The organism is Burkholderia sp. 9775_39 (genome assembly GCF_015712225.1).
Lineage (GTDB): Bacteria > Pseudomonadota > Gammaproteobacteria > Burkholderiales > Burkholderiaceae > Burkholderia > Burkholderia cenocepacia.
The window spans coordinates 55798-113468 of record NZ_JACCQC010000006.1; the positions used below are offsets into that span (position 1 = coordinate 55798).

The window sequence follows — 57671 nt, forward strand, 5'->3', positions numbered from 1 at the left end:
CGCGTGGTCACGCCGCCACAAATCTCCACAATTCCGTGACAGTTTCAGTAAACATCCGTAACAATTCCGTGCTCTACTAGCGGTCATTCAGACAGGTGTCTTAAACATCCTGTCCGTTAGCCGGATGTAATCCCCTTATCGGTCCAGCCCATGTCGCCGGACCGGCTCGACTCGACCCGAGATCTTTTCCATGCCTGGAACCGCAGCGCCCAGCCGGCGACGCACGTCCGTGCCCGCCTCGGCCGCGCACACCCGCTCGACCGCCGATACCGACGTCATCGCGACGCTCGACGTTGCCGGCACGCCCGTTGCCGGCACGCCCGTTGCCGCATCGACCGCGGCCGCCAGCCCCGCGCGCGACCGCGCGCTGCTGCTCGGCTGGCGCGCCTGGTTGTTCGTTGCCGCCCTGGTGTGCGCGTACACGCTGCCCGGCGTGCTCGGCCACGATCCGTGGAAACAGGACGAAACCTACACGTTCGGCATCATCCAGCACATGCTCGAGACCGGCGACTTCGTCGTGCCGACCAATGCCGGCCTACCCTTCATGGAAAAGCCGCCGCTTTACGCGTGGGTCGCGACCAGCCTCGCGTGGCTGCTGCAGCGCGTGATGCCGCTGCACGACGCGGCGCGCCTGGCGAGCGCCCTGTTCGCCGCGCTCGCATTCGGCTTCATCGCACGTGCGGCCCGCGTGGCCAGCCGGACGGAGAACTGGTTCGACCTGGGCGTGCTCGGCCCGGTCGTGCTGAGCGCGGGCACGCTCGTCGTCATCAAGCACGTGCACGACATGATGACGGACGTCGCATTGTTTGCCGGTACGGCAATGGGGTTCTGCGGACTGCTCGAACTCGTGATGCAGCACGTCGCGCGCGCGCAGCAGATGCGGCACGGGCTGCCGGTGCACCCGGCGAGCCGCTGGGCCGCGCCGCTCTTCGGCGCGGGCGTCGGCATCGCGCTGATGGCGAAGGGGCTGTTCGTGCCGCTCGTGTTCGCGGCCACGCTCGTCTGCACACTGGTGCTCTACCCGGCCTGCCGCACCCGCTCGTTCGCACGCGCGCTCGGCATTGCCGCGCTCGTGTTCGCGCCGTTCGCGCTGATCTGGCCGACCGCGCTGTTCCTGCGCTCGGAGACGCTGTTCATGAAGTGGTTCTGGGACAACAACGTCGGCCGCTTCTTCGGTTTCTCCGTCCCCGAGCTCGGGGCAGAAAACGACAAGCCGCTCTTCATTCTCCGCGCGTTCCTCACCGTCGGTTTCCCGATCGCACCGCTCGCGATCGTCGCGCTCGCACGCGGCGCATGGCGTGACTGGCGCGTGCCGTCTGTCGCGCTGCCCGTGCTGTTCGCCGGTATCGGGCTCGTGGTGCTGCAAATATCCGCGACGTCGCGCCAGCTCTACATCCTGCCGTTCTTCGCGCCGCTCGCACTGGTCGCCGCGCAGGCGATCGAGCGCCTGCCGCGCCGGCTGCATCTTGCGTGGGATTACCTGAGCCGCCTCCTGTTCGGCACGGTCGTCGTGCTCGCGTGGGCGATCTGGGCGGTGATGGCCGATCCGGCCGCGTCGCGCGCCGATCTCGCGCTGCTCGGCCGTTGGCTGCCGCTCGACTGGACGATGCCGATCCAGCCCGCGCTCGTGACCGGCGCGCTCGCACTGACGGTCGGCTGGCTGACGCTGCTGCCGAAGTTGCGCACGACGGGCCGGTGGCGCGGCGCGCTGTCGTGGGGCGTCGGCGCGCTCGTCGCGTGGGGGCTCGTCTACACGCTGCTGCTGCCGTGGCTCGATGCCGCGAAGAGCTACCGCTCGGTGTTCGACGACCTGAACGCGCATCTGGCGCTCGAATGGAACGACGGCGACTGCATGGCGAGCCTGCCCGGCTTCGGCGAATCGGAGGCGCCGATGATGTACTACTTCTCCGGCATCCAGCACACGCCGATCGACGACGCGAAGACGACGCGCTGCACGTGGATGATCGTGCAGGGCGTGCGGGCCGTCGAGCCGGCGCCCGGCAGCGAGTGGAAGCTGTTCTGGACGGGCGCCCGCCCGGGCGACAACGACGAGTTGCTGCGCGTTTACGTGCGCACGCCCGAACAGCACCTGCAGTGACACCGGGCGGCGCGATGCGCCGTCCTGCCCGCCTTCGTTTTCTTCTTCGGCAATGGCCGCGCTCATCCGCCCGGCCGGTGCGCAGCCCTTGCGCGATACCGGCGCCGGTCCGAGCCCGCCAGCGCCCCAACGGTCGCCGCCCCTTCCGTCATCACGTCGACATCCGGATCGTCAGAACGACGAGCCGGGCTCTCGCAGAAACGCCGTTTCCTCGTCGGTCGACGCGCGGCCGAGAATCGCGTTCCGGTGCGGAAAGCGCCCGAAGCGCTCGACGACCGCCGCATGCAGCAATGCGAAGCGGTGATAGCTCTCGCACCCGGCCTCGTCGCGGATGCCCGCGCACAGACGCACGGCCTCGCGCTGGCTCTCGACCGACTCGTCGTGCTCGAACGGCAGATACGCGAACGCACGGTGATGGCCGCTCGGCAACCGCGCGTCCCAGCCGGCCGCGACGACGCGGCGCGCGAGCGCGAGCGCCTTCGAATCGGCGGCAAACGCTCGCGGCGTGCCGCGATGGATGTTGCGCGAGAACTGGTCGAGCACGACGATCAACGCGAGCGCGCCCGACGGCGAATCGGCCCAGTGATCGCAAGCGCCGTCGCATGCAGCGTCGAGCAGCGCGCCATAGCGCGTACGCAGCACGTCGTCGAATGCCGCGCCGCCATTGAACCAGACCGTGCGGTTCTGCCCGAATTCGGCCGAGCCCGGCGCGCCGAACCAGAAATCGAGAATCTCCCGTGCCTGCGGATCGAGCGCCGCCGCGCCTGCTTTCCCGGTATCGATCGTCATGCAAACTCCAGTACGAGGCGCCGTGTACGCGCACTCTTCTTTTCCAGTTTCGCGACCCGCAACCCACCGATTTCGGACGTGTTGCGCACATGCGTGCCGCCGCACGGCTGCAGGTCGACGTTTTCGATGCGCAGCAGCCGCACGCGGCCGAGGCCCATCGGCGGCTTCACGCTCATCGTGCGCACGAGTTCGGGCCGCTCGGCCATCTCGTCGTCGGTAATCCATTCGGTCGTGACCGGATGCGCGCCGACGACGAAGCCCGCGAGGCGCCGCTCGACGTCGTCGCGGTCGATCGCGTCGGACGTCGCGAAATCGAGCCGCACGTAGTCGGCCGTCACGCTGCAGCCGTCGACCGCATACGGCAGCACCGCGCACATCAGGTGCGCGGCCGTATGCAGGCGCATGTGCCGGTAGCGGCGCAGCCAGTCGATCTCCGCGACCACGCGCGTGCCGGGGGCCAGCGTCGCGACGCTCGCCTCCTGGTCCGGCGCGGGCACGTGCACGGCGTCGTCGGGCGTCGCACCGTCGAACTTCGCCTTGCGCGTGTCGGCGATCGCGATCGTGCTGCCGTCGGGCAGCGTCAGCGTGCCGGTGTCGCCGGCCTGGCCGCCGCCGAGCGGATAGAACACCGTGCGGTCGAGCCGGATGCCGTCGTCGCCGACGGCCTGGACGATCGCCTCGCATTGCGTGAGGTACGCGTCTTCGCGAAACAGCGCTTGTGTCGTCATCGGGCGAGCCTCGTATCGATGGGGGAACGGAAACGGCCAGTGTCGCGCCGGGCGGCACGGGCGCCCAGACGCAGATCGTCCCGCGCGCGGGCAGCGGCGTACCGGTCGATCAACCGGGCCGGTTGCGCATCCAGTCGGCCGTGTCGTAGAACGAATGCATGAGCCGCTCGCGCAGCGGCTCCGGCAACCCGACATCCTCCATCGCCCACGCCATGCAGCGCAGCCACTGGTCGCGCTCGACCGACGCGATCGGGAACGGCAGGTGCCGCGCGCGCAGCCGCGGATGGCCGAACCGGCTGATGTAGTGGTCGGGGCCGCCGAGCCAGCCGCACAGGAACCAGAACAGCTTGTCGCGCGAACCGTCGAGCGACGGCGGATGCAGCGCGCGAATCTGCGCGAACTCCGGCTCGAGGTCCATCAGGTCGTAGAAGCGGTCCACCATTTCGCGCACGCGGGCTTCGCCGCCCACGAGCTCGAACGCCGTCGGCTGCGACGGCGCATCGTCATTCACATCGGTCATACGGATAGTCGGGAAACGGGATCTTCGGGGCCGCGGGCGACGCTCAGGCGTCGCGCAGCGACTGCAGCGCGGGGCGCCGCAACACATTATGCAGGCTCAGCCAGCCGGCCGCACCGGCGCAGACGACACCGGCCGCGATGCCGGCCGGCACGAGCCACGGATCGACGGCGAGCTGGAAGTCGAACACGCGCGCGGCGAGCACCCAGCCGACCGCGATCGCGCCCGCCGATGCCAGCACGCCGGCCAGCGCGCCGACCACGACGAATTCCGCGCGCTGCACCGCGTTCACCTGCGCGCGCGACGCGCCGAGCGCGCGCAGCAGCGCGGCCTCGCGCACGCGCTCGTCGCGCGAGCCGGCGAGCGCCGTGTACAGCACGAGCACCCCGGCCGCGAGCGTGAACGCGAACAGGAACTGCACCGCCCCGACCACCTGCAGCATCATCCGCTGCAATTGCGCGAGGATCGGCGCGACATCGATCGCGGTCAGGTTCGGGTAGCGCGCGATCAGCGGATCGAGCAGCGCGGCGTCCGAGGCCGGCAGATGGAAGCTGGTCAGGTAGACGGCCGGGAAATCCTTCAGCACGGGCGGCGGCATCAGCACGAAGAAGTTGACGCGGAACGAGCCCCAGTCGAGCTTGCGCACGCTGGTGACGGGCGCGTCGACCGTCAGTCCCGTCACGTCGAAGCGCAGCGTGTCGCCCGGTTTCACGTTCAGCGTCTTCGCGAGGCCGGCTTCGATCGAGATCTGCGGCGTGGCCGCGGTGCCGAACCAGTCGCCTTCGACGATCCGGTTGTCGGACGGCAGCTCGGTCGTATACGACAGGTTGAACTCGCGATCGACGAGCCGGCGCGCCTCTTCGGACGGGTACGCGTCCGGATTCACCGGCTTGCCGTTGATCGCGACGAGGCGGCCGCGCACCATCGGCGCGGGCTCGGCGTCGCGCACGCCGTGCGCGGCCAGATAGGCCGCGACATCGGCGCGCTGGTCGGGCTGGATGTCGATCAGGAACTGGTTCGGCGCATCGGGCGGTGTCGACTGCCGCCAGCCCGCCACGAGGTCGTTGCGCGTGATCGCGATCAGCAGCAGGCACATCAGGCCGAGCGCGAGCGCGGTGATCTGCAGCGCGCTGGCCGTGCCGCGTCGGTGCAGCGACGCCAGCGCGTAACGCCAGCCGACGCTCGCGGCCACGCGCGCATTGCGCACCGCGCGCGCGGCGGCAAACAGCACGAGCCGGGCGATCAGCGCGAACCCGACCAGCGCGCCGGCAAAGCCGCCCGCGACGATCAGGCCGAGCTTCAGGTTGCCGGCGGCCACGATCAGCAGCCCCGCGAACAGCACGACGCCGATCGCGTACGCGGCCCACGCGGTGCGCGACGCGTCGCCCCACTCGCGCCGCAGCACGCGCACCGGCGGCACGCGCGTGAGCGGCACGAGCGGCGGCAGCGCGAAACCGAGCAGCAGCACGAGCGCGGCGCCCATGCCGATCAGCGCCGGCCACAACGTCGGCGGCGGCAGCACGACGTCGATCAGGCTGCCGAGCGCGGCCAGCAACGCCCAGTGGCCGGTATAGCCGAGCACCGCGCCCGCGGCGCCCGACACGATGCCGACGCCGGCGAATTCCAGCGCGAACAGCGCGCCGAGCGTGCGGCGGCTCACGCCAAGACAGCGCATCGTCGCGCAGCCGTCGAGATGACGCCGCATGTAGCGCTGCGCGGCCATCGCGATCGCGACCGCCGCGAGCAGCGCGGTCAGCAGCGCGACGAGCGTCAGGAAATGGCGCGCGCGATCCAGCGTCTGCCGCACCTGCGGCTGCCCTTCCTGCAACGACTCGAGCCCGACGCCGCGCAGCTTCCCGCCGTCGACGCGCGTGTGCGCATACGTTTCGAAGCGCGCGATGGCCGGGGCATCGCCGGCGACCAGCAGCCGGTACGTGACGCGGCTGCCGTAGCCGGTGAGCCCCGTCGCGGCGAGCTCGTCCGCGCGCATCATCAGCCGTGGCGAAAAATTGACGAACGAAAAGCCGCGATCGAGTTCGCGGCTGATCGCGGCGGCGACCGTAAATGTACGCAGCCCGACCCGCACCGTATCGCCGGCCTTCAGGTGCAGCGCGTCGAGCAGCACCGGGTCGGCCCATACGGTGCCGGGCGCGGGAATCGCGGCCGCCTTCTGCGCAGTGGCGGCACCGGCCGGCAGAATCTCGACCGCGCCGCGCAGCGGATACCCGGGCGACACGGCCTTCACGGCCGCGAGGCGCGACGGCGCCGCGTCGGCCGCCTGCCCGCCCGCGGCGGCCGCGATCATGCTCGGAAAAATGGCGGTCGTCGCGGTACGCAGGCCGAGCGCGCGGGCCTGCCGGTCGAACGACGGATCGACCGGATGATCGGCGCGCACGACGAAATCGGCGCCGAGCATCTGGCGCGCGTCGCGCTCGAGCCCCTGACGCAGGCGATCGGCGAGAAAGCCGACGCTCGTCAGCGCCGCGACCGCGAGCACCAGCGCGAGGACGAGCAGCGTCAGTTCGCCCGCGCGCCAGTCGCGCGCGGTCATCCGGGCAGCCTGGTGGATCAGGTCGCGCAGACCGAAGCGGCCCGCATGCGCGCGCCCGTCATGGCCGGATGGCCCGGCCGGCGGCTGCGCCGCGTGTTGCGGCCCCTTCAATCGCGTTTCCCTCCGATCGAGTTGAGCCGCGACACCATGTGGTTCGCCATCCCGCGAAAACCGCCCGACACGCCGCGCCACAGACGCGGCAGCGCCCACGCCGACGCCGCGATGAACGCGGCGAGCAGCACGAGGAACGCGAGCGGAACGAAGAACGCGAGGACGAGCCCGCCGACCACGAGACCGTCCTCGGTCGACGACGCGACCCAGTTCGAAATCGGTTCGGGAGACAGGTTGATCAGCGCGCGCGTGCCGGCCTTCGCCACGTGCGCGGCGCCGGCGAGCGAGCCGCCGGCGAGACCCGCGACCGCCAGCATGGTCGGGTCGGCATGGCCGAGCGCGCCGGCCGCGAGCACGGCCCCGGCCGGGATGCGGATGAAGGTATGCACGGCATCCCACAGCGAGTCGAACGCGGGGATCTTGTCGGCAAGGAACTCGGTCACGGTGAGCACGGCCGCGGCGCCGATCACCCACGGCGACATCAGCACAGCCAGCGTGTCGGGTAGATGGAGCCAGCCGAACCGCGCCAGCACGCCGGCGATCAGGACCGTCAGGTACAGGCGCAGGCCGCTCGCCCACGCGAGCCCCGCGCCGAGCGAAATGGCTTCGATCATGGCCCTCTCCTTACACTTTCCGTGCGTTTTGCCGATTGATCGGATCGGGTCGGACAGATTGGCCGCGCGGCGCGTGGCGACCGGCACCGCGTGCCGCGAGAAGCACGACGGGATTCAGGCCCGAATACGTTCCATTATAGACAGGCTGGGCGGGCGACCGGCGCAATTCCGCGGGGCAAGGCGGCGCCCGGGCGCCTGCGCACCCGGGATACCGTCGTCAGGCGGCCGACGACAGCTTCAGGCCGACCAGCCCCGCGACGATCAGCGCCGCGCTCGCGACGCGCGCGACGGTCAGCGCCTCGCCCATCATCACGATGCCGAACACGAACGCGCCGACCGCGCCGATGCCCGTCCACACCGCGTACGCGGTACCGAGCGGCAACTGGCGCATCGCGACCGCGAGCAGCCCGAAGCTGGCCAGCGCCGTCACGATCGTAAACACCGACGGACCGAGCTTCGTGAAGCCGTCCGACGATTTCAAGCCGGCCGCCCAGGCCACTTCCAGCAAACCGGCGATCAACAACCATACCCACGCCATCTCGACGTACTCCGTATCGGATGGGGCCGTCCCCGTTGAAGCGAATGACCCGGGGTCGTCCCCGGGCGGCGCCGAGTATAACAAGAGGCTTACGGACCTGCCGGCTGCCGGGCTCGCCGGCAGCCGATCCGGGGCCGGATCGACCGGGCGCGGTCAGTTCGCCACGCGCTTCGGCGCGACGCCGCCGACGCAGCGGTCGTCGCGGTACAGCGCCCACTCCTCGCACACGCGGCCATCCTTGAACATGCACATGCCGACCTGCCCGCGCGGCAGGCTGCGGACCACGTGGCGACCGCCGAGTTTCTCGCAGTTGACCGACGCGGGATTGGCCAGCGCCGCCTGCGCGGACGGCTGCTGCCCGGGCGGCAGCGGCTGGGCGAACGCGCCGGGCGCAGCCAGCGCGAGCGCACAGAGGACGACCAGACGGACGGACATTGCACGCTCCTCGTTTTCGTTCGCGGAACGGTCAGGATAGCGGGGATCGCGCAGCCGGTGTGCAAGGCCGGCGGCAGTCGCGAGACTGTCGCGCCGGCGCAACCGTGCCGGCGCCAGGGGTCATGGCCGCGTGCGCCGCCGCGCCCGTCGTCACACGGCGCCGACAAGCCGGTAGCCGACGCCCGTCTCGGTGACGATGTGCTCGGGCTGCGCGGGATCGGCCTCGAGCTTCTGGCGCAGGTGCGCCATGTAGATGCGCAAGTAGTGATGGCTCTCGACGTGCGACGGCCCCCACACGTCACGCAGCAGCTGGCGGTGCGTGAGCACGCGCCCCGCGTGACGCACGAGCGTCGCGAGCAGCCGGTATTCGAGCGGCGTCAGGTGCACGATCGCATCGTCGCGCCATACCTGGCGCAGCGCGAGATCGACGGTCACGCTGCCGAAGGTCACCTTCGGCGACTCGTTCGCGCCGCCCTGGTTGCGCCGGCGCAGTTGCGCGCGCATCCGCGCACGCAGTTCGGACACGCCGAACGGCTTGGTCAGGTAGTCGTCGGCGCCCGCGTCGAGCGCCGCGACCTTCTCCTCTTCCTGCGTGCGGGCGGACAGCACGATCACCGGCACCTCGGACCAGCCGCGCAGTTCGCGGATCACGTCGAGGCCGTCGGTATCGGGCAGCCCGAGGTCGACGATCACGAGGTCGGGCTTGCGCGTCGCCGCGTCGATCAGCCCCTGCTTGCCCGTCTCGGCCTCGAACACCGCGATGTCCTCCTCTTCGAGCGCGGCGCGCACGAAGCGGCGGATCTGCTTTTCGTCCTCGATCAGGACGACGGTCAGGCTGGGTTCACTCATGGTCTGGCAATGACTCGGATGGGGGCGATGCGCCCGGCAGGTCGGGTTCGTCGTCGGGCACGGCCGGCGCGGCCGGCGGCGTGTCGACCGGCAGCGTGAACCAGAAGCGCGCGCCCGTCACGTGGCCGTCGGGCGCGGTGCGGTTCAGCGCGCCGATTTTACCGCCGTGCGCCTCGACGATCGCGCGGCAGATCGCGAGGCCGAGCCCGATGCCCGGCGTCGCCGATTCCTTCTCGCCGCGCGTGAACTTGTCGAAGATCCGCGTTTCCATGCCGGCCGGCAGGCCCGGGCCGTGATCGTCGACGTGCACGCGCACGAATGGCTGCCCGTCGTCGGTCACGCGCTCGGCGCCGATGTCGAGCGCCGTATCGGGCGGCGTGTACTTCGCCGCGTTCTCGAACAGGTTGGTGAACAGCCGCTCCATCAGCACCGCGTCCATCTGCAGCAGCGGCAGGTCGGCCGGCAGCGCAACGCGCGCCGGATGGCGCGCGAGCACCCGCCGGCAGGCGGCGAGCGCGGCGCCGACGGTTTCCTCGAGCAGCGACCACTGGCGCTTGAGCTGCAGGCTGCCGGCCTGCAGCCGCGCCATGTCGAGCAGGTTCGTGACGATGCCCGTCATGCGCAGCGCCTCGTCGTGGATCGCGTCGACGAGTTCGCCCTCGCGCTGCGCGAGCCGCGCGGCCGCCGCGGCGTCGCCCGCCTGCGCGGCCGCGCGCCCGTTCGCGAGCATCGACGAGAAGCCGACGATCGTCGTGAGCGGCGTGCGCAGGTCGTGCGAGATCGCCGACAGCAGCGAGTTGCGCAGCCGTTCGGATTCCATGTTGACGAGCGCGTCGCGCGCGATCTCGACGTAGTGCACGCGCTCCAGCGCGAGCGCGATCTGCGCGGCGAATGCGTCGAGCATCCGCTGCTGCTCGGGCACCTCGAGTTCGCGCGGCTCGCGCGACGCGACTGCGAGCACGCCGCGCGTGCGCATCGGCGCCTTCAGCGGCAGGTACAGCGCGGCCGTCGCCGGCAGCGTATCGGTGCCGCGGCCGGCCGGCTTCTGCTGGTCGTACACCCACTGGCCGACGTCGCTGTCGAGCTCCGCGCCCGTCAGCGTGACGGCCGCGTCGGGCTCCTCGATCTTCTGCCGCACCTGGTCCGCGCTGTCGGGCAGCAGGAACGCGACACGCGCGCGGAACACCTCGCCGACGTGGCGGCTGCCGATCTCGACGATCTGCTCGGTCGTCAGCGCCGCGCCGAGTTCGCGCGCCATCGCGTAGATCGCGCCGGTGCGGCGCTCGCGGCGCTGCGCGACGCTCGCCTGGCGCGTCAGCGTCGATGTCAGATGGCTGATCACGAGCGACGTCAGCAGCATCCCGAAGAAGGTCAGCAGGTATTGCGTGTCGCTGACCGAGAACGACATGCGCGGCGGCACGAAGAAGAAATCGAACGCGGCCACCGACAGGAACGACTGCAGCACGCCCGGGCCGCGCCCGAGCCGCACGGCCGAGAACACCACGCCGAGCAGGTACAGCATCACGAGATTCGTGAGGTCGAGCCGCCCGGACACGACGCTCGCGACGACGGTGATCGCCGCGCAGATCGCGGCCGCGTACGCGTAATGGCGCGGCGGCGAGCGGTGCGTGCCGAACTGCGCGAACGCATCGCGCCAGTCGCGCGCCCGCGCGTCGAGCGGCGCGGCGCGCGCCTCGTCGCTCGCGGATGCGCGAATCAGCATCAGGTCGACGTCGCCCGCGCGTTCCGCCAGTTGTTCGCCGAACGGCCGCGCGAAGCGGCGCGCGAGCCCCACCTTCGGCGAGCCGCCCGCGACCAGCTTCGACACGTTGCGCACCTTCGCATAGCCGATCAGCGCGGCGACCGCGTCGGCGCCGGCGAGCGTGGCCGTCTCCGCGCCGAGCTCGGCCGCGAGCTTCAGCGCGTCGAGAGTGCGCTGCCGCCGCGCGTCGGGCAGCCGCTGCAGGCGCGGCGTCTCGACGTACACGGCGATCCAGTCGGCCTTCAGGCTCGCCGCGAGCCGCGCGGCCGCGCGCACGAGCGTCGGCGCTTCGGGGCCGGGCCCGACGCACACCAGCAACCGCTCGCGCGCCTGCCAGATGCGCTGGATCGAACGGTCGGCGCGGTACTCGCGCATCTGCGCGTCGACGCGATCGGCCGTGCGCCGCAGCGCGAGTTCGCGCAGCGCGATCAGGTTGCCCTTGCGGAAGAAGTTGCGCACCGCGCGCTCGGCCTGCTGCGCGAGATAGACCTTGCCGTCGCGCATCCGCTCGAGCAGTTCCTCGGCCGGCAGGTCGACGAGCGTGACTTCGTCGGCCGCGTCGAACACGCGATCGGGCACGGTCTCCCACACGCGGATGCCGGTGATCGCGCCGACCACGTCGTTCAGGCTTTCGAGGTGCTGGACGTTGACGGTCGTATAGACGTCGATGCCCGCGTCGAGCAGCTCGTAGACGTCCTGCCAGCGCTTCAGGTGGCGTGCGCCCTGCACGTTCGAATGCGCAAGCTCGTCGACGAGGATCAGTTGCGGCGCCCGCGCGAGCGCGCCGTCCAGATCGAATTCGGCGAGCGTGCGGCCGCGATAGTCGATGCGGGCGGGCGGCAGCACGTCGAGGCCGTCGAGCAGCGCGGCGGTCTCGCTGCGGCCGTGGGTCTCGACGATGCCGACGACGACGTCGACGCCTTCCTGCCGGCGCTGGCGCGCGGCCTGCAGCATCGCGTAGGTCTTGCCGACGCCGGCGGACGCGCCGAAGAAGATCTTGAGCTGGCCGCGCCGCTGCTTTTCTTCATCTCGCTGCAGCTTGTCGAGAAGTTGGTCTGGATCGGGACGGTTCATGCGTGAGGAAAGCGGAGCGCCCGGATGCGCGCGAGTACGAGCATTGTGGTTCCAAATCGCCGCAAAAGGCAAAGACGGCGCAAGCGCCGTCGGGAAAAGCGCGTCCGGCACGGCTCAGGCCGCGCCGGACGCCGGTCGGCACGCGCGATCGGTCAGTGCGCGGCCTGCGCGGCGTCGAGCGCGAGATTCAGCTTCAGCACGTTCACGCGCGGCTCGCCGAGCACGCCGAACTGGCGGCCCGTCGTGTTCGCGACGACGAGTTGCGCGACCGCGTCCGGCGCCAGATGGCGCGCCTTCGCGACGCGCTCGACCTGGTACGCGGCCGCCGCCGGCGTGATTTCCGGATCGAGGCCGCTCGCCGACGCGGTCACGAGGTCGACCGGCACCGGTTTCGACAGGTCGGTCCCGGCGTCGCGCAACGCGGCGATGCGCGCCTTCACCTGGTCGGGGAGCGACGGGTTCAGCGGACCGAAGTTCGAGCCGCCCGAGCCGGCCGCGTTGTACGGCATCGGCGCGGTGGCCGACAGCCGGCCCCAGAAATACTTCGGCGCATCGAACGGCTGGCCGATCAACGCGGAGCCGACGACCTTGCCGTCCTGCTCGATCAGGCTGCCGTTGGCCTGCGACGGAAACACGGCCTGACCGAACACGGTCATCACGGCCGGGTAAGCGAGCCCCGTCACGGCGGTCAGGATGACGAACAGCACGACGAGCGGGCGAATCAACGATTTCATGATGGTTCCTTCCAGTGCGGCCGGCTCAGGCCCAGCCGAGCGCGGCGAGCGTCATGTCGATCAGCTTGATGAACGGGAACGGCAGCAGCACGCCGCCGAGGCCGTAGACCAGCAGGTTGCGGCGCAGCAGCGACGCGGCGCCGAGCGGCCGATAGGTCACGCCCTTCAGCGCGAGCGGAATCAGCGCGACGATGATCAGCGCATTGAAGATCACGGCAGACAGGATCGCGGACGCCGGCGACGTCAGGTGCATGATGTCGAGCACGCGCAGTTGCGGGTAGGTCGTCACGAACGCGGCCGGGATGATCGCGAAATATTTCGCGATGTCGTTCGCGATCGAGAACGTCGTCAGCGACCCGCGCGTCATCAGCATCTGCTTGCCGATCTCGACGATCTCGATCAGCTTGGTCGGGTTCGAATCGAGGTCGACCATGTTGCCGGCTTCCTTCGCCGCCTGCGTGCCGGTGTTCATCGCCACCGCGACGTCGGCCTGCGCGAGCGCCGGCGCGTCGTTGGTGCCGTCGCCCGTCATCGCGACGAGGCGCCCGGCCGCCTGATGCTCGCGAATCGTCGCGAGCTTGGTTTCCGGCGTCGCTTCCGCGAGGAAATCGTCGACGCCCGCCTCCGCCGCGATCGCCGCGGCCGTCAGCCGGTTGTCGCCCGTCACCATCACGGTCTTGATGCCCATCTTGCGCAGTTCCGCGAAGCGCTCCTTGATGCCGCCCTTCACGATGTCCTTCAACTCGATCACGCCGAGCACGCGCGCCGCCCCGTCCTGCAGGTCGGCGACGACGAGCGGCGTGCTGCCGCGGCGCGCGACGTCGTCCACCGCGCGGCGCACTTCTTCGGGGAAGCGGCTGCCGTGGGTTTCGACGTAGCGGCGGATCGCGTCGGCCGCGCCCTTGCGGATCTCGCGACCGGGCAGGTCGACGCCACTCATCCGCGTTTGCGCGGAAAAGCCGAGGAACGTCGCGTGCAGTTGCGCCATGTCGCGCTGGCGGATGTTGAAGCGCTCCTTCGCGAGCACGACGATGCTGCGCCCTTCCGGCGTTTCGTCGGCGAGCGACGACAGTTGCGCGGCATCGGCCAGCGCTTCCTCGGTCACGCCCGGCGCCGGCACGAACGTCGACGCCTGGCGGTTGCCGAGCGTGATCGTGCCGGTCTTGTCGAGCAGCAGCACGTCGACGTCGCCGGCCGCTTCCACCGCGCGGCCCGACGTCGCGATCACGTTCGCCTGCATCATCCGGCTCATCCCGGCCACGCCGATCGCGGACAGCAGCCCGCCGATCGTCGTCGGGATCAGGCACACGAGCAGCGCGACCAGCGCGGTGATCGTCACCACGTGGCCGGCCTTCATCGCGTCGACCGAGAACATCGAGAACGGCAGCAGCGTCGCGGTCGCGAGCAGCATCACGATCGTCAGCGCGACGAGCAGGATCGTCAGCGCGATCTCGTTCGGCGTTTTCTTGCGCTTCGCGCCTTCGACCATCGCGATCATCCGGTCGAGGAACGCCTCGCCGGGGTTCGCGGTGACCTTGACGACGATCCAGTCCGACAGCACGCGCGTGCCGCCCGTCACCGACGAGAAGTCGCCGCCCGATTCGCGGATCACCGGTGCGGATTCGCCGGTGATCGCCGATTCGTCGACCGACGCGACGCCGTCGACGACCTCGCCGTCGGCCGGGATCACGTCGCCGGTCTCGACGAGCACGACGTCGCCTTTGCGCAGGTCGGACGCGGTCGTGATGCGGATCGGCGACTTCGGATGCGGCTCGTTGAGCTTCTTCGCCATCACGTCCTTCTTCGCGCTGCGCAGCGATGCGGCCTGCGCCTTCGAACGTCCTTCGGCGAGCGCTTCGGCGAAGTTCGCGAACAGCACCGTGAACCACAGCCACAGCGTGACCGCGAGGATGAAGCCCGCGGGCGCCTCGGCCTGGCCGGCGAGCGCCGCGATCCACAGGATCGTGGTCAGGATGCTGCCGACGTACACGCAGAACATCACCGGGTTGCGGAACTGCGTGCGCGGCGTGAGTTTCTTGAACGAGTCCACGATCGCCGGGCGCAGCAGCGCCGGGTCGAACATGGACCGTGTTGCGGAATGTTGAGTCATTGCGATCTCTTCAAGCTCTTCAGTCTTTTCAACGTGTCGCCATGCGGGCGCGCATCACGCGCCCAGCCACATCATCAGGTGCTCGACGCCCGGCCCGAGCGCGAGCGCCGGCACGTAGGTCAGCGCGCCCACCAGCAGCACGGTGCCGAGCAGCAGCACGACGAACAGCGGGCCGTGGGTCGGCAGCGTGCCGCTCGTCACCGCGATGCGCTTCTTCGCGGCGAGGGAACCGGCGATCGCCAGCACCGGCACGATCGTGCCGAAGCGGCCGAACCACATCGCGATCGCGGTCATCCAGTTGTAGAACGGCGTGCTGACCGTCAGGCCCGCGAACGCGCTGCCGTTGTTGTTCGCGGCCGAGCTGAACGCATAGAGGATTTCCGAGAAGCCGTGCGGGCCGGGGTTCGCGATGCCGGCCTTGCCCGCGTCCGCCAATACGGCGATCGACGTGCCGACCAGCACGAGCAGCGGCGTGAGCAGCACGACGATCGACACCATCTTCATCTCGTACGACTCGATCTTCTTGCCGACGTATTCCGGCGTGCGGCCGATCATCAGGCCGGCGACGAACACCGCGAGCAGCGCGAACACGAGCATCCCGTACAGACCCGAGCCAACGCCGCCGTAGACCACTTCGCCGAGCTGCATCAGCAGCATTGGCACGAGACCGCCGACCGGCGTCAGCGAATCGTGCATCGCGTCGACCGCGCCGCACGACGCGGCCGTGGTCGCGACCGTGAAGATGCCGGTCTGCGCGATCCCGAAGCGCGTTTCCTTGCCTTCCATGTTGCCGCCCGACTGCAGCGCGCCCGCCGACTGGTCGACGTGCAGCGCGGCGAGCGTCGGGTTGCCGGCCTGCTCGGCACTCACCTCGACGCCGATCGCGATCGTGAACGCGACCGTCATCGCCGCGAGCACCGCGACGCCCTGCCGGCGGTCGCCGATCATGCGGCCGAACACCAGGCACAGCGCGGCCGGGATGATCAGGATCGCGAAGATCTCGATGAAGTTCGCGAACGGCGTCGGGTTCTCGTACGGGTGCGCGGAGTTCGCATTGAAGAAACCGCCGCCGTTGGTGCCGAGCATCTTGATCGCTTCCTGCGATGCAACCGGGCCCATCGCGAGCGTCTGCTTCGTGAGCGGGGTCGGCACCGTGACCGCGTTGCCCTTGTCGTCCTTCACCGGGTTGCCCTGCGTATCGAGCTTCGGCGCCGCGTAGGTGCTCGCCTGCAACACCGGCACGTCCTGGTACGCCTTCATGTTCTGCAGCACGCCCTGGCTCATCAGCAGCGCGGCGACGAGCGCCGCCATCGGCACGAGCACGTACAGCGTCACGCGCGTGAGGTCGACCCAGAAGTTGCCGATCGTCTGCGCGGTGTGGCGCGCGAAGCCGCGGATCAGCGCGATCACGACGACGATGCCGGTCGCCGCCGACAGGAAGTTCTGCACCGTCAGGCCGAGCATCTGCGACAGATAGCTGACGGTCTGCTCGGGCGCGTAGTCCTGCCAGTTCGTGTTGGCGACGAAGCTGACGGCCGTGTTGAACGCGCCGTCGGGCGTCATCGCGCCGAACTGCTGCGGGTTGCCGGGCAGGAAGCCCTGCAGGCGCAGCAGCCCGTAAAGGAACAGCACGCCGAGCGCGTTGAACGCGATCGTCGCGACCGCATACTGCTTCCAGTTCATCTCGGTGCCGGCGTCGACGCCGGCCACGCGGTACAGCGCGCGTTCGAGCGGCCCGAACACGCGCACGACGCGCGAACTGCCGTCCATCACCGCGCTCAGGTAGCGCGCGACCGGCACGGCCGCCGCCAGCAGCACGACGATGAACAGCAGCGTCTGCAACAGGTTGTTCGCGTTCATTCGATGTCCTCCGCGCGCAGCAGCGCAAAGACGAGATACGCGAACAGCAGCGCGGTGGACGCACCAGCCAGCCAAAGCATCCAGGTCATGCCCGCCCCCCGCGACCGTATTGCGCGAGCGTGTCGCAACCGGCAAGCAAACCGAGGGTCAGCGCGGTGAAGAGCACCAGTGCGCCGATGAAAACCCCATCCATTTTTATGTTCTCCGTCGTCGAAATCGGACGACTAGAACCTTATGGGAACGCGCGTAAAGGGCGGGTCAAAGGTATCGGGGCGGGTGTAAAAAACGCGTAAACGCGCGGGGCGGGACGGATGCGAATCGACGCGGGACGGACGGCGCCGGGGCGCCGCCCGCAACAGGCGCATGCCGGCGTCGCGCCGGCATGCGGGGACGGGTCAGGGAACGAGGATCGTCGAGCCGGTGGTCTTGCGTGCTTCCAGATCGGCATGCGCGCGGCCGACTTCGGCGAGCGGGTAGCGCTGGTTGATGCTGGTCTTCACCTTCCCCGACAGGATCACGTCGAACAGCTCGGCGGCCGCGGCCTCGAGATCGGCGCGCTTCGCGATGTACGAGAACAGCGTCGGCCGCGTGAAGAACAGCGAGCCGCGCGACGAGAATTCCTTCGAGTCGATCGGCGGCAGCGGGCCCGACGCATTGCCGAAGCTGACGAAGTAGCCGAGCGGCGCAAGGCAGTCGAGCGAGCCGATGTAGGTGTCCTTGCCGATCGAATCGTAGACGACCGGCACGCCCGCGCCGTTCGTGATTGCCTTCACGCGCTGCGTGAAATTCTCGCGCGTGTAGACGATCGGGTGGTCGCAGCCGTGCGCCTTCGCGAGTTCGGCCTTCTCGTCGGAGCCGACCGTGCCGATCACGGTCGCGCCGAGCGCCTTCGCCCACTGGCATACGAGCAAGCCGACGCCGCCGGCCGCCGCATGGATCAGGATCGTGTCGCCGGCCTTCACCGGGTACGTGCGGCGCAGCAAGTAATGCGCGGTCAGGCCCTGCAGCATCACCGACGCCGCGTCGTCGTAGCCGATGCCGTCCGGCAGCTTCACGATGCGCTCGGCCGGCATCACGCGCTCTTGCGCATACGCGCCGGGCGGCTGGCCGACATAGGCGACACGGTCGCCGGCCTTGAACGCGGTCACGCCGTCGCCGACGGCCGTCACCTCGCCCGCCGCCTCCATCCCGAGGCCGCCGGGCAGCGGCTGCGGATACAGGCCCGTGCGGAAATACACGTCGATGTAGTTGAGCCCAACGGCGTGTTGCCGGATGCGGACTTCGCCCGCCTTCGGCGCGCCGACCTCGACATCGACCCACTTCATCACGTCCGGGCCGCCCGGCTGGTCGTATCGGATTGCTTTCGGCATCGTTTTGCTCCTCTTCTGTCTGTCAGTCAGGAAAACCCGGGGCGCCGATGCGCGCGTCGCACCGATTCGTGCAGGAGCCGGCAGGCGCGCGTGGCGACGCACGATTCTCGCGCGTCGCCGCCGTCCGTGCATGGCCCTGCCACCGGCAGGGACAATCGGACGCGGCCCGCGCCTAGCAAACGTCCTGCATGTTCCGCGCCAGATCGTCGAGCAGCATCCGCGCGGTCGCGACGTTGGTCGCCACCGGCACGTCGTGCACGTCGCACGCGCGCACCAGCGCGGTGATGTCGGGATCGTGCGGCTGCGCGGTCATCGGGTCGCGCAGGAACACGACGATGTCGACCCGGCCGTCGGCGAGTTCCGCGCCGATCTGCAGGTCGCCGCCGAGCGGCCCCGACAGCTTGCGCTCGACCTCGAGCCCGTGCGCGGCCGCGATGCGGCCACCCGTCGTGCCGGTGGCGACCAGCCGGCATTGCGCGAGCGTCTCGCGATACTGGCCCGCGAGCGCGACGATCTCGTCCTTCTTCGCGTCGTGCGCAATCAGTGCGATGCGGGGTTTGCTCATCTCCAGTTCCTTCGTCGTTCGGTTGTCGTTGTCGTCGTGAATCGAAAAGCGCGGGTCAGAACGTACCCGGATATGCGCCGCCGTCGAGCAGCCAGTTCTGCCCGGTGATGTAGCCCGCATGGATGCTGCAGAGGAACGCGCAGGCCGCGCCGAACTCGGCGCGGGTGCCGAGGCGCCCGGCCGGAATGTCCCTGGTGCGACGCGCACGCATCTCGTCGACCGTCACGCCCTGCGCCTGCGCCGACGCGGCGAGCGTCGTCGCGATCCGGTCGGTGTCGAACAGCCCCGGCAGCAGGTTGTTGATCGTCACGCCCTGCCCCGCGACCTTGCGCGACAGCCCCGCGACGAAGCCGGTCAGCCCCGAGCGCGCACCGTTCGACAGCGCCAGCACGTCGATCGGCGCCTTCACGGCCGAACTCGTGATGTTGACGATCCGGCCGAAGCCGCGGCCGATCATCCCGTCGACGGTCGCGCGGATCAGCTCGATCGGCGTCAGCATGTTCGACTCGAGCGCACGGATCCAGTCGTCGTGCGAGAAGTCGCGGAAGTCGCCGGGCGGCGGGCCGCCGGCATTCGTCACGAGAATGTCCGGCTGCGGGCACGCGGCGAGCGCGGCCGCGCGGCCGTCCGGCGTCGTGATGTCGCAGGCGACCGCCGTGACCGACACGTTTGCGCCGGCCCGGATCTCTTCCGCGGTTTCCTCCAGCGTGTCGCGCGTACGCGCGACGATCACGAGGTTCACGCCCTCCGCGGCCAGCGCTTCCGCGCAGCCGCGCCCGAGGCCCTTGCTGGCCGCGCATACGAGCGCGGTCTTTCCTTCAATGCCGAGATCCATCGTCGCTTCCCTGGTGGCGCGCGTGCCGGCGCGGCCCCGTGCAGCCACCGACGGGCGGGCGAACGGGCGTGCGCGGCACGCGGATTGTCGTGAGACGTCGATAATATCCGGATCGCGCGGCGCGCCTTGGTAAAATTGCGGCCATAAGCGACGGCCGGCCCGTGCCCGCCGCCGCCCCCGATCCCCTTTTGCCGCCAAGGCACCCCGTCATGAAACAGGACAGCCGTTTCCCGAACCTCTTCATCACCGATCACCCGCTGATCCAGCACAAGCTCACGCACATGCGCGACAAGGACACGTCCACGCGCACGTTCCGCGAACTGCTGCGCGAGATCACGCTGCTGATGGGCTACGAGATCACCCGCAACCTGCCGATCACGACCAAGCGGGTCGAAACCCCGCTGGTGGCGGTCGACGCGCCGGTGATCGCGGGCAAGAAGCTCGCGATCGTGCCCGTGCTGCGCGCGGGCATCGGGATGTCGGACGGCCTGCTCGACCTGGTGCCGTCCGCGCGCGTCGGCCACATCGGCGTGTATCGCGCCGACGACCACCGCCCGGTCGAATACCTGGTGCGCCTGCCTGACCTGGAAGACCGCATCTTCATCCTGTGCGACCCGATGGTCGCGACCGGCTATTCGGCCGTGCACGCGGTCGACGTGCTCAAGCGCCGCAACGTGCCGGCCGCGAACATCATGTTCGTCGCGCTGGTCGCCGCGCCCGAGGGCGTGCAGGTGTTCCAGGACGCGCACCCGGACGTGAAGCTGTTCGTCGCGTCGCTCGACTCGCACCTGAACGAGCACGCGTACATCGTGCCGGGCCTGGGCGACGCGGGCGACCGCCTGTTCGGCACCAAGAACTGACTCGCCGGCGCCGCCTGCCGCGCGGCCCGGCGCGCCGCGACGGCCGCCCCGGCCGTTCGGCCATGCGCGGCGGCCCCGAACCGGCGGTCGCCGCGTGATAAAATCACGATCCACTCGACATGCGCGGCCCCGCGGCTTCATGCCCGCCGAAACGGCCGCCGATTCAACGACACACTGAAACAATCGCCCGCGCTGCGCGCCCGGGCACGGAGAAAGGTATGGCTGGTCATTCGAAATGGGCCAACATCAAGCATAAGAAGGCTGCGGCCGACGCGAAGCGCGGCAAGATCTGGACCCGCCTGATCAAGGAAATCCAGGTCGCGGCGCGCCTCGGCGGCGGCGACGTCAACTCGAACCCGCGCCTGCGTCTCGCGGTCGACAAGGCAGCCGACGCGAACATGCCGAAGGACAACGTCAAGCGCGCGATCGATCGCGGCGTCGGCGGCGCGGACGGCGCGAACTACGAAGAAATCCGGTACGAAGGCTACGGCATCAGCGGCGCGGCGATCATCGTCGACACGCTGACCGACAACCGCACCCGCACGGTCGCGGAAGTGCGCCACGCGTTCTCGAAGTTCGGCGGCAACATGGGCACCGACGGCTCGGTCGCGTTCATGTTCGATCACGTCGGCCAGTTCCTGTTCGCGCCCGGCACGTCGGAAGACGCGCTGATGGAAGCCGCGCTCGAAGCCGGTGCGAACGACGTGAACACGAACGACGACGGTTCGATCGAGGTGCTGTGCGACTGGCAGGCATTCTCGGCGGTGAAGGACGCGCTCGAAGCCGCCGGCTTCAAGGCCGAACTCGCCGAAGTGACGATGAAGCCGCAGAACGAAGTCGAATTCACCGGCGACGACGCGGCGAAGATGCAGAAGCTCCTGGACGCGCTCGAGAACCTCGACGACGTGCAGGACGTGTATACGAACGCCGTCATCGTCGAGGAATGAGATGCCGGCCGCCGCGCACCTGTCGCGGCGGCGGCCCGACCGATTCCGCGGCCGGCGCGCCTGAGCGTGCCGGCCGCCCTGTTTTCTAGTCTGCGGGGAATCCCATGAAACTACTCGTCGTCGGTTCCGGCGGCCGCGAACATGCACTGGCGTGGAAGCTCGCGCAGTCGCCGCGCGTCCAGATGGTCTACGTCGCGCCCGGCAATGGCGGCACGGCGCAGGACGAGCGTCTGAAGAACGTCGACATCACGTCGCTCGACGAACTCGCCGATTTCGCGGAACGCGAAGGCGTCGCGTTCACGCTCGTCGGGCCGGAAGCGCCGCTCGCGGCCGGCATCGTCAACCTGTTCCGCGCACGCGGCCTGAAGGTGTTCGGCCCGACCCGCGAAGCCGCGCAGCTCGAAAGCTCGAAGGATTTCGCGAAGGCGTTCATGAAGCGCCACAACATTCCGACCGCCGACTACGAAACCTTCTCCGATGCGGCCGCCGCCCACGCGTATCTCGACGCGAAGGGCGCGCCGATCGTCGTGAAGGCCGACGGCCTCGCGGCCGGCAAGGGCGTCGTCGTCGCGATGACGCTCGAAGAGGCGCATGCGGCCGTCGACATGATGCTGTCGGGCAACAAGCTCGGCGATGCCGGCGCGCGCGTCGTGATCGAGGAATTCCTCGATGGCGAGGAAGCCAGCTTCATCGTGATGGTCGACGGCAAGCACGCGCTGGCACTGGCTTCCAGCCAGGACCACAAGCGCCTGCTCGACGAGGATCGCGGCCCGAACACCGGCGGCATGGGCGCGTATTCGCCCGCGCCGATCGTCACGCCGCAGATGCACGCACGCGTGATGCGCGAGATCATCATGCCGACCGTGCGCGGGATGGAGAAGGACGGCATCCGCTTCACCGGCTTCCTGTACGCGGGCCTGATGATCGACAAGGACGGCAATCCGCGCACGCTCGAGTTCAACTGCCGGATGGGCGACCCGGAAACGCAGCCGATCATGGCGCGCCTGAAGAGCGATTTCTCGAAGGTCGTCGAACAGGCGATTGCGGGCACGCTCGACACGGTCGAGCTCGACTGGGATCGCCGCACCGCGCTCGGCGTCGTGCTGGCCGCGCACGGGTACCCGGACGCGCCGCGCAAGGGCGACCGCATCAACGGGATCCCGGCCGAAACCGAACAGGCCGTGACGTTCCATGCGGGCACGACGCTCGCCGACGGCGACAAGCTCGTGACGTCCGGCGGCCGCGTGCTGTGCGTGGTCGGCCTCGCCGATTCGGTGCGCGAAGCGCAGCAGCATGCGTACGACACGATCAACCAGATCAACTTCGAAGGCATGCAGTACCGCCGCGACATCGGCTTCCGCGCGCTCAACCGCAAGAGCGCGTGACGTCGCCATCGCCGCCCCGCGCCCGCGCGGCGGCGGCCCCTCTGCCGGGGTTCGATAGAATGCCCGGCAGACGCTTTTTTTACGGCCCCCGCGTCAGGCGGGGGCAGCCAGTCCAGACATGACCGATTCGACCTACGACGTGGCGCGTGTGCGCACGTACCTCCAGGGCCTGCAGACACGGATCGCCGACGCGCTCGGCGCGCTCGACGGCACGCCGCTCGCGACCGACACGTGGCAGCGCGGGCCGGCCGAACGCCTGCGCGGCGGCGGCTGCACGCGGATTCTCGAAGGCGGCCGCGTGTTCGAACGCGCGGGAATCGGCTTTTCCGACGTGGCGGGCGATGCGCTGCCGCCGTCGGCGAGCGCAGCGCGCCCGCAGCTCGCGGGCCGCGGCTTCGAGGCGCTCGGCGTGTCGCTCGTTTTGCACCCGCGCAATCCGTACTGCCCGACCGTGCACATGAACGTGCGGATGCTGATCGCGACGAAACCGGGCGAAGCGCCCGTGTTCTGGTTCGGCGGCGGCATGGACCTGACCCCGGTTTACGGTTTCGAGGACGACGCGCGGCATTTCCACCAGACCTGCAAGGATGCGCTCGATCCGTTCGGCATCGAGCTCTATCCGCGCTTCAAGCAGTGGTGCGACGAATACTTCTTCCTGAAGCACCGCAACGAGACGCGCGGCATCGGCGGGATCTTCTTCGACGATTTCTCGGAGCCCGGTTTCGAACGCTCGTTTGACCTGATGCAAAGCGTCGGCGATGCGTTCCTGCACGCTTACCTGCCGATCGTCGAGCGCCGCGCCGAGCTGCCGTACGGCGAGCGCGAGCGCGACTTCCAGGCCTACCGCCGCGGCCGCTACGTCGAATTCAACCTGGTGTTCGACCGCGGTACGCTGTTCGGCCTGCAAAGCGGCGGCCGGACCGAGTCGATCCTGATGTCGATGCCGCCGGTCGCGAACTGGCGCTACAACTGGCAACCCGAGCCGGGTTCGGCCGAAGCGCGGCTGTATAGCGACTTCCTCGTGCCGCGCGACTGGGTCTGAGCCCGCGCCCCCCGCTGCCCCAACGAAAGGACGCGTTTCTGGACACCACCGCCCGCCCCGCCCCGCTGCCGCGCCGTATCGGCTTGCTGGGCGGCACCTTCGACCCGATCCACGATGGCCATCTCGCGCTCGCGCGCCGGTTCGCCGAGCTGCTCGACCTGACCGAACTCGTATTGCTGCCCGCCGGGCAGCCGTACCAGAAGCGCGACGTGTCGGCCGCCGAGCACCGGCTCGCGATGACGCGCGCGGCCGCCGGCACGCTGTCCGTGCCGGGCGTGACCGTAACGGTCGCTACCGACGAGATCGAGCACACCGGCCCGACCTACACGGTCGAGACGCTCGCGCGCTGGCGCGAGCGGATCGGCCCGGATGCGTCGCTGTCGCTGCTGATCGGCGCGGACCAGCTCGTGCGCCTCGATACGTGGCGCGACTGGCGCACGCTGTTCGACTACGCGCACATCGGCGTGTCGACGCGCCCGGGCTTCGAGCTCGGCGCGGCGCCGCCGGACGTCGCGCGGGAAATCACCGCGCGGCAGGCCGGCGCCGACGTGCTGAAGGCCACGCCGGCAGGCCGCCTGCTGATCGATACGACCCTTTCGTTCGACATCGCCGCGACCGACATCCGCGCGCACCTGCGCGAATGCATCGCACGCCATGCGCAAATGCCCGACGCGTCGGCCGAACATGTGCCGGCCGCCGTATGGGCCTATATTCTTCAACATCGCCTCTACCATTCCTGAATCCATGGATATTCGCAAACTGCAGCGCGTGATCGTCGACGCCCTCGAAGACGTCAAGGCGCAAGACATCAAGGTGTTCAACACCAGCCACCTGACCGAACTGTTCGACCGCGTGGTCGTCGCATCGGGCACCTCCAACCGCCAGACCAAGGCGCTCGCGTCGAACGTGCGCGACAAGGTCAAGGAAGCCGGCGGCGACGTCGTCAGCTCCGAAGGCGAGGACACCGGCGAATGGGTGCTGGTCGACTGCGGCGACGCGGTCGTGCACATCCTGCAACCGGCGCTGCGCCAGTACTACAACCTCGAGGAAATCTGGGGCGACAAGCCCGTGCGGATGAAGCTCGGCGGCGGCAAGGGCAACGGCTTCGCGACGGCGAGCGAAGATGACGAGGAAGAGGAAGAAGCGCCCGCACGCCCGGCGCGCAAGACGGCCGCCCGCCGCCGTTAAGCCGTCACGCGTGTCCCGATGAAGCTTTTCATCCTCGCGGTCGGCCACAAGATGCCGGGCTGGATCGCCTCCGGCTTCGACGAATACACGAAGCGGATGCCGCCCGAGCTGCGCATCGAGTTGCGCGAAATCAAGCCCGAGCTGCGTTCGGGCGGTCGCAGCGCCGAAAGCGTGATGGCGGCCGAGCGGCAGAAGATCGAGGCCGCGCTGCCGAAGGGCGCGCGCCTCGTCGCGCTCGACGAGCGCGGCCGCGACTGGACCACGATGCAGCTCGCGCAGGCGCTGCCCGGCTGGCAGCAGGACGGCCGCGACGTCGCGTTCGTGATCGGCGGCGCCGACGGGCTCGATCCGGAACTGAAAGCGCGCGCCGACGTGCTGCTGCGCATCTCGAGCATGACGCTGCCGCATGGCATGGTGCGCGTGCTGCTCGCTGAACAGCTTTACCGGGCGTGGAGCATCACGCAGAATCACCCCTACCACCGCGCATGACGTGTCGTCCTCGAGACGCGCGCCGCGCGCGCTCAACGAGATAACGACACCATGCCGTCCAGCACGTCCCCCGCGCTTTTCCCGACCCCGCTTTTCCAGACGCTTTACCTCGCTTCGCAAAGCCCGCGCCGCCAGGAGCTGCTGCAGCAGATCGGCGTACGCTTCGAGCTGCTGCTGCCGCGCCCCGACGAGGACGCCGAGGCGCTCGAGGCCGAACTGCCCGGCGAAGCCGCCGACGCGTACGTGCGGCGCGTGACCGTCGCGAAGGCCGAGGCCGCGCGTGCCCGCCTCGTCGCGAGCGGCAAGCCGGCCGCGCCGGTGCTGGTGGCCGATACGACCGTGACGATCGACGGCGCGATCCTCGGCAAGCCGGCCGACGCCGACGATGCGCTCGCGATGCTCACCCGCCTCGCCGGCCGCGAACACGCGGTGCTGACCGCCGTCGCCGTGATCGACGCCAGCGGCGAGCTGCTGCCGCCCGCGCTGTCGCGCTCGTCGGTGCGCTTCGCGGCCGCGTCGCGCGACGCATACGTGCGCTACGTCGAAACCGGCGAGCCGTTCGGCAAGGCCGGCGCGTACGCGATCCAGGGCCGCGCGGCCGAATTCATCGAGCGAATCGACGGATCCCATTCAGGTATCATGGGTCTGCCCCTTTTTGAGACTGCCGCGCTGCTGCGTACCGCACGCGTCGCCTTCTGAACCGCACCATGAACGAAGAAATCCTGATCAACCTCACGCCGCAGGAAACGCGCGTCGCACTCGTCCAGCAAGGCGCGGTGCAGGAGCTTCACGTCGAGCGCACGCTGTCGCGCGGGCGGGTCGGCAACATCTATCTCGGCAAGGTCGTGCGCGTGCTGCCCGGCATGCAGTCGGCGTTCATCGACATCGGCCTCGAGCGCGCGGCGTTCCTGCACGTCGCCGACATCTGGCATCCGCGCCTCGCGGGCGAGCCGCAGTCGGGCGCGCCGCACCAGCCGATCGAGAAGATCGTGTTCGAAGGCCAGACGCTGATGGTCCAGGTGATCAAGGATCCGATCGGCACGAAAGGCGCGCGGCTGTCGACGCAGGTCAGTATCGCGGGCCGCACGCTCGTCTACCTGCCGCAGGAACCGCATATCGGCATCTCGCAGAAGATCGAAAGCGAGGCCGAGCGCGAGGCCGTGCGCGCGCGGCTGACCGCCGTGATCCCGCCGGACGAGAAAGGCGGCTACATCGTGCGGACGATCGCCGAGGACGCCACCTCCGACGAGCTGGCCGGCGACGTCACGTACCTGCGCAAGACGTGGGCGACGATCGTCGCGCAGGCGCAGCGGCTGCCGGCGACAAGCCTGCTGTACCAGGATCTCGATCTCGCGCAGCGCGTGCTGCGCGATTTCGCGAACGACGACACGACGCGCATCCAGGTCGATTCGCGCGAGACGTACACACGTCTCGCGGAATTCGCGGGCGAGTTCACGCCGGCCGTGAGCCCGAAGCTGCATCACTACACGGGCGAGCGGCCGCTGTTCGACCTGTACAACATCGAGACGGAGATCCAGCGCGCGCTGTCGCGCCGCGTCGACCTCAAATCGGGCGGTTACCTGATGATCGACCAGACCGAGGCGATGACGACGATCGACGTGAACACGGGCGGCTATGTCGGCGCGCGCAACTTCGACGACACGATCTTCAAGACCAACCTCGAGGCCGCGCACACGATCGCGCGGCAACTGCGGCTGCGCAACCTCGGCGGGATCATCATCATCGACTTCATCGACATGGAGAACGCCGAGCATCGCGACGCGGTGCTGTCCGAGCTGAAGAAGGCGCTCTCGCGCGACCGCACGCGCGTGACGGTGAACGGCTTCTCGCAACTCGGGCTCGTCGAGATGACGCGCAAGCGCACGCGCGAATCGCTCGCGCACGTGCTGTGCGAACCGTGCCCGACCTGCCAGGGCAAGGGCCAGGTGAAGACGTCGCGCACCGTGTGCTACGACATCCTGCGCGAGATCCTGCGCGAATCGCGGCAGTTCAACCCGCGCGAGTTCCGCGTGATCGCCGCGCAGCAGGTGATCGACCTGTTCCTCGATGAAGAGTCGCAGCATCTGGCGATGCTGATCGACTTCATCGGCAAGCCGGTGTCGCTGCAGGTCGAGTCGAATCTGAGCCAGGAGCAGTACGATATCGTGCTGATGTAACCTTCCGCCCATCCGCCGCCGGCAGCGCCGCGCGGCGCCCCGCTGCGGTGGCCGGGCTGTTCGCGCATGCCGCGCCGGCACCTGCCGCCGCCCTTTCATTGACCCTTTTCGCATTCACCCCACACCATGAGCCAAGGCCACAACCGCCGCCAGCGCAAGAAACTCCACATCGGCGAATTCCAGGAACTCGCGTTCAACGCCACCGCGCACTACCGCAACGACATGACCGACCTCGAGCGCGGCCAGTTGATCGATGCGTTCATCGACTTCGTCGAAGCGAACGGGCTGCTGACCGTCGCGTCCGCGGACGAAGGCATCGGCGCGTACGTGATCTCCGGCGCGCCGCGCGGCACGACGACCGACGCGGACCGCGAACTCGTGCGCGGATGGCTGGCCGCCCGTCCGGAACTGACGGACGTCAAGGTCAGCGAATTCACCGACGCGTGGTATCCGGACGCCTGATTGCCCGGCTTCACGCTGCTTCAAACGGCGCCCGCGCCTGCCCGCCATCACGGCGGGCCAGGCCGGCGTCGCGTGTTTCCCCTTCCGCCGCCCCTCTCCTCCCCGGCACCGGCTCACACGATTCGCGCCGCGTCGACCGTGATTACCCCGATTTCCGCAGTGAATCGGACGCTTACTTCAATTTAACGATCGTTAAAAGACGGCTCGTGTCGACGGACCTACTCTGATCGCACGAATCCGGTGGTTTTCGGCACGATCGGCAAGCAAGACGAAAGAATTCAAACGATTCGTCCTGCAGGCGCTCCGGGTTCCGACTCAGGCGAAAACGCGACACGGCGACAGGTCAATCAGGGAGACAACAACGATGCGCCCGACGCCTTGCTTCCGTCGCGACGATACGTCGACGCACACGAAGGCTGCCTGAGATCCATTTCCATAATCGAGACGAGGACGACATGAACACGCCCACCCTTCATCAAGCAGGACTCCGAATGATCATGATCGCGGCCGGCGCCGCGGCGCTGATGTCGCTGTCCGCGTGCGGCGGCTCCGGCTCGCTGAGCCAGGGCACCGGCGGCAGCGGGTCGGGATCGGGCGACACGACGGCCACGACCGGCGGCACGGGCAACGGCTCCGGCGGCACGTCCGCCAACGGCGTCGGCCAGACGACCGCGGCGTCGAGCAACATCGTGACCGCCGCGGGCGGCACCGTGTCGGGCGGCGGCGCGGTGATCGCGAGCCAGTCGGTGCCCGGCACCAACGCGGCGACCATGCAGGGGCTCGGCACCGTCGTGCAGGACGTCGGCGCGGCCGTCACCACGCTCGGTACCGGTCTCGGCGCCGGGCTCGGCCAGCTCGGCGCGTCGTCGAATCCGGTCGGCACGACGGTCGCGAGCACGGGCGGCGTGGTCACGAACCTCGGCGACGCGGTCGCGGCGACCGGCGGCGTGGTGTCCAGCCTCGGCGCCAGCGGGTCGGCGCTGGCGCCCCTCGCGCCGGTCACGTCGCCCGTCGGCGGCGCGATCACGACGCTCGGCAACACGATCGCCGGCGGCGGCGCCACGCTCGGCACGCAGTTGTCGACCGGCCCCGTCGCGCAGGTCACGGGCGCCGCCAGTTCGGCGATCACGCCGATCACGACGCAGGTCGGCTCGATCACGCAGACGGTCGCGTCGAGCACGCCGCTCGGCGCGCCGCTCACGAACCTCGTGACGACGGTCGGCAACGGTGTCGCGAACGTCGGCACGACGATCGCGAAAACCGGCGGCAACCCGGTGACGACCGGCGTCGGCAACGTGGTGACGGCAACCGGCAACACGGTCGCCACCGCCGGCACGGCGCTGCTCGGCGGCGGCGCCGCCGCGACGAGCCCGCTCGCACCGGTGACGGGGTTGCTGTCGACGGGTGCACTCGGCGGTGCAACGGGCGGCGGCAACCCGGCAGGCGCGCTCACGTCGGCGGCCGGCACCGTGACGGCCGCCGTGTCGGGCGCGACCGGCGGCGCGCCGGTCGCGGGGCTGACGGGCGGCAGCGGCACCGGCGCGCTGTCGAAGACGGGTGGCGTGCTCGCCCCGGTGACGACGACGCTCGGCTCGCTGGTCAAATAAGCAACACGCCATGCGGCGCCCGTCGCGTCGTCGACGCTCGGGCGCCGCAACCGCATCTCCGACGGTTTCCGCGGTCGTCCGCCCGCGTCCGATCCCTTCCTTTTCCCGACGGTCCGCCTGCAACAGGCCATCGAAATCGGTCCTGAAAGCAAGACACGTTAAACTCTCACCTCGCGTGGTGCGCCGCCCGCACCCGCCATCCATCGCCAGCCGCGTGCCCTCGGGCCGCCCCCGACCCATGGAGTGAGTGTCAATGAGCGGCGGACTCCCGTTTCCCGCATCCCGCAAGTCGTTGCCGTCGTCGACGGTCTTCCTGATTCTCGCCGCCGCCGCGCTGCTGTCCGGCTGCGGGCTGCTGCCGGTCCAGAACCCGCCCGCCCCGATCAGCGAGGCGCTCGTCGAGCCGGTCGAGGAGACCGCCGGCGAGCCGCTGACGATGCCGCCCGTGCCGGCGCCGACGCAACCGGAAACGCCGGAAGCGCCGAAGAAGCCGCACCGCGAGGTGACGCGGCCGAAACCCGTGCAGCGCCCCGAATCGCCGACCCCGCCGCCACCTCCGCCCCCGCCGATCGTCGCGACGCGCCCGCTCGACCGTACCCAGATCCACGCGCTGCTCGACAGCGAAGTCGCGCGCCGCAACGGCAAGGTGGTCGGCCGCGCGGTCGACATGGTGGTCGACGCGAGCGGCAAGCCGCGCGAGATGATCGTCAACCTGCAAGGCTTCATGGGCATCGGCGACCGCAAGGTCATCTTCCCGTGGAACGTGTTCCGCTTCACGCCGGGCGGCAAGCAGGAGCCGATCGTGCTCGACGTCCCGTCGGGCGACCTGCCGCCGGCCGCGCGACCGAAGGCGGTGCCGCTGTCGGGTTCGGCCGCGGCGTCGCCGACGACGCGGCTGCCGATGCTCGACAGCGATGTCGAGCGCCCGAACGGCACGAAGATCGGCCGCATCGTCGACGTGCTGATCGACCGCGGTGCACAGCCGCAGGCCGTCGTGCTCGACCTCGGCGGGCTCGTCAATACTGACCGCCGTTCGATCGCCGCGAGCTGGGGCGCGCTGCGCTTCGTCACGCGCGACAAGGCGCTGCACCCGCAGCTCGACCTGAACGACGCCCAGATCAAGGCATCGCCGCCCTACGCGGCCGACAAGCCGATCGTCGCGGTCTTCCCGCCCGTTGTCCCGGCCGCGCCGGCTTCGTCTGCGAGTGCCACCCGATGACGATCAAGCATTCCGTCAGCGTTCGCAGTCTCCGGGCCCTCGACTGGCTCAACTTTTTCGTTGCAAACGTTCAAACCGGGTTCGGTCCGTTCATCGCGTCCTACCTCGCGTCGCACAAGTGGACGCAGGGCGAGATCGGCATGGTGCTGTCGATCGGCACGATCAGCGCGATGGTCAGCCAGGTGCCGGGCGGCGCCGCCGTCGATGCGCTGAAGAACAAGAAAGGCGCGGCCGCGTGGGCGATCGCGGCCATCATCCTGTCCGCGGTCCTGCTCGCGTCGAGCCCGACGATCGTGCCGGTGATCGCCGCGGAGGTATTCCACGGCTTCGCGAGCTGCATGCTGGTGCCGGCGATGGCCGCGATCTCGTTCTCGCTCGTCGGCCGCGCTGACCTCGGCGACCGGCTCGGCCGCAACGCGCGCTGGGCGTCGATCGGCAGTGCGGTCGCGGCCGGGCTGATGGGGCTGACCGGCGAATACTTCTCCGCGCGCGCGGTGTTCTGGCTGACCGCCGTGCTGGCGCTGCCCGCGCTGTTCGCGCTCGCGATGATCCAGCCGACGCACCAGGTGATCCCGCAGTCGTCGAAGCCGGACGACCTCGACGAAGCCGGCGAGCGCGAAACGCTGCTCGAACTGCTGCGCGACCGCCGGATGCTGATCTTCGCGGCCTGCGTCGTGCTGTTCCACCTGTCGAACGCCGCGATGCTGAACCTCGCGGCCGGCGAAGTCACGGCCGGGATGGGCGAGAACGTGCAGCTCGTGATCGCCGCGTGCATCATCGTGCCGCAGGCGATCGTCGCGATGCTGTCGCCGTGGGTCGGCCGCTCCGCGCAGCGCTGGGGGCGCCGGCCGATCCTGCTGCTCGGCTTCTCCGCGCTGCCGGTGCGCGCGCTGCTGTTCGCGGGCGTCAGCAGCCCGTACCTGCTCGTGCCGGTGCAGATGCTCGACGGCATCAGTGCGGCCGTGTTCGGCGTGATGCTGCCGCTGATCGCGGCCGACGTCGCGGGCGGCAAGGGCCGCTACAACCTGTGTATCGGGCTGTTCGGGCTCGCGGCCGGGATCGGCGCGACGCTCAGCACGGCCGTGGCCGGCTACGTCGCCGATCACTTCGGCAATGCGGTCAGCTTCTTCGGACTCGCGGCCGCGGGCGCGCTCGCGGTGCTGCTGGTCTGGCTCGTGATGCCCGAAACCCGCGTCGAGAATGGCGATGCGACGGCCGACGAACCGGCCGCCGCCTCGCCCGAACAGGCGCATTGACGGCGGCCCGCCGCCACCCGCTTCTTGGCCGACGCACGATGGATACGATCAGGACACTCAACGAAGCCCGCCAGCAGATCCAGCAGTCGATCTTCGATCTGTTCAAGGGGCTGTCATTCAGCGAGCGGCTCACGCAAGGCGCGCTGATGGCGCTGCAGGCCGTCTGCGGCGCGTGCCTCGCGTATGCGATCGGCCGCGCGATGCATACCGAGCAGGCCGTGTGGGCGGCGATCACCGCGATCGCCGTCACGCAGCACAACTACTCGGACACGATGTCGCTGTCGCGCGACCAGTTCATCGGGGCGATGGTCGGCGGCGTACTCGGTTTCGCCGGCGCGGCGCTGGGCGGCGATCGCCTCGTCGCGTATGCGCTCACGGTCGCGGTCGTGATCGTCTGCTGCTGGTGCCTGAACGTCGGCAGCGCGGCGCGGCTCGGCGGCGTGACCGCGACGATCGTGCTGCTGTTCCCGGGCAACGGACCGCTGTGGGACGTTCCGCTGATCCGGCTCGGCGAAGTGACGCTCGGCACGGTATGCGCGCTGGGCGTGTGCTGGCTGATGTCGAGAATCGAACGGCGCTGGTTCCGCCGCGCGGCGGCAAAGTGACGCGCTAATCCGGCGGCCCGGCGCGCATCGCGGCATCGCCATCCATGCCGGACCGCGGGCTAGGTCAGTCGCCGATTCGCAGCACGATGCCGGAACCGATCTGCACCAGCAGGTGATCCCCGCCGACGCCGACCCATTGATAGCCGCGCGGCGGCGGACTCAGGTGATAGCCGCGCCAGTCGTCGATCACGTATTGGCGGTCGCGGAACTCGGGAGGAAGCCGGTCCCCCTTGTGCCACTCGCGGCGCGGCTGGTCGGCCCAGCGCGGCGGTACGTCTTCAACGCGGCCGGGCCCTTTGCGCATGTCGTGCTTGCCGTGACCATACGCATGGCCATTGCCATGCCCATGCCCGTGGTCGTCCTGTTGCGCGCTGGATAACGTCGGCGCCGCCAACGCGGCGGCCACGAACACAACGGCAAGAATCGGGTGCCTTGTTACCATCATCCACCTCCCGTCGAACCGCCGGCGCCGGGATGACGCCGGCCGCACACAAGGCTAGCACACCTCGCGGGGCCCGCCGGTTGCGCGGCGCCACGCACGAGGCAGCGGGTATACTCTCGCTCACCTTCGATCCGTACGATTTTTCATGGCTGAACCTACGCTCGGCGTCGCCATCATCGCCCACAACGCGGCCCGCCGGCTCGCGCAGTGCCTCGACGCGCTCGCCTTTGCGGACGACATCGTGGTCGTCGACGGCGGCAGCACCGACGACACCGTCGAGATCGCCCGCGCACACGGCGCCCGGGTGATCGTCGCCGCCGACTGGCCGGGCTTCGGCCCGCAGAAGAATCGCGCGCTCGCAGCGCTGTCGACCGACTGGGTGCTGTCGATCGACACCGACGAAGTCGTGTCGGACGAGCTCGCCGCATCGATCCGTGCGGCGTTGCGCGCCCCGCAGGCCGATGTGTACGCCATCGACCGGTTGTCGGCGTTTTGCGGCAGCTGGGTGCATCACAGCGGCTGGTATCCGGACTGGATCCCGCGCCTGTTCCGGCGGGACACCGCCCGCTTCTCGGACGACCTCGTCCACGAGCGGCTGGTGTTCGACGGCCGCGTCGCGCGGCTCGACGGGAAGCTGCACCACTACTCGTACGACGACATCGACGCGGTGCTGCGCAAGCTCGACGCGTATTCGAGCGCCGGTGCGCGGCAACGCCGCGCGGCCGGCGAGCGGGCGACGGTCGGCAAGGCCATCCGGCGGGGGGTGTGGGCGTTCGTGCGGACCTACGTGCTGCGTCGCGGGTTCCTCGACGGGCGGGCCGGATTCATGATCGCGGTGTTCAATGCGGAGACGGTGTACTACCGCTTCCTGAAGCTCGCGCACGACGGCGCGGCTGAACCCGCATCGCGCCGCTAGGCAGCGGCCGAAAGGTGCGCCGATGGCGCACCGGTTATACGCCGCCGCGCGGCAAGGCCGACACGTCGATGATCGACTCGCGCGGCGCCTCCACCACCGGACGGCCTTCGACGAGCGCCGCCGCGGCGGCAATCACGCGCTGCGCGGAAAGCTCCGTCAGGCAGCGGCTCCAGCTTTCCAGATGACGGTCGCAGCCTTCGAGTTTGCAAGGCACGCAGTCGCCGTCACCCTGCATCAGGTAAACGTTGCCGCGCTGCGCCGAACCGCGCAGCGCCCACGGCTCGTCGTGAGCGGGCCAGTGGGCGGGCCACGGCCCCCAGCGCACCGGGTTGGACGGCCCGAACAGCGCAAGCGTCGGCGTCCCGCACGCGGCGGCGACGTGCGTCGCGCCGGTGTCCGGCCCGACGAACAGCCGTGCGCGGCGAATCAGTTCGGCGGTCTCGCCGAACGTCAGGCGCCCGACGAAATTCGCGACCGGCTCGCCCGCGGCAGCCACGATCCGCTGCGCATAGTCGACCTCCGCCGCGCCTGGCCCCCCGCTCAGCGCGACGTCGAAGCCGCTTGCGCGGGCCCAGCGGATCAGTTCGACCCAGCCGTCCTCGCGCCACTGCTTGTAACGGAACATCGGGGATGGGTGCAGCACGATGTGCGCTCGAGTACGCGACAGCGCGGCCGGCCCATACAGCAGTGCGTCGAATTGCGCGACGCGCGCCGGATCGGTGCCGATGCCGGGCGCGACCACTTCAGCGCAAGGCGTCACGCCGAGCACTTCTGCAATCGCGAGACTGCTCGTCACCGTATGGACATCGCCGTGGCGATTGAGCGCAATGCCGTCCAGCATGAAACGCGTCAGCCGCGTGATCCGCTCCGGATCGACGAGCCCGACGCGCCGACGCCCACCGAACCACGTATAGAAACGGGCACGATCGGAGCTGATCGCCGCGCATGCGAGATCGTAGCGCCGCCACAGCCTGGCCGCGTCGGCGAACCGCTCGCGCGGCTTCGCGCGCTGCGCGACGACGATCACCCGACGAATGTCGGGATTGTGCTCGAGCACGCCCTCGGTGCCGCGAAACACGACCATGTCGATCTGCGCGTCAGGCCAGCGCCGCTTCAGGGAGCGGACCAGCGGCGTCGCCAGCAGCACGTCGCCGATCCGGCGGGTGCAGGTGACGAGAATGCTGCGCGGCGGCGTATCGAACGTAAGGGAAGCGGTCACGGCGGGTATCGACTGACGGAAGCGGGCCATTTTAGCGAAATCGCGCGGCGCGAACCATGCTGCCGGCTCAGCGCGCCGCCGCGAGCAGGTCGGCGGCGAGCGCGGCGAAACGCCGGTTCGCCGCCGGCACGTCGAACGTCGCGATCCGTGCCGCGGCACAAGGCGCGAGCGCCGCGCGCACGTCCGCGTCGGTCACGAGGCGTTCCAGCGCCGCCGACATCGCATCGACGTCGCCGACCGGCACGAGCAGGCCTGCGCGGCCGTCGTCGAGCATGTCGCGCGGGCCGGTCGGGCAGTCGGCCGCGAGCACCGGCGTGCTGAGCGCCATCGCTTCGCCGAGCACCATGCCGAACCCTTCGTAGCGGCTGCTCAGCACGAGCGCTTCGGCGGCGCGAACGTACGGAAACGGATTCGCGCAATAGCCCATGAAATGCACGGCATCGCGAATCCGCAGTTCGTCCGCAAGCTGCTCGAGTGCTGCGCGATCCGGCCCGTCGCCAAGCAGGACGAGATCTACCGCGTCCGGCCGGCGAGCACGCCATTGCGCATACGCGCGCAGCAGTGTCCGGTGATCCTTCTGCCCTTCGTCGAGCCGCGCGACCGACACGACGAACCGTTCGGCCGGCCACTCGACCGACGCCGTTGCTTGCTGCCGGATCGCAGCGATGTCGATCACGTTCGGGAGTTCGACGACCCGCACGCCGGAGCCGGCGAACATCTTCTCGGCTTCGTGCTGCATCGCAGGCGTCAATACCGCGATCGCCGCGTAGCGCGCGTACTGGCGCGTGCGCCGCGCCATGTACGCGTCGCCTTTTTTGCCGAAGCGTGCGACGAAGCTGTAGTGGCTGACGCCCAACCACGGCGCGGTACCGCGGCCGGCAATCCGCCGCAGCGAGAAATCGTAATCGCAGACGAGGTCGTAGCCGGAGGCGACCTGCAGGAAGCGTCGCGCGACCAGCCGGCGAATCGCCGCATGGGTCGTCAGCTTGTGCAGCAGCTTTTCGCCGAAGCGCAACCGGCGGCGGCGCTCGAGCTGGTGCAACGCATGCGACCAGCGCGCCGTCGCGAGCACGTGAACCGGCACGTCGGCCGGAATCGCGCCGCTGCGGCGCAGCGCATCGAGATCGTCGGTCGGGAAGGCAACCGACAACGCGGGAGCAAACTGGCGGCGATCCAGCGCGTTCAGCCACGCGACCAGCGCGGTTTCGGTACCGCCCCGCCCGAAGTCGTCGATATGGAACAGCAATCGCACGGGCTTGCCGTTCGCGATCGACGGGCCGGCTTCCGCGCGGCTCGCGACGGCGTTCACGATCCGCTCCCCGGCTGCGCGCGACGCACGCGTGCGCGTCGCTCGCCATGCCCGAGCACCAGCCCGGCAAATGCCCAGAATGCCAGGATCGTCGTCTGCCACATGAAATCGTCCACCAGGTTCTTCGTGACCATCCCGACCACGAGCGCGATGCCGCCCGCCGCAATCCACGGATCAGCCTTCCGCAGTCGCCAGAACGCGAATGCGAGCGCCGCCAGCAACAGTGCCTGCATTGCCAGGCCGATGCGCCCGGTCTGTAGCCACGTATTCAGGAAAAGATTGTGCGCGTGCGTCAGCGCCTGCGGCTCGAGTGCCAGCAATTCGGGCGGCATCTCGCTGCGGTAGGCCATTCCCGGCACCGGTTTGCCGAAACCGATACCCAGCCATTTGTGACGGCTACCTTGCTCGTCATAGAACCGCCACAGCTTGGGCCGCGTGTCCGACGACAGCGTGTCGCCGACTGCCGTCATGCCGGGCGGCACATACAGACGCACGCCGGCGATCGAGACGTCGCGCGATGCGGCCAGCGGCGGCGGTGAATCGTGATAGCGCAGCCGCGCGCTCATTTCGAGCGTGCCGATCGCACCGGCGCCGACGACGACCACTGCCAGCCCCGCCAGCAGCAGATGATGCCGGTACAGCGGATAAAGGCCGATCAGCAACACCACCGCGGCAGCAGGCCAGAAGAAGCGGTTGAGGCTGGCAAGCCCGACCATCCCGCACAGCACGAGTCCCGACACGCCGAACCAGCGCCAGCCGCGCCTGGGCACGAAGAACGCACAGAACAACGCCATGGCGAACGCAACGAGCGTACTCGTATGCCCCACCCGCGCATAGAACCGCAACGGGAACGTTTCGGGTGTCGGCGGCTGCAGCTTGCCCCAGTAGATCACGCTGACCGCGGCGAGCAACGCGCACGCGAGCCAGACGGTCAGCGTGACGCGTTCGGGCCGCTCGACCCGCGTGCCGAACAGCCAGAAGCCCCAGAACGACAGCAGCGGATACACGACCTCGTCGAGCCACGCATGCCGGCTGACGTCCGGGAACACCGACCAGCGGGTGGCCGCGAAACTCCACGCCGCCCAGCCGACGATCGGGACGAACAACGGCCACCGGAACACCGCCGGCCGGTCGCGCCCGCACGCGGCGCCGATCAGCGCAATCCCGACCAGCACCATGCTGCAATTCACGAACGCCGCCATGTGCCCGAACATGATCGCGAACATCAGAACGGGGCAGCCAATCCACAGAAGACGCTCCATACGCGCCGCAATAGCCGTCATCGAACTTGCACCAGAACGTGTTTCAGTGCGCCACGTACCGCCTCCACCGACAGCCCGCTCATGCAGCCCGCGGAGCCGTCGTGCCACGCGACGCATGTCGTGGCGTCGCGATCGCATCGCCTGACCCATTGGACGTGACGCCGGAAAATATACGGTTGATCGCGGCATGGCATGTCCGCGATCGTTACGGCGACGAACGGAACGTCGCGCCAGTAACGTCCGGCACCGTGAACCAGCGCGCTGCCGGGCCCGAACAGCGCGACGGTCGGTACGCCGATGAGGCGCGCGAGATGCGCGACGCCCGTGTCGGGACAGACAACTGCCCGAGCGCCTGCATAGAGATGCCAAAGATCGGCGAGACCGAGTTTCCCGGCAAAGTTCGGCTGCCCGGCGTGCGGCCCGATCTGCTCGATCAGGTCGGCTTCGCTCTTGCCGCCGCTCCACACTACCCGATAGCCACCCGCCTCCATGTCGGCCGCCAGCGCTCGCCAGCGCTCGATCGGCCAGCGCTTGACCATCGTGCTGGCACCCGGATGCAGCACCACGTAGGGCCGCTCCCGAAGCGCCGCTGGCAACGCGACGCTCGGCGGCGGCGCCGGCCAGTCGCCCGGCCGGTATGCGCGCGGAGGGCCGCCGTCGACCAGGTCCGCGATCAGGTCGCCCCACGCGGCCGGCGCATCGGGATACGGACGGCGTTCGTCGACCGGCCAGTTCTTCCACGCCGGGGCATCGCCGTCGTGCGCGACGATCCAGCGACAGCCGGCCGCGAGCGCCAGCCAGCTGTGACGGTTATCCGCCGCGACGAAGCCGAGATCGTACGGCCCCGACGCCAGCAAGCGGCGCACCGACACGGGATCACGCGGATCGAAAGCCAACGCCTGGACGCCAAACGGCTCGCCCGCATACAACGGTGCGATCGCCTTCGGACACGCGAGCGCGATGCGCGCGTGCGGATATTGTTCGCGCAGCTTCGCCAGCAACGGTGTCAGCAACAGCGTATCGCCGAGCAGGAGATGGTGCGCGACGAAAATGCTCGCCGGTTGCCGAGGCTTGCGCCGCAGCGGCTTGAACAGCAATCTCGGCAGAGCCCGCGCGAAGATGTGGATACGTCCGGGGAAGCGGCTCATCGTTAACAGCGGGCTGTCTCGATGGCAAAATTCGCGACGCGGATCGGCCCGATGAACAGCCGAGTCGCCACACGAATCACCATGATCATTGTGAATTGAATAAGTATTTGCACGGAGCAAATCGCGCCGATCAACCGGCACGAATCACCGGAGCGGAATAGCCAGCCGCACCACCCAAACAGGCCGCCAGAGTATACCATCGCCCCCTCGCGCGCCCGAACCGGAAGCCGTCTGACAGATTGCCCCTTACAGGGACGGACCGCTACGCCGGCGCCCACGCCTCGCGGGCCAGCGCGAGCAACTGCTCGACATGATGGCGCACGCCCGGGTCGTAGCCTACCGCGTCGCGCGCGACGGCAGCCCGGTCGCCGGCTCGCACGCGCTGTGCGGCCGTCGCCAGCACGGCGCGCAGCGCCTCGACATCGTCGGCTGCGAACGTCAGCTTCGCATGGTCCGCAATGACGTCATGGCAGCCGAGCGTGGGCGGCAAGATCACGGGCGTCCCGCACATCACTGACTCGATGCCGACCAGCCCGAACGGCTCGTATTTCGATGCAAGGATCGTGTAATCCGCCGCGCGGTATCCGTCCTCGATGTCCTTCACGTAGCCGATGTAGCGCAGTTGCGCCGAGGTCCGCTCGGGCGGGCGGCCGGCCACCGCGACGACGATCGACGCGTCCGTCCCCTGCAGCCCGGCCTCGATCAGCGGCAAGCCCTTGCGCACGTGGCTGCTCGACGGAAACAGCAGCACGACGTCGCGCTCGCCGAAACCGAAGCGGCGCCGCAACGCGGTGCGCTCGTCGTCGCCGACAGGCGTGAAGCGCTGCGCATCGACGGGGGGATACAGCATGCGGATCCTGGCGTCGTCGACGCCGTACAGCGTGCGCAGTTCGTCGCGCATCATCTGCGAATGCGCGACCACATAGCGCGCATTCGCGTACTGCCGGCTCTCGAGCGCAATCTGGCGCCGGTCGAAATAGCCCGGTGCGCGGCCGATCGCGCGCAAGAACCCTCGATGTGTGCCGCCGCAAATCGCGATCTCCGAGCAGGCGACCCGATTACAGCCGATCAGCACATCCACGTCGGCCGCGCGGCGTGCACCGCGGAGCCGCCACGAGAACCATTCGTCGCGCAACTTGCCGGGCAGGAACGAGACGTTGATCCGATGCGGCTCGACGAGCCGCGCCTCCGGAATCGACGCGTCGACGGAACGCGCGAAGAACGCGGGCGTCACGCCCGCCTCCGCCATTCCCCGCGCGATATCGATCGCGTAGCGCTCGAGGCCGCCCCCGTGCTTCAGCGCATTGGCCGACAGGCCGATCTTCATCTCCGCACGCGCGACACGGGCCCGCACGACGCTCACCCGGCCTCCTGCTGGAACTGAATCCGATGCAGATGGGCATACAGGCCGCCGGATGCGAGCAGCGCCGCGTGGCTGCCGCTCTCGACGATTCTGCCGCCGTCCATCACGAGAATCCGGTCTGCACGCTCGATCGTCGACAGCCGGTGTGCGATCACCAGCGTCGTGCGGCCCTTCATCAGCGTCTCGAGCGCCGCCTGAACGTGACGCTCGGATTCCGAATCGAGCGCCGACGTCGCTTCGTCGAGAATCAGGATCGGCGCATCCTTGTAGATCGCGCGCGCAATCGCGAGACGCTGGCGCTGGCCGCCCGACAGGCGCATGCCGTTGTCGCCGACGAGCGTGTCGAGCCCGTCGGGCATCGCCTCGACCGTACTGAGCAGATTCGCGGCGCGCAGCGCCGCCGTCACGCGTTCGCGGTCGGGGGTTTGGCCGTACGCGACGTTGCTCGCGATCGTGTCGTTGAACAGCACGACATCCTGACTCACCATCGCAATCTGGTCACGCAGGTCACGTAGCCGATACTCGGGTAACGCGACGCCGTCGACGAGAATCTCTCCGGACGTCGGATCGAAAAAGCGCGGCATCAGGTTGACAAGCGTCGTCTTGCCGCTGCCTGACGGCCCCGCGAGCGCGATCATCTCGCCAGGCGCCACGTCGAACGACACGCGGTCGAGCGTTGGCTTGCCGGTGCCGGCGTGATACGCAAACGACACGTCGTTGAAACGAATCCGGCCGGTGGCCCGCTCGAGCGGCTTGCCGCCGCCTTCGGGCTCACGCGGCTCGTCGATCAGGCCGAAGATCAGCTCGGCCGCCGTCATCCCGCGCTGCAGCGGCTGGTTCACGTCCATCAGGTGCTTGAGCGGCGAAATGATGAGCAGCATCGCGGTGACGAACGCGACAAAGCCACCGACCGTCGTCTGGTCGTTCGCGGACTGCACGACGGCAATCGTCAGCACGACGGCCAGCGCGATCGACGCGAGAAACTGCGTGAGCGGCTGCGCAAGCCCACCCGACACGATCATTCGCATCGAATAGCCGCGCAGACGCCGGCTCAATTCGTTGAAGCGGCTGATTTCGTACTGCTCGCCGTTGTGGATCTTGACGACCTTGTAGCCGCCGACGGTCTCCTCGACGATGTACGCGAGCTGGTTCGTCAGCATCTGGTGCTCGCGGTTCAACCGGCGCAAACGCCGGTTGATCTTGCCGACGAGCCAGCCGATACACGGCAGCAACACGGCGACGATCAGTGTCAGTCGCCAGTTCAAATAGAACAGGTAACCCAGCAGAAAGACCACCGTCAACGAATCGCGCACGAGCGTAATCAACACGCCCAGCAATACGTTCAGGACCTGGTTGACCTCGAAGACGACCGCATTGATCACCGTACTCGCGGTCTCGCGCTGAAAAAACGACACGCCGGTGTGAATCATCCGGTTGAACATCTCGATCCGCAGGTCGAGCAGGATCCGGTTCGAGACATACTGAAGCAGATAGTTGGACGCGTACTGCGCGGCGGCACGCACCAGCGCGAGACCGACGACCGCGATCGGCACGTAGAGCTTCGCGGTCACGTCGCCCTTCGTGCCGAAGCCGCGGTCAAGCAGCGGCTTGAGCAACGCCGGAATCCCGGCTTCCGTTGCCGCGACGACGGCCATCGCGAGGACGCCCGCCACCATCACCCACAGGAGCGGCTTCAGGTACGGCCAAAGGCGGCGCGCGACGACCACGGGCGACGATGCGTCTTCCCCGCCTATGGGTTTGCTAAGAGTAGGCTTGACGCTCAAGGTGCCCTCAAGGAATTTGAATCGAAAATCATTCAGTAGACGATTTCGGCGGAACTACCGTCGAACGCCGCGCGCAGCTCTGCCAGCAGCACGTCGCTCGGTTTCACGCGCCAGGCATCGCCCAGACGCATTTCGCCTTGCGCGCGCGCGTTGCTGTAGTGGATCTGCACCGCGAGCCCGTTCGGCAGCGGCGCCTGCGGGCGCCGACCGCCATCGCGCCCGCCGCCGCGCGGCGCGGGCGCTTCGATCACGTTCGCGGCGGCCGGATCGTCCTTCGACACGTGCGGCTCGAGCACACGGCGCAGCGCGAGCGCGTCGGCGTTGCCGTTCATCGTCAGCCGCACGGCCTGCGCGTAGCGGCTGCGCGCGCGTTCGAGATCCATCACGGTATCGGCCGTGAAGCGAATGCCGCCGGTGAACGCGTCGTTGCGCGCCTGCCCCTGCACGATCAGCAGCTCGTCTTCCTTGAACAGCGCCTTGTTCGCCTCGAACTGTTCGTTGAAGATCGTGATCTCGCACTGGCCCGTGCCGTCGTCGAGCAGCGCGATCAGCATCTTGCCGCGCTGCGTCATCTGCGTGCGCAGCGACGCGATGATGCCGGCGACGAGCTTGTCGCGCCCTTCCTTCAGATCACCGACCTTCTGCCGCACGAAGCGCCGCACTTCGTCGCGATACGCATCGAACAGGTGGCCGGACAGATAGAAACCGAGCGCGGCCTTTTCTTCCTGCAGGCGGCGCTTGTCGTCCCACGCGGGTTCGTCGACGAGCGCATGCGCATGCGGCGACTCGGCGCCCATGTCGAACAGGCCGGCCTGCATCGCGTTCGCTTCGGCCTGGTCGGCCGCTTCCATCGCGAGCGGCACCGACGCGATCAGTTGCGCACGGTTCGGATTCAGCGAATCGAACGCGCCGGCGCGGATCAGCGCCTCGACCGTGCGGCGGTTGACGACGCGCCGGTCGATCCGTTCGCAGAAGTCGAACAGGTCGGTGAACGCCTTTTCCTCGCGGGCGCGCAGGATTTCCTCGATCGCGTTCTGGCCGCTGCCCTTCACCGCGCCGAGGCCGTAGCGGATCGTGCGCGAGCGCTTGCCGTCGGCTTCCGCGACCGGCTCGAACCGGTAATGCGACTGGTTGATGTCCGGCGGCAGCACGGCGAGGTTGTTCACGACGCAGTCGTCGAACAGGATCTTCACCTTGTCGGTGTCGTCCATCGCGAGCGTCATGTTGGCCGCCATGAATTCGGCCGGATGGTGCGCCTTCAGCCACGCGGTGTAATACGCGAGCAGCGCATACGCGGCCGCGTGCGACTTGTTGAAGCCGTAGCCCGCGAACTTCTCCATCAAGTCGAAGATCTCGTCGGACTTCTCGCGCGTGAGGCCGTTCTTCGCGGCCCCCTCGGCGAAGATCTCGCGGTGCTTGACCATCTCCTCGGGCTTCTTCTTGCCCATCGCGCGACGCAGCAAGTCCGCGCCGCCGAGCGAGTAGCCGCCGATGATCTGCGCCATCTGCATCACCTGCTCCTGATAGACCATGATGCCGTAGGTCTCTTTCAGGACGGGTTCGACGCGCGGATCCGGGTATTCGACCTTCTCGCGGCCGTGCTTCCGCGCGCAGAAGCTCGGGATCAGGTCCATCGGGCCCGGCCGGTACAACGACACGAGCGCGATGATGTCCTCGAAGCGGTCGGGCTGCGCATCCTTCAGCATGCCCTGCATCCCGCGGCTTTCCAGCTGGAACACCGCGACCGTGTTGGCTTTCTTCAGGATCTGGAACGACGCCGGATCGTCGAGCGGCACCTGCGCGAGCGACCAGTCTGCCTTCGACGGATCGAGACGGCGGATGTAGCGCTCGGCCCAGTCGAGGATCGTCAGCGTCGTGAGACCCAGAAAGTCGAACTTCACGAGGCCGACGGCTTCGACGTCGTCCTTGTCGTACTGGCTGACCACGCCGCCGTCGTCGCCCTGCGTGTACAGCGGGCAGAAATCGGTCAGCTTGCCGGGCGCGATCAGCACGCCGCCCGCGTGCATCCCGACGTTACGCGTGAGGCCCTCGACGCGCTGCGCGAGATCGAGCAGCTGGTGGACTTCGTCCTCGTGGTCGTAGCGCTCCTGCAGCTGCGGTTCTTCCTTCATCGCGTCGGCAATCGTCACGTGCTTGCCGGGCTTGAACGGAATCAGCTTCGCGACGCCGTCGGTAAACATGTAGCCGAGGTCGAGCACGCGGCCGATGTCGCGCACGGCCGCCTTCGCGGCCATCGTGCCGAACGTGGCGATCTGCGAGACGGCGTCCGCGCCGTATTTCTCCTTCACGTACTGGATCACGCGATCGCGGCCGTGCTGGCAGAAGTCGATGTCGAAGTCGGGCATCGACACGCGTTCCGGATTCAGGAAGCGCTCGAACAGCAGGTTGTAGCGCAGCGGATCGAGGTCGGTAATGCCGAGCGCGTACGCGACCAGCGAACCGGCGCCCGAGCCGCGGCCCGGGCCGACCGGCACGCCGTTGTTCTTCGCCCAGTTGATGAAGTCCGCGACGATCAGGAAGTAGCCGGGGAAGCCCATCTTCGTGATGGTCCCGCACTCGAATTCGAGGCGCTTGTAGTACGTGTCGCGCTGCGCGTCGCGCTCGGCTTCGACCGGATACAACTGCGCGAGGCGGGTTTCGAGCCCCTCCTTCGACAGCTGGACCAGGTAGTCGTCGAGCGACATGCCGTCCGGCGTCGGGAACAGCGGCAGTTTCGGCTTGCCGAGCTCGAGCTTCAGGTTGCAGCGCTTCGCGATCTCGACCGTATTGGCAATCGCCGACGGCAGGTCGGCGAACAGCGCGGCCATGTCGTCCTGCGTGCGGAAATACTGGTCGGTCGTGAAACGCTTCTGGCGCCGCGGGTTCGCGAGGATGTCGCCTTCCGAGATGCACACGCGCGCCTCGTGCGCGGTGAAATCGTCGTCGGTCATGAACTGCGTCGGGTGCGTCGCGACGACCGGCAGCTTCAGCGACGCGGCGAGCGTCGCCGCCTCCTGGATGTACGCCTCGGCGCCCGGCTGGCCGTAACGCTGCAGCTCGATGTAGAAGCCGCCCGGGAACACCCTCGCCCAGCGCTCGGCGTGACGGCGCGCGGCTTCTTCGTTGCCCGCGGCCAGCGCGAGCCCGATATCGCCCTGTTGCGCGCCCGACAGCGCGAGCAGCCCCTGCGCGAGCTCGCCGTCGAGCCAGCTCGCGTCGAGTTCCGCGCGGCCGCGGTACTGGTTCGTGAGCCACGCCTTCGACAGCAGCTCGCAGAGATTCAGGTAACCGACCTTGTCCTTGACCAGCAGCAGCAGCCGCGACGGCTTGTCGCGGTCGTCCGGATTGGCAATCCAGACGTCGCAGCCGGCGATCGGCTTGATGCCCTTGCCGCGGGCTTCCTGGTAGAAACGGACGAGGCCGAATGCGTTGCCGAGATCGGTGAGCGCGAGCGCGCCCTGACCGTCCGCGGCCGCCGCCTTGACGATGTCGTCAATGCGCACGATGCCGTCGGCAATCGAGAATTCGGAGTGAACGCGAAGATGGACGAAGCGAGGATCTGACATGGGCGCTATTGTAGCCGCCCCGCCGCGCGGGCTGCCCAAAAAATGCCCGCTTTGGCCGTTCGGCCGATGCACGCGGCGACGCGTCGCGCGGTTGGCCGATCGGCCAGGTACCGACGCCCGCGCCGTTTGCGGGATAATACGGTTTTTCGAATCAGCGCCCCGGCTTCGCACCCTTTTTTGCGGGCCGCCGGGCGGCCGTTTTCCCGTCGGACCATCATGACCATCGTCAACCTCGCCGCCTACCACTTCGTATCGCTCGACGCGAACGAGCAATGGCGCCCGCTCGTCACCGCCCGCTGCAACGAACTCGGCCTGCGCGGCACGATCCTGCTCGCGCCGGAAGGCATCAACCTGTTCATCGCCGGCACGCGCGAAGCCACCGACGCATTCATCGCGTACATCCGCCACGATCCGCTGTTCGAAGGCAAGTTCGCGACGCTGCAGTTCAAGGAAAGCCTGTCCGACTCGCAGCCGTTTCGCCGCATGCTCGTGCGCCTGAAGCGCGAGATCATCACGATGAAGAAGCCCGCGATCAAGCCGGAACTCGGCCGCGCGCCGTTCGTCGACGCGCGCACGCTGAAGTCGTGGCTCGATCGCGGCCACGACGATACCGGCCGCCCGGTCGTGATGCTCGACACGCGCAACGCGTTCGAGGTCGACGTCGGCACGTTCGACAACGCGCTCGACTACCGGATCGACAAGTTCAGCGAATTCCCGGAAGTGATCGACGCGAACCGCGCCGACCTCGAAGGCAAGACGGTCGTGTCGTTCTGCACCGGCGGCATCCGCTGCGAGAAGGCCGCGATCCACATGAAGGAAATCGGCATCGACAACGTGTACCAGCTCGAAGGCGGGATCCTGAAATACTTCGAGGAAGTCGGCGGCGCGCATTATCACGGCGACTGCTTCGTGTTCGACTACCGCACCGCGCTGAACCCGCAGCTCCAGCCGACCGAGAACGTCACGTGCTTCGCGTGCCGCGCGGTCGTCACGCCGGAAGCGCAACGATCGCCGAGCTACGTGGCCGGCAAGTCGTGCCCGGCCTGCGCGCAGGCAGCCAGCGCCGCGTAACGGCGCGTCGCACCGCGACCCGCGATGAATCCCGGCTATCGCGGCCGCTTCGCGCCGTCGCCCACCGGCCCGCTGCACTTCGGCTCGCTGGTCGGCGCGCTCGCAAGCTGGCTCGACGCCCGCGCGCACGGCGGCACATGGCTCGTCCGCATCGAGGATCTCGACGGCCCGCGCACGGTCCCCGGTGCGGCCGACGACATCCTCGCGACCCTCACGCATTTCGGCATGACGCCCGACGAACCGCCCGTCTGGCAGAGTACGCGCGATGCGGCCTACACGGCCGCGCTCGAGCGGCTCGTCGCGGCGGGGCTCGTCTATCCGTGCGGCTGCACGCGCAAGGAAATCGCCGATTCGCTGCGCGCCGCCCATGAACGCCATACGACGCTCGCGTATCCGGGTACCTGCCGCACCGGCCTGCACGGCAAGCCCGCGCGCGCATGGCGGCTGCGCGTGCCGGACGGCGACGATGCGGTCGTCACGTTCGACGATCGCTGGCAGCACGCGCAATCGCAGAACCTCGCGACCGAAGTCGGCGATTTCGTGCTGAAACGCGCGGACGGCCAATGGGCGTATCAGCTCGCGGTCGTCGTCGACGATGCCGATGCCGGCATCACGCACGTCGTGCGCGGCGCCGACCTGCTCGATTCGACCGCGCGCCAGATCTACCTGCAGCGCTGCCTCGGCGTGCCGACTCCCGCGTACCTGCACGTGCCGGTCGTCGTCGATGCCAACGGCGAAAAGCTCAGCAAGCAGACGGGCGCGACGGCACTCGAACGCGACGATCCGCTGCCGGCGCTGCGGGCCGCGGCCGCGCATCTCGGTCTGGCGGCCGATGGCGATCTGCCGGGCCATACGATCGACGCGTTCTACGCGGCCGCGACCGATGCATGGGTGCGTCGCTTCGGGCCGCGTGCCGGTTGAATCGCTTGCAGGACGCCGGCCCACGCCGACGACGCGCCTGTCTCGGTCAGCACCGAATCCAGCCGCATGAAAGCAAGGCGAAAGCCACGTCCGCCGACGACTCGGCATCGAAAGCTCCTCCCGCACGCGGCAAGCAATAGCTCGCACACGCCCCGCCCCGATCTCGCCCAATGAAAAACGGGCACATGCTCGTCACATGTACCCGCTTGTCCGGCAGCGCTCACGCACCGCCCCAACCACTCGGCCCGCCTTATGCCGACGGCTTGCGCGGCATCCCGAAGCCGCCGAGCAGCGCGGCGACCTGGCGCTTCGGCCCTTTCTTCTCGGGCTGCTGCGCGGGCTGCGCGTCGTCCGGCTGCTTCGCCGACGCCGACGGCTCGTACGGCTTCAGGAAGAAATCGTCGACCGGCGTTTCGTGGCGGCGATGATGGCCACCGCGCTCGGCGCTGCCCGACGACCGGCGGCCCGAGGCACCGCGATGCTCGTCGCGATCGCGCCGGCCGCCCCGTTCGCCACCGCGCTCACCGCCACGCTCGCCGCCGCGCTCGTCGTGACGATGGCGCGCCGGTTTGTCGAGCTTGAGCGTCTGCATTTCGAGCGGACGCTTGATCAGCTTCTCGATATCGGCGAGCTGCTTGCGCTCGTTCGGGCTGCACAGCGACAGCGCGTCGCCCGTCGCACCCGCGCGGCCGGTACGGCCGATCCGGTGCACGTAGTCTTCCGCGCTGAACGGCAGGTCGAAGTTGATCACGGCCGGCAGCTCGGCGATGTCGAGACCGCGCGCGGCCACGTCGGTCGCGACCAGCGCCTCGATCTCGCCGCGCTTGAACGCGTCGAGCGCCTGCATCCGCTCGATCTGCGTCTTGTCGCCGTGGATCGCCGATGCGACCACGCCGTCGCGCTCGAGATTGCGCGCGAGGCGGCTCGCACCGATCTTGCTGTTGCAGAACACGATCACCTGCTTGAGGCCGCGATCGCGCAGCAACTGCACGACGGCCGCCTGCTTGTCGCCTTCGGCGACGTCGTAGACGATCTGCGTGACGTTCGCGTTCGTCGAGTTGCTGCGCGCGACCTCGATCGTCTGCGGGTTGCGCAGGTAGGTCGACGCGAGCTTCTTGATTTCGCCCGAGAAGGTGGCCGAGAACAACAGCGTCTGACGCTCCTTCGGCAGCAGGTTCAGGATGCGCTGCAGATCGGGCAGGAAGCCCATGTCGAGCATCCGGTCGGCTTCGTCGAGCACGAGGATCTGCACCTGGCCGAGGTTCGCCGTCTTCTGCTGCACGTGGTCGAGCAGGCGGCCCGGCGTCGCGATCAGGATCTCGACGCCGCGGCGCAGTTCGGCCGATTGCGGGTTCATGTCGACGCCGCCGAACACCACCGCGCTGCGCAGCGGCGTGTGCTTCGCATACGCGTGCACGTTCGCGGCGACCTGGTCGGCGAGTTCGCGGGTCGGCGTGAGGATCAGCGCACGCACCGGGTGGCGCGCCGGTGACGCGCTCGTGTTGGCCTGCGGCAGCAGACGCTGGATGATCGGCAGCGAGAAGCTCGCGGTCTTGCCGGTGCCCGTTTGCGCGGCGCCCATGACGTCGCGGCCGGCGAGCACGACCGGAATGGCCTGCGCCTGGATCGGCGTCGGCGTCGTATAGCCCTGCTCCGCAATGGCTTTCAGGATATCGGCGGCAAGGCCGAATTGATCGAAGGTTGCGTCGACGGGCTTGGCGACAGAATCGGACATGGTGGCGTTTCGCTCAAAAGGCGCGGCGGGGACATCGTGCGTCAGGCCAGCCGGGCCTGCGCTCATCACAATTCGGAAATAGACGGAGCCGCGGCGCGCCGCGCGGCGCCGCTCTGGCGCTTGGGACCGGTTCAATGCGAACGCTGGACGCCAGGCCGTGCGGACTCCGTTCGGCGCGAATGCCGGCGGAAAGGGCCGTATTGTAGCACCGTGCGGGCATCTGTCCGTGACAACGCCGCGAACGGCCGTGGCGGCGGTTCGCGCGGCGGGGCCGCCAAGGCCCGCCCAAGGCCCGCGCGGGCGAACGGCTGGCCGATCGGGTTATCCGACTCGGCCAGCACACGATATTAGGGGTTCGATCTCTAAGCGTCGTATCGACAGGTCCGCCGTCAGCCCGACAGCCGGTCAACGCGGGTGGCGAATACGCTCCGCGATCGTGCCCGCCGGTCAGCCCTTCTTCTTTTTCTTCTCGACCTGCACGCAGTCGCCCAGCAGCGGCGGCGACTTCGGGTCGGCGATCTCGTCGCGCAGCGTCGCTTCCTTGCCCTTCGTCCACCACGTATAGCGGCCTGCCTGATAGCGCGCGCCGGACGCCGACACCGTATCGACGAACAGCATCTGCTTGCCGTCGACCGGCACGAGCGCGAAGCTCTGGCCGTTGCCCGCGAGCCAGTACGACACGCGCATCGGCTGCTTGTGGTTCGCGCACTGGTAGACGGTTTGCTGGCGCGCGTCGGCGTCGATCTCTTCGACGGTCAGTTGCGCGGCATGCGCGACGGAAACGGCGGTGCCGGCGAGCGCAAGCGCAGCGAAGGTTTGGCGAATCATGCAGGTCCTCTCACGAGACGGGTGGAAACGCGCCCTCGCGGGGCGCGCGGTTATTGTTTATCGGGTGGCGGGAAAGCACGCCGGTTGCCGGAATCAGGGATCGATCACGTCCGCGCACGCATCGGTCGGCGCGGCGGCGACATGGCCGACGAGCGGCACGATCTTGAGCCCGGCCGACGCCACCCGGCACGGCGCGGCCGCGAGGCCGCAGCCCGCGAGACTCGCGACGAGCGCCAGCGCGACGCCCAGCTTTCCGATACGCAACCATCTCGACGCCATCGTCCTCTCCTCGTTCCGTCAGCGCGCCGACACGGGCCGGACGGCCGCGGCCGCGCGCTTCGCGCGTTCGCGGGCTTCGTCGACGCTCGCGCCGGTCGCCAGCGCGACGCCCATGCGCCGCTTCGCAAAACTTTCCGGCTTGCCGAACAGGCGCAAGTCCGCGCCCGGCACCGCGAGCGCGTCGCGCACGCCTTCGAACGCGATCCCGCGCTCGTCGAGCCCGCCGTAGATCACCGCCGACGCAGCCGGCGTGCCGAGCGCCGGATCCACCGGCAGCCCGAGAATCGCCCGCGCGTGCAGCTCGAATTCCGACTGGCGCTGCGAGGCGAGCGTGACGAGGCCCGTATCGTGCGGCCGCGGGCTCACCTCGGAGAACCAGACGTCGTCGCCGCGCACGAACAGCTCGACGCCGAACATCCCGCGTCCGCCGAGCGCCTCGGTCACCTTGTGCGCGATCTCGCGCGACTTCGCGAGCGCCGCCGCGCGCATCGGCTGCGGCTGCCACGATTCGACATAGTCACCCGCCACCTGTACGTGGCCGACCGGCTCGCAGAAGTAGGTACGCGTGTCGAGCGTCGCGGGGTCGATCGCGCGCACGGTCAGCTGCGTGATCTCGTAGTCGAAATCGACGAAGCCCTCGACGATCACGCGGCCGTGGTTCACGCGCCCGCCCGCCATCGCATGGTCCCACGCGGGTTTCACGTCGGCATCGGTCTTCACGACCGACTGCCCCTTGCCCGACGACGACATCACGGGCTTCACGACGCACGGCATGCCGATCTTCGCGACGGCCGCGCTGAAGGCTTCGAACGAATCGGCGAACGCATACGGCGACGTCGGCAGGCCGAGCTCCTCGGCCGCGAGCCGGCGGATTCCTTCGCGATTCATCGTGAGCTGCGTCGCGCGCGCGGTCGGGATCACCTCGGCGAGGCCGGCCGCCTCGATCGCCGCGAGCGCGTCGGTGGCGATCGCCTCGATCTCGGGCACGATCAAATGCGGGCGCTCGGCCTCGACGATCGCCCGCAGCGCGGCCGGGTCCGTCATGTCGATCACGTGCGCGCGATGGGCGACCTGGTGGCCCGGCGCATCCTGATAACGATCGACCGCGACGACTTCGACGCCGAGGCGCTGCAACGCGATGATGACTTCCTTGCCGAGTTCGCCGGCGCCGAGCAGCATGACGCGCGTGGCCGAGGGTGAAAGCGGCGTACCGAGCCGCTGACCGATCTGCATGTGATTTCCCGCTGGTTCTGTTGGAGGACGAAAACGGCTTCGATGTTAACACGGGCATCCGGGCCGGTTTGGGCGGTTTGGTCGCGCCCACGCCGCGCCGCGCGATCCCGTGGGCGGGCTGCGAACGTTTTCACGCGCGAAGTGTCGGCTCGCCTGCCGCGGGGCGGGTGCGTTACTCTTACGCCTTGATCAGAATCCGAAGAGGAACGAGGCTCATGTCCCACCTGTCCGCGGCCGCACGCGCACGCACCGGCCTGCTTCGCCCGTTGCGCGCGCCGCTTTGCGCGCTGACGCTTGCCACGCTTCTCGCCGCCTGCGCGATGCCGACCCATCCCGATTCCGCCGCCCCCGCGCCCGACCCGTACAACCCGGCCGCCGTCCAGCTGCTCGACGACACCAGTTGGGAGCTCACCAGCTGGGTGAACGCCGACGGCACGCCACGCGCGATCCCGCACGGCGACAACGGCGAACCGATCAAGCTCGCGCTGTCGACCGATTCGGGCATCCGGCGCGCGAGCGGGTTCTCCGGCTGCAACCGCTACATGGGCACCTACGCGATCAAGAACGGCGTGCTGAGCTTCGGCCCGCTCGCCGGCACGCGGATGGCCTGCCCGAACACGCTCGGCGGCCAGCTCGAAGCCGCCTACCTCGATGCGCTCGCCCACGTCGAGAAGACCGGCGTGCAGATGCGTGCGCCCCAGCAATTGCAGATCGTGACCCAGGCCGGCGCAACGCTGACGTTCACGCACCGGAGCCCCTGATGTACGGCGCGCGCGAAGGCCGACCGACCGCCTTCGCGTGGCGCGCCACGCGCACGCGCCAGCCGCGTGCGTCGCGCAGCGTGAATCGGAATCACGCCGCGTTAGAGTCTTGTTCGCCGGCCGGTTAAACTCGGCGGGTCGCGCCCCGCGCGCCCCGCCCCACTCCTGTTTCAAAGCATGCACACGGTTGTCTTCGGCTGGTTCGGCATCTCCGCCGTCTGGTTCCTCCTTCTCTTCTGGCGTCTCGTGCAGGCGATGCTGCCCGGTGGCGGCGGACTCGCCGGTCGCGGCTCGATTCGCCTGTGGCTCGGCTTCGCCGCGGTATTCGTCGCAAGTTGCACGCTGACGAGCCCGCTGTCGGGCCCCGACACGAACGCGCTCGGTCATGCGTTCTCGGCCGGCTTCGCCCACGTGCTCGGCCCGGTCGGCACGCCGGTCGCGATGGTCGTGCTGTTCTTCGCCGGCCTGCCGTGGCTGACCGGCATCGGCTGGCGGCAGTTCGCCGCATGGGTCGACACGTCGTTCGGCGTCAAGCTGTCGCGCGACGGCGGCGACGACGACGCGCGCGGAATCGCCGACCTGCCGCGCAGCGCGCTGCATCGCGACGACGACGTCGTGCAACCGACCACCGCGCACACCGTCAACTCGATGGCGCCGCGCCAGAACGGCCGGTATTCGCGCCCGACATTGTGGAAACCCGATCCGCAGGCACGACCGAAGCCGCGCAGCAAGACGCCCCCGCGCCCGCTTGCGGAACCCGTCGCGCCGTCGGGCTGGCTGAAGCCGACCGCCTCCCCGCGCACGCCGGTGCCGCCCGCCCCCATCCCGGCCAGCGCGATGCCGCCGCCGACCACCGGCAGCACCGCCAGCCTCGCGCGCGCCGCCGCGAACGCGCAAGTGCCGCGCCCCGCGCCCGCCCCGCTTCCGGTCGGATTCGAACCCGTCCGGCCGCGTCCGACCGCTGCGCTGACGCAGACCGCGCCGCGCGCGACCGTCACGCCGCGACCTGCCGGCACGCAAGCGCAACGTCCGCCGGTGCGCCCGGTCGCGGGCACGGCGGCCACCGGCCAGTCGCCGGACGCCGCACGTCGCCGCCCGGCGCCGCCCGCCCCGGCGCGCGCGCCGCTCTATGCGTGGAACGAGAAGCCGGCCGCGCCGATTACGCCGGCGCCGAGCGTTCACGACACGCTGCGTTCGATCGAGGCCAGCACCGCGCAATGGGCGTCGCTGGGCGGCGCACAGTCGGCCGATGCAACGCACGCGGCGGCCGCGGCCGCCGCCGTGGCCGGCGTCGCCGCGGCAGCAGGCAGCGTGGCCGCGCCGGTATCGGCGGCATCGGCGGTCGCGTCGAACGCGTTCGCCTCCGCGGCACATGACGTTGCAGCCCAGGACACCAACGTTCCGGCAGCACACAAAGAACACGATGCCGTGCCCGCGTACGACGATCGCGCGCCGATCGTGCTCGACGCCTTCATGCCGGCCGAATCGCGGATCACGCAGGCGCCGGCTGGCGAGTTGCCGGGCCCTGCGCTCGACGACGCTACATCGCACGCGCTGCCGGAAACCGGCACCGACGATCGCGTGGTTTCGCATCACGCCGACGACGAGATCCGTCACGTCGACGATGTGCCCGCCGCGCCGTCGTTCGACGCGCCCATCGATCTCGCGCCGTGGGACGACGTTGTCAGCGCACCGGTTTCCGCCCTCGACGTGTCGACCGAAAACCCGAGCGCCGAATCGCTGGCGAACACCGCAGGATCGGAATCCGCTCATTCAGCCTCCACGCAAACAGGCGATGCAGCGGTTCGCGACCTCGGCACCAGCACACCGACCAGGTCCGTCGATATCGACGACAAGGACGACGCGCAACCGGCGGCTGCCATCGACCGCGCCGCACCGGTCCACGTGCCGCAAGGCGCTGCCGATGCGCACGCCGGTGTAACACCCGTCGAAAGCATCGTTCCGTTCGCTGCGCTGCCCTCTTCGTCGATCGCGCAGACGTCTGCCCGCACGCTTTCCGGGACCGCGTCGACTGCGGCAACGTCCGCACCGGCCGGATCGCAGCCTGCACCGGAAGCTGGCAAGGCAATGGAGGCGGACCCAGCGGCACCGCTGTCGGCCGGCGCTCAACGCGCGACGCCCGCCGCCACACATTGGACAGCCCCGACGATGCCGTCCGCTGCGGCACCGGCGACCGTCGCTTCGGAAGTGCCGAAATCGCCCGCGGCTCAACCGTTCGCCGCAGCTTCGACGGCTTCGGCCATCGCTGCATCGCCACTGGCCGGCACGGCTCATGGCTCGACTGCACAAGCATCCACACCCGCATCGAGCGTCGCCCCCGCTACCGCCGCCGTCTCACCCGTTGGCACAACCGGCACCGCGCCCGCTTCGCTGACGCAACCGGCCGCATCGGCACCGCCCGTTACTTCCGCCGCGCCGGCATCGCCGGCCGGTGTTACGGGCATGACTTACGGTTCGCTTTCCTGCGCTTCGACGCCCGCATCGACCGCCGCGCCCGTCGTGACGGCATCGACGACCGGTGCGTCGGGTTCGACGTTCGGTTCGATCGCGCCGACGCCGGACACATCGGCGCCCGCCATCGCGACGCCCGCGACTTTCACGTCCGCGCCGAACGCTGCACCGTCTTCCGCGCCTGCATCGACGCTTCCCGCCAGCACGGCGACCACGTCGACCGGTACAACGACCACGACCTTCGCTACATCCGGCTCATCCGGCGCAGTCACCCCGCAGCCGCCAATCAGCTTGCCGGTGTCGCCCACCGCGTCCACCACGACGTCGGCGTCCTTCAGCGCGCTCGCTCCGGCCACCACGGCCGCCGCCACTCCGGCCCACCCGCCCGCGGGTGCGCCTTCAGCCGCAGCCGGATCGCCGATGTCGATCGCGCCCGTACCTGCCGCAACCACAACCGCAGCCGCAGCCGCAGCCGCAACCCAGACGTTCACGACATCGCCCGCCCCTGCCGCTTCGTCGGCAGGCTGGACCATGTCGCATGACGTGACCGCGACGCCGACCGCGGCACCGCCGGCAGCAATCGTCCCCGGCACGAACCTCCCGGCCACGCCGGCAGCCGTCAGTTCGGCGCCGCCGACCGTGATCCCGCCAATCGGCGCACCCGCGGCCCATGCAACCGAGGCCACCGACGCAACCGAACCGCCCCCGGCCGACACCCCCGTCCGTCAGCCGCGCCCGAACGCGTTCGAATTCCACGCACCCGCGTCGTTCAGCGTCGAACTGCCGACGCTCGACCTGCTCGAACCGGCATCCGACGACATCGAAACGATCACCGAGGAACACCTCGCGCAAACCGCGCAGGTGATCGAGCAGCGGCTGCAGGAATTCAAGGTGCCGGTGACGGTGGTCGGTGCATCGGCCGGCCCCGTGATCACGCGCTTCGAGATCGAACCCGCGCTCGGCGTGCGCGGCAGCCAGATCGTCGGCCTGATGAAGGATCTGTCGCGCGGCCTCGGCCTCACGTCGATCCGCGTCGTCGAGACGATTCCCGGCAAGACCTGCATGGGCCTCGAACTGCCGAACGCGAAGCGTCAGATGATCCGCCTGTCGGAAATTCTTGCCGCACGCGAATATCAGCATTCGCCGTCGCAACTGACGATCGCGATGGGCAAGGACATCACCGGCCATCCGGTCGTCACCGACCTCGCGAAAGCGCCGCACATGCTCGTTGCCGGTACAACCGGTTCGGGCAAGTCGGTCGCGATCAACGCGATGATCCTGTCGCTGCTGTACAAGGCGACGCCGGAAGACGTGCGGCTCATCATGATCGACCCGAAGATGCTGGAGTTGTCGGTCTACGAAGGCATCCCGCACCTGCTCGCGCCGGTCGTCACCGACATGAAGCTCGCGGCCAACGCGCTGAACTGGTGCGTCGGCGAAATGGAGAAGCGCTACCGGCTGATGTCGGCCGTCGGCGTGCGCAACCTCGCGGGCTTCAACCAGAAGATCCGCGACGCGGAAGCGAAGGAAAAGAAGATCGGCAACCCGTTCTCGCTGACGCCCGACGATCCGGAGCCGCTGTCGAAGCTGCCGCTGATCGTCGTCGTGATCGACGAGCTGGCCGACCTGATGATGGTGGCCGGCAAGAAGATCGAGGAGCTGATCGCCCGCCTCGCGCAGAAGGCGCGCGCGGCCGGCATCCACCTGATCCTCGCGACCCAGCGACCGTCCGTCGACGTGATCACGGGCCTCATCAAGGCGAACATCCCGACGCGCGTCGCGTTCCAGGTGTCGTCGAAGATCGACTCGCGCACGATCCTCGACCAGATGGGTGCGGAGTCGCTGCTCGGGATGGGCGACATGCTGTTCCTGCCGCCCGGCACCGGCTATCCGCAGCGCGTGCACGGCGCGTTCGTCGCCGACGAGGAAGTGCACCGGATCGTCGAGTACCTGAAGCAGTTCGGCGAGCCGCAGTACGAGGAAGGCATCCTCGACGGCCCGGCCGCCGACGGCGCGACGCAGGACCTGTTCGGCGACGCGCCGGACGCGGAAGCCGATCCGCTGTACGACGAAGCGGTCGCATTCGTCGTGCGCACGCGGCGCGCGTCGATCTCGTCGGTGCAGCGGCAGTTGCGCATCGGCTACAACCGCGCGGCGCGCCTCGTCGAGCAGATGGAAGCGGCCGGCCTCGTGTCGGCGATGGGCATCAACGGCAGCCGCGAGGTACTCGTGCCGGCCGCGGCCGACTGAAGCCGGCAGGCCGGCGGCCGCGAATCATCGATCCGGGCGAGCCACACAACCGGCCGCCCCGCACAAAAAGGCGCTGCCTCGGCAGCGCCTTTTGCATTTACTGCACCGGCACCAGCTTGAAGTCGACCGGCTTGCCGACCGCGACCTTCTGCGGATTCGCGCCGAGTTGCCCGGTTTCGACATCGCGGCTGAACACGTAGAACGTGTCGCTGTCCTGGTTGCCGACGATCAGCCACTTGCCGGTCGGATCGATCAGGAATTCGCGCGGCGTCTTGCCGAGGCTCGACTGGCGACCGACGTGCTTCAACCGGCCGTCGGCCTTGTTCACCGCGTAG

51 protein-coding genes (1 of these 51 running past the window's edge) are annotated in these 57671 nt (G+C 69.1%); 20 read left to right on the top strand and 31 right to left on the bottom strand.

Annotated features, from left to right (window positions below; all coding sequences use genetic code 11):
• Positions 1-190 precede the first annotated feature (190 nt).
• On the top strand, positions 191-2098 hold the full coding sequence (locus tag H0X90_RS10115) for a glycosyltransferase family 39 protein (RefSeq protein WP_077188904.1): 1908 nt from the start codon (positions 191-193) through the stop codon (positions 2096-2098).
• Between the two features lie 171 nt (positions 2099-2269).
• On the opposite strand, the gene H0X90_RS10120 is transcribed toward H0X90_RS10115, so the two are convergent.
• From H0X90_RS10120 to H0X90_RS10195, 16 genes are all read right to left on the bottom strand, one after another.
• Positions 2270-2887 carry a DUF924 family protein gene (locus H0X90_RS10120; RefSeq protein ID WP_006488213.1) on the bottom strand — a complete coding sequence of 206 codons (618 nt, stop codon included), beginning with the start codon at positions 2885-2887 and terminating at the stop codon, positions 2270-2272.
• Positions 2884-3615, bottom strand: coding sequence for an alanyl-tRNA editing protein (locus H0X90_RS10125; RefSeq protein WP_006497022.1), 732 nt, complete (start codon positions 3613-3615; stop codon positions 2884-2886). Before H0X90_RS10125 ends, H0X90_RS10120 begins: the two co-directional genes overlap by 4 nt.
• Positions 3616-3724: 109 nt before the next feature.
• Positions 3725-4135 carry a group II truncated hemoglobin gene (locus tag H0X90_RS10130; protein ID WP_006488211.1) on the bottom strand — a complete coding sequence of 137 codons (411 nt, stop codon included), beginning with the start codon at positions 4133-4135 and terminating at the stop codon, positions 3725-3727.
• A 43-nt stretch (positions 4136-4178) separates the two neighbouring features.
• Positions 4179-6794: an ABC transporter permease gene (locus H0X90_RS10135; RefSeq protein WP_077188903.1), complete on the bottom strand. Its 2616-nt coding sequence runs from the start codon at positions 6792-6794 to the stop codon at positions 4179-4181.
• Complete coding sequence (locus H0X90_RS10140; RefSeq protein WP_006483514.1) at positions 6791-7408, bottom strand: DUF4126 domain-containing protein; 618 nt, start codon at positions 7406-7408, stop codon at positions 6791-6793. Before H0X90_RS10140 ends, H0X90_RS10135 begins: the two co-directional genes overlap by 4 nt.
• Positions 7409-7625: 217 nt before the next feature.
• A complete protein-coding gene (gene sugE, locus H0X90_RS10145; protein ID WP_006497024.1) occupies positions 7626-7946 on the bottom strand; it encodes a quaternary ammonium compound efflux SMR transporter SugE in 321 nt (106 codons plus the stop codon).
• 153 nt (positions 7947-8099) lie between these two features.
• Complete coding sequence (locus H0X90_RS10150; RefSeq protein WP_077188902.1) at positions 8100-8381, bottom strand: DUF333 domain-containing protein; 282 nt, start codon at positions 8379-8381, stop codon at positions 8100-8102.
• Positions 8382-8531: 150 nt separating this feature from the next.
• Entirely contained in the window at positions 8532-9230 is a 699-nt protein-coding gene (gene kdpE, locus H0X90_RS10155; protein ID WP_006483513.1) for a two-component system response regulator KdpE, read from the bottom strand.
• Positions 9223-12066, bottom strand: coding sequence for a DUF4118 domain-containing protein (locus H0X90_RS10160; protein ID WP_077020392.1), 2844 nt, complete (start codon positions 12064-12066; stop codon positions 9223-9225). The genes kdpE and H0X90_RS10160 overlap by 8 nt, the downstream gene beginning before the upstream one ends.
• 152 nt (positions 12067-12218) lie before the next feature.
• Positions 12219-12800 (bottom strand): potassium-transporting ATPase subunit KdpC, encoded by a 582-nt coding sequence (gene kdpC, locus H0X90_RS10165; protein WP_077188901.1) that lies wholly within the window; start codon positions 12798-12800, stop codon positions 12219-12221.
• 25 nt (positions 12801-12825) lie between these two features.
• Complete coding sequence (kdpB, locus tag H0X90_RS10170; RefSeq protein WP_043205568.1) at positions 12826-14910, bottom strand: potassium-transporting ATPase subunit KdpB; 2085 nt, start codon at positions 14908-14910, stop codon at positions 12826-12828.
• A gap of 54 nt (positions 14911-14964) precedes the next feature.
• A complete protein-coding gene (gene kdpA, locus H0X90_RS10175) occupies positions 14965-16770 on the bottom strand; it encodes a potassium-transporting ATPase subunit KdpA (protein ID WP_059721345.1) in 1806 nt (601 codons plus the stop codon).
• Complete coding sequence (kdpF, locus tag H0X90_RS10180; protein WP_006752209.1) at positions 16767-16859, bottom strand: K(+)-transporting ATPase subunit F; 93 nt, start codon at positions 16857-16859, stop codon at positions 16767-16769. Before kdpF ends, kdpA begins: the two co-directional genes overlap by 4 nt.
• Before the next feature lie 306 nt (positions 16860-17165).
• Positions 17166-18140 (bottom strand): quinone oxidoreductase, encoded by a 975-nt coding sequence (locus H0X90_RS10185; protein WP_006481869.1) that lies wholly within the window; start codon positions 18138-18140, stop codon positions 17166-17168.
• A gap of 172 nt (positions 18141-18312) precedes the next feature.
• On the bottom strand, positions 18313-18705 hold the full coding sequence (locus H0X90_RS10190) for a methylglyoxal synthase (RefSeq protein ID WP_006478230.1): 393 nt from the start codon (positions 18703-18705) through the stop codon (positions 18313-18315).
• Between the two features lie 55 nt (positions 18706-18760).
• Complete coding sequence (locus tag H0X90_RS10195; RefSeq protein WP_077188900.1) at positions 18761-19540, bottom strand: SDR family oxidoreductase; 780 nt, start codon at positions 19538-19540, stop codon at positions 18761-18763.
• 209 nt (positions 19541-19749) lie between these two features.
• Between H0X90_RS10195 and upp the strand changes: the two genes are divergently transcribed.
• The 14 genes from upp (at position 19750) to H0X90_RS10265 (ending at position 32777) form a co-directional block, all read left to right on the top strand.
• Positions 19750-20400 (top strand): uracil phosphoribosyltransferase, encoded by a 651-nt coding sequence (gene upp / locus H0X90_RS10200; RefSeq protein WP_006481871.1) that lies wholly within the window; start codon positions 19750-19752, stop codon positions 20398-20400.
• Positions 20401-20618: 218 nt separating this feature from the next.
• Positions 20619-21347, top strand: a complete 729-nt coding sequence (locus H0X90_RS10205) for a YebC/PmpR family DNA-binding transcriptional regulator (RefSeq protein ID WP_006478227.1) — start codon at positions 20619-20621, stop codon at positions 21345-21347.
• Between the two features lie 104 nt (positions 21348-21451).
• Positions 21452-22732, top strand: a complete 1281-nt coding sequence (gene purD, locus H0X90_RS10210; protein ID WP_006484263.1) for a phosphoribosylamine--glycine ligase — start codon at positions 21452-21454, stop codon at positions 22730-22732.
• Between the two features lie 118 nt (positions 22733-22850).
• Entirely contained in the window at positions 22851-23774 is a 924-nt protein-coding gene (hemF, locus tag H0X90_RS10215) for an oxygen-dependent coproporphyrinogen oxidase (protein WP_006484264.1), read from the top strand.
• Positions 23771-24514, top strand: coding sequence for a nicotinate-nucleotide adenylyltransferase (locus H0X90_RS10220; protein ID WP_077188899.1), 744 nt, complete (start codon positions 23771-23773; stop codon positions 24512-24514). The genes hemF and H0X90_RS10220 overlap by 4 nt, the downstream gene beginning before the upstream one ends.
• 4 nt (positions 24515-24518) lie before the next feature.
• Positions 24519-24962, top strand: a complete 444-nt coding sequence (rsfS, locus tag H0X90_RS10225; protein ID WP_006484266.1) for a ribosome silencing factor — start codon at positions 24519-24521, stop codon at positions 24960-24962.
• Between the two features lie 18 nt (positions 24963-24980).
• Entirely contained in the window at positions 24981-25451 is a 471-nt protein-coding gene (gene rlmH / locus H0X90_RS10230; protein WP_006484265.1) for a 23S rRNA (pseudouridine(1915)-N(3))-methyltransferase RlmH, read from the top strand.
• Positions 25452-25502: 51 nt separating this feature from the next.
• Positions 25503-26150, top strand: coding sequence for a nucleoside triphosphate pyrophosphatase (locus H0X90_RS10235; protein ID WP_006497036.1), 648 nt, complete (start codon positions 25503-25505; stop codon positions 26148-26150).
• Between the two features lie 8 nt (positions 26151-26158).
• Positions 26159-27628: a ribonuclease G gene (gene rng, locus H0X90_RS10240; protein ID WP_006490773.1), complete on the top strand. Its 1470-nt coding sequence runs from the start codon at positions 26159-26161 to the stop codon at positions 27626-27628.
• Positions 27629-27754: 126 nt separating this feature from the next.
• On the top strand, positions 27755-28090 hold the full coding sequence (locus H0X90_RS10245; RefSeq protein WP_006490771.1) for a YggL family protein: 336 nt from the start codon (positions 27755-27757) through the stop codon (positions 28088-28090).
• Positions 28091-28545: 455 nt separating this feature from the next.
• On the top strand, positions 28546-29697 hold the full coding sequence (locus H0X90_RS10250; protein WP_077188898.1) for a collagen-like triple helix repeat-containing protein: 1152 nt from the start codon (positions 28546-28548) through the stop codon (positions 29695-29697).
• A gap of 253 nt (positions 29698-29950) precedes the next feature.
• Positions 29951-30916 (top strand): PRC-barrel domain-containing protein, encoded by a 966-nt coding sequence (locus tag H0X90_RS10255; protein ID WP_006497038.1) that lies wholly within the window; start codon positions 29951-29953, stop codon positions 30914-30916.
• Positions 30913-32172: an MFS transporter gene (locus H0X90_RS10260; protein WP_006489615.1), complete on the top strand. Its 1260-nt coding sequence runs from the start codon at positions 30913-30915 to the stop codon at positions 32170-32172. The genes H0X90_RS10255 and H0X90_RS10260 overlap by 4 nt, the downstream gene beginning before the upstream one ends.
• A gap of 38 nt (positions 32173-32210) precedes the next feature.
• Positions 32211-32777: an aromatic acid exporter family protein gene (locus tag H0X90_RS10265; protein WP_060211828.1), complete on the top strand. Its 567-nt coding sequence runs from the start codon at positions 32211-32213 to the stop codon at positions 32775-32777.
• Positions 32778-32841: 64 nt separating this feature from the next.
• Here the strand turns inward: H0X90_RS10265 and H0X90_RS10270 are convergent, their stop codons facing one another.
• Positions 32842-33222 carry an RcnB family protein gene (locus H0X90_RS10270; RefSeq protein WP_077175819.1) on the bottom strand — a complete coding sequence of 127 codons (381 nt, stop codon included), beginning with the start codon at positions 33220-33222 and terminating at the stop codon, positions 32842-32844.
• Positions 33223-33364: 142 nt separating this feature from the next.
• Here H0X90_RS10270 and H0X90_RS10275 point away from each other — a divergent pair, with 142 nt between their 5' ends.
• Positions 33365-34135 carry a glycosyltransferase family 2 protein gene (locus H0X90_RS10275; protein WP_006489606.1) on the top strand — a complete coding sequence of 257 codons (771 nt, stop codon included), beginning with the start codon at positions 33365-33367 and terminating at the stop codon, positions 34133-34135.
• A 34-nt stretch (positions 34136-34169) separates the two neighbouring features.
• On the opposite strand, the gene H0X90_RS10280 is transcribed toward H0X90_RS10275, so the two are convergent.
• The 7 genes from H0X90_RS10280 to dnaE all read right to left on the bottom strand — a co-directional run bounded on the left by H0X90_RS10280 (position 34170) and on the right by dnaE (position 45786).
• Positions 34170-35384 carry a glycosyltransferase family 9 protein gene (locus H0X90_RS10280; RefSeq protein ID WP_048984928.1) on the bottom strand — a complete coding sequence of 405 codons (1215 nt, stop codon included), beginning with the start codon at positions 35382-35384 and terminating at the stop codon, positions 34170-34172.
• A 37-nt stretch (positions 35385-35421) separates the two neighbouring features.
• Positions 35422-36663 (bottom strand): glycosyltransferase, encoded by a 1242-nt coding sequence (locus tag H0X90_RS10285; protein ID WP_077020386.1) that lies wholly within the window; start codon positions 36661-36663, stop codon positions 35422-35424.
• Positions 36660-37889: an O-antigen ligase gene (locus H0X90_RS10290; protein WP_006497044.1), complete on the bottom strand. Its 1230-nt coding sequence runs from the start codon at positions 37887-37889 to the stop codon at positions 36660-36662. Before H0X90_RS10290 ends, H0X90_RS10285 begins: the two co-directional genes overlap by 4 nt.
• Positions 37890-37942: 53 nt before the next feature.
• Positions 37943-39073 (bottom strand): glycosyltransferase family 9 protein, encoded by a 1131-nt coding sequence (locus H0X90_RS10295; protein ID WP_077188897.1) that lies wholly within the window; start codon positions 39071-39073, stop codon positions 37943-37945.
• 262 nt (positions 39074-39335) lie between these two features.
• Complete coding sequence (locus tag H0X90_RS10300; protein ID WP_077188917.1) at positions 39336-40400, bottom strand: glycosyltransferase family 4 protein; 1065 nt, start codon at positions 40398-40400, stop codon at positions 39336-39338.
• Positions 40401-40432: 32 nt separating this feature from the next.
• Positions 40433-42220 (bottom strand): lipid A export permease/ATP-binding protein MsbA, encoded by a 1788-nt coding sequence (msbA, locus tag H0X90_RS10305; RefSeq protein WP_034201493.1) that lies wholly within the window; start codon positions 42218-42220, stop codon positions 40433-40435.
• Between the two features lie 32 nt (positions 42221-42252).
• Positions 42253-45786, bottom strand: a complete 3534-nt coding sequence (gene dnaE, locus H0X90_RS10310; RefSeq protein ID WP_058901673.1) for a DNA polymerase III subunit alpha — start codon at positions 45784-45786, stop codon at positions 42253-42255.
• Positions 45787-46002: 216 nt separating this feature from the next.
• Here dnaE and H0X90_RS10315 point away from each other — a divergent pair, with 216 nt between their 5' ends.
• Both H0X90_RS10315 and gluQRS read left to right on the top strand, forming a co-directional pair.
• Positions 46003-46857, top strand: coding sequence for a sulfurtransferase (locus H0X90_RS10315; RefSeq protein ID WP_006489627.1), 855 nt, complete (start codon positions 46003-46005; stop codon positions 46855-46857).
• A gap of 24 nt (positions 46858-46881) precedes the next feature.
• Positions 46882-47778 (top strand): tRNA glutamyl-Q(34) synthetase GluQRS, encoded by an 897-nt coding sequence (gene gluQRS, locus H0X90_RS10320; RefSeq protein ID WP_077188896.1) that lies wholly within the window; start codon positions 46882-46884, stop codon positions 47776-47778.
• Positions 47779-48028: 250 nt separating this feature from the next.
• On the opposite strand, the gene H0X90_RS10325 is transcribed toward gluQRS, so the two are convergent.
• The 4 genes from H0X90_RS10325 to purT all read right to left on the bottom strand — a co-directional run bounded on the left by H0X90_RS10325 (position 48029) and on the right by purT (position 51853).
• Positions 48029-49579: a DEAD/DEAH box helicase gene (locus tag H0X90_RS10325; protein WP_043205573.1), complete on the bottom strand. Its 1551-nt coding sequence runs from the start codon at positions 49577-49579 to the stop codon at positions 48029-48031.
• Between the two features lie 381 nt (positions 49580-49960).
• A complete protein-coding gene (locus H0X90_RS10330) occupies positions 49961-50341 on the bottom strand; it encodes an MliC family protein (protein ID WP_006489598.1) in 381 nt (126 codons plus the stop codon).
• Positions 50342-50434: 93 nt separating this feature from the next.
• Positions 50435-50620 (bottom strand): DUF6726 family protein, encoded by a 186-nt coding sequence (locus tag H0X90_RS10335; RefSeq protein WP_006489604.1) that lies wholly within the window; start codon positions 50618-50620, stop codon positions 50435-50437.
• Between the two features lie 18 nt (positions 50621-50638).
• Positions 50639-51853 (bottom strand): formate-dependent phosphoribosylglycinamide formyltransferase, encoded by a 1215-nt coding sequence (gene purT / locus H0X90_RS10340; RefSeq protein ID WP_006497053.1) that lies wholly within the window; start codon positions 51851-51853, stop codon positions 50639-50641.
• 215 nt (positions 51854-52068) lie between these two features.
• On the opposite strand from purT, the gene H0X90_RS10345 reads away from it, so the two are divergent.
• On the top strand, positions 52069-52614 hold the full coding sequence (locus tag H0X90_RS10345; RefSeq protein WP_006489608.1) for an META domain-containing protein: 546 nt from the start codon (positions 52069-52071) through the stop codon (positions 52612-52614).
• A 383-nt stretch (positions 52615-52997) separates the two neighbouring features.
• Here the strand turns inward: H0X90_RS10345 and H0X90_RS36185 are convergent, their stop codons facing one another.
• Together H0X90_RS36185 and H0X90_RS36190 are read right to left on the bottom strand one after the other, a co-directional pair.
• A complete protein-coding gene (locus H0X90_RS36185) occupies positions 52998-53630 on the bottom strand; it encodes a hypothetical protein (protein WP_290440906.1) in 633 nt (210 codons plus the stop codon).
• 162 nt (positions 53631-53792) lie between these two features.
• Positions 53793-54110, bottom strand: a complete 318-nt coding sequence (locus H0X90_RS36190; RefSeq protein WP_171984223.1) for a hypothetical protein — start codon at positions 54108-54110, stop codon at positions 53793-53795.
• On the opposite strand from H0X90_RS36190, the gene H0X90_RS10350 reads away from it, so the two are divergent.
• Positions 54088-57336 (top strand): DNA translocase FtsK, encoded by a 3249-nt coding sequence (locus H0X90_RS10350; protein ID WP_290440905.1) that lies wholly within the window; start codon positions 54088-54090, stop codon positions 57334-57336. The genes H0X90_RS36190 and H0X90_RS10350 overlap by 23 nt on opposite strands.
• A gap of 97 nt (positions 57337-57433) precedes the next feature.
• On the opposite strand, the gene H0X90_RS10355 is transcribed toward H0X90_RS10350, so the two are convergent.
• Positions 57434-57671 carry the 3' portion of a lactonase family protein gene (locus H0X90_RS10355; protein WP_085964353.1) on the bottom strand. 1007 nt of this gene lie beyond the right edge of the window, so the window shows 238 of its 1245 coding nt (coding positions 1008-1245); the start codon falls outside the window, past its right edge — the gene reads right to left on this strand; its stop codon occupies positions 57434-57436.

Bases quoted from the DNA above. Each gene is read 5' to 3' on its own strand.
- hemF (WP_006484264.1), top strand. From the start codon at position 22,851: ATGACCGATTCGACCTACGACGTGGCGCGTGTGCGCACGTACCTCCAG.
- H0X90_RS10150 (WP_077188902.1), bottom strand. From the start codon at position 8,381: ATGTCCGTCCGTCTGGTCGTCCTCTGTGCGCTCGCGCTGGCTGCGCCC.
- H0X90_RS10315 (WP_006489627.1), top strand. From the start codon at position 46,003: ATGACCATCGTCAACCTCGCCGCCTACCACTTCGTATCGCTCGACGCG.
- gluQRS (WP_077188896.1), top strand. From the start codon at position 46,882: ATGAATCCCGGCTATCGCGGCCGCTTCGCGCCGTCGCCCACCGGCCCG.
- H0X90_RS10115 (WP_077188904.1), top strand. From the start codon at position 191: ATGCCTGGAACCGCAGCGCCCAGCCGGCGACGCACGTCCGTGCCCGCC.
- kdpE (WP_006483513.1), bottom strand. From the start codon at position 9,230: ATGAGTGAACCCAGCCTGACCGTCGTCCTGATCGAGGACGAAAAGCAG.
- H0X90_RS10260 (WP_006489615.1), top strand. From the start codon at position 30,913: ATGACGATCAAGCATTCCGTCAGCGTTCGCAGTCTCCGGGCCCTCGAC.
- rng (WP_006490773.1), top strand. From the start codon at position 26,159: ATGAACGAAGAAATCCTGATCAACCTCACGCCGCAGGAAACGCGCGTC.
- kdpC (WP_077188901.1), bottom strand. From the start codon at position 12,800: ATGAAATCGTTGATTCGCCCGCTCGTCGTGCTGTTCGTCATCCTGACC.
- H0X90_RS10295 (WP_077188897.1), bottom strand. From the start codon at position 39,073: ATGAGCCGCTTCCCCGGACGTATCCACATCTTCGCGCGGGCTCTGCCG.
- H0X90_RS10120 (WP_006488213.1), bottom strand. From the start codon at position 2,887: ATGACGATCGATACCGGGAAAGCAGGCGCGGCGGCGCTCGATCCGCAG.
- H0X90_RS10195 (WP_077188900.1), bottom strand. From the start codon at position 19,540: ATGGATCTCGGCATTGAAGGAAAGACCGCGCTCGTATGCGCGGCCAGC.
- kdpF (WP_006752209.1), bottom strand. From the start codon at position 16,859: ATGACCTGGATGCTTTGGCTGGCTGGTGCGTCCACCGCGCTGCTGTTC.
- rsfS (WP_006484266.1), top strand. From the start codon at position 24,519: ATGGATATTCGCAAACTGCAGCGCGTGATCGTCGACGCCCTCGAAGAC.
- H0X90_RS10235 (WP_006497036.1), top strand. From the start codon at position 25,503: ATGCCGTCCAGCACGTCCCCCGCGCTTTTCCCGACCCCGCTTTTCCAG.
- H0X90_RS10140 (WP_006483514.1), bottom strand. From the start codon at position 7,408: ATGATCGAAGCCATTTCGCTCGGCGCGGGGCTCGCGTGGGCGAGCGGC.
- H0X90_RS10130 (WP_006488211.1), bottom strand. From the start codon at position 4,135: ATGACCGATGTGAATGACGATGCGCCGTCGCAGCCGACGGCGTTCGAG.
- H0X90_RS10290 (WP_006497044.1), bottom strand. From the start codon at position 37,889: ATGTTCGCGATCATGTTCGGGCACATGGCGGCGTTCGTGAATTGCAGC.
- H0X90_RS10325 (WP_043205573.1), bottom strand. From the start codon at position 49,579: ATGAGCGCAGGCCCGGCTGGCCTGACGCACGATGTCCCCGCCGCGCCT.
- H0X90_RS10265 (WP_060211828.1), top strand. From the start codon at position 32,211: ATGGATACGATCAGGACACTCAACGAAGCCCGCCAGCAGATCCAGCAG.
- rlmH (WP_006484265.1), top strand. From the start codon at position 24,981: ATGAAGCTTTTCATCCTCGCGGTCGGCCACAAGATGCCGGGCTGGATC.
- H0X90_RS10255 (WP_006497038.1), top strand. From the start codon at position 29,951: ATGAGCGGCGGACTCCCGTTTCCCGCATCCCGCAAGTCGTTGCCGTCG.
- kdpB (WP_043205568.1), bottom strand. From the start codon at position 14,910: ATGACTCAACATTCCGCAACACGGTCCATGTTCGACCCGGCGCTGCTG.
- H0X90_RS10350 (WP_290440905.1), top strand. From the start codon at position 54,088: ATGCCGGCCGAATCGCGGATCACGCAGGCGCCGGCTGGCGAGTTGCCG.
- H0X90_RS10275 (WP_006489606.1), top strand. From the start codon at position 33,365: ATGGCTGAACCTACGCTCGGCGTCGCCATCATCGCCCACAACGCGGCC.
- sugE (WP_006497024.1), bottom strand. From the start codon at position 7,946: ATGGCGTGGGTATGGTTGTTGATCGCCGGTTTGCTGGAAGTGGCCTGG.
- H0X90_RS10280 (WP_048984928.1), bottom strand. From the start codon at position 35,384: ATGGCCCGCTTCCGTCAGTCGATACCCGCCGTGACCGCTTCCCTTACG.
- H0X90_RS10245 (WP_006490771.1), top strand. From the start codon at position 27,755: ATGAGCCAAGGCCACAACCGCCGCCAGCGCAAGAAACTCCACATCGGC.
- purD (WP_006484263.1), top strand. From the start codon at position 21,452: ATGAAACTACTCGTCGTCGGTTCCGGCGGCCGCGAACATGCACTGGCG.
- H0X90_RS10160 (WP_077020392.1), bottom strand. From the start codon at position 12,066: ATGAACCGTCCCGATCCAGACCAACTTCTCGACAAGCTGCAGCGAGAT.
- dnaE (WP_058901673.1), bottom strand. From the start codon at position 45,786: ATGTCAGATCCTCGCTTCGTCCATCTTCGCGTTCACTCCGAATTCTCG.
- H0X90_RS10250 (WP_077188898.1), top strand. From the start codon at position 28,546: ATGAACACGCCCACCCTTCATCAAGCAGGACTCCGAATGATCATGATC.
- H0X90_RS10300 (WP_077188917.1), bottom strand. From the start codon at position 40,400: ATGAAGATCGGCCTGTCGGCCAATGCGCTGAAGCACGGGGGCGGCCTC.
- H0X90_RS10185 (WP_006481869.1), bottom strand. From the start codon at position 18,140: ATGCCGAAAGCAATCCGATACGACCAGCCGGGCGGCCCGGACGTGATG.
- H0X90_RS10205 (WP_006478227.1), top strand. From the start codon at position 20,619: ATGGCTGGTCATTCGAAATGGGCCAACATCAAGCATAAGAAGGCTGCG.
- H0X90_RS10190 (WP_006478230.1), bottom strand. From the start codon at position 18,705: ATGAGCAAACCCCGCATCGCACTGATTGCGCACGACGCGAAGAAGGAC.
- kdpA (WP_059721345.1), bottom strand. From the start codon at position 16,770: ATGAACGCGAACAACCTGTTGCAGACGCTGCTGTTCATCGTCGTGCTG.
- upp (WP_006481871.1), top strand. From the start codon at position 19,750: ATGAAACAGGACAGCCGTTTCCCGAACCTCTTCATCACCGATCACCCG.
- H0X90_RS10335 (WP_006489604.1), bottom strand. From the start codon at position 50,620: ATGGCGTCGAGATGGTTGCGTATCGGAAAGCTGGGCGTCGCGCTGGCG.
- H0X90_RS10330 (WP_006489598.1), bottom strand. From the start codon at position 50,341: ATGATTCGCCAAACCTTCGCTGCGCTTGCGCTCGCCGGCACCGCCGTT.
- H0X90_RS10125 (WP_006497022.1), bottom strand. From the start codon at position 3,615: ATGACGACACAAGCGCTGTTTCGCGAAGACGCGTACCTCACGCAATGC.
- purT (WP_006497053.1), bottom strand. From the start codon at position 51,853: ATGCAGATCGGTCAGCGGCTCGGTACGCCGCTTTCACCCTCGGCCACG.
- H0X90_RS10345 (WP_006489608.1), top strand. From the start codon at position 52,069: ATGTCCCACCTGTCCGCGGCCGCACGCGCACGCACCGGCCTGCTTCGC.
- H0X90_RS10270 (WP_077175819.1), bottom strand. From the start codon at position 33,222: ATGATGGTAACAAGGCACCCGATTCTTGCCGTTGTGTTCGTGGCCGCC.